We start from the raw sequence: 47,068 nt of genomic DNA, 5'->3' as shown, positions 1-47,068 counted from the left end.
TATACTCTTATATATTAGATTCTTGTCAATACTAAAATTTAAATAAAATAATTTTTTTACGTAATTATCTAAAAAATATAGATTAAGAAAATAAATTAACTAATGAAAAAAATAAAAACTCAAAATATTGACCTTTAAATTAGGTTATATTTATAGTTAGTGGGGGTCTTCTAATTTTAGTTTAAAACGTCATATAGGAGCAAAATAATGTGTTTTAGAGGTATTATAGTTGTTCAATGAAAACCATTTTTTTAACCATAAGAATAAAAAGTCAACACAAATTGCCCTCCTTAATTGAGGGCATTAAATTTAATCATTTATTTATTAATTGATTTTTTTATTGAAAACCTTTTATTAGATAAGAAATTTTTTCAATGAAACTAGAATATTCATTTAAAATAACTCCCGAATCAAATTTAATTGTATCAAATTCAGAAGAAGTAAATGTAAATGGATTGTTGTTATAAAAGTTTGAATACTCTTGTTGATCTTTAAATTGTTGATTTTCCTTTTTTATATTATCTTTTAATATTAAAATCAAAGTTTTTAAAGGAGAATGAAAAAAAGATGTTATATTATCTTTTGACAAAGTAACATAATTTTCCATTAATTTATCATCTACAATAGTAAAAGAAATTGGTCCTTTTTTGCTGGAAAAATTAGGTATTTGTTGGAGTAAAATCATTATTTGAAAATAAGGAATATTATTGCTTCGAATATTAGCGGTTTCACCTAACATATTTTCAAAATAATTATTTTTATTTTTCTGAAAACTACTTAACGGGAATTTTATGCCAATACCAGAGATTATTTTATTATCATGTTTTCTTTTAATTGCTATATCTACTTTTTTTTCGTTATATCTCCCTTTAATTTTTGTATTTTTGTCTTTTTTATTGTGTGTGGTTTTGCTTATAGTTTCAGTTACGATGTTGTATTCACTACCGAGCAATTTTTCTAAATGTTTCGCAATTGTGTTGTGAATATTATTTACTTTATGACTGCTTCTATTATTATTGTTTTTTGATACCGCAAATTTAAACGATATTTTAATTTCTTGTATTAATTCCTCATTAAAATTATTTGTCATTTTGAATCATCCTTTAAATTTGTGAAATTTGATAAGAAAGATATAAATGTAAATCTGTTGTTGAAAAAAAATAATATTTGCCGTTTTTTGCCTTTCCGAGTATTTTTAAATATTCAATAAAATCTTGTTTTATTAATATTTTTTTAATAAATTCAAAATCATATTTATCTGATAAAATATAATAACCACTATAAGGAACAATACCTGGCGAAAGGATTTTAAATTTAATGGTTTCTAAATTTTTAATTATATTATTAATAACTATTTTTTCTTTTTCGATATCTAAAATTCCTTGTGTTCTTGCGAATTCATACCATTTTTGTTTTTGCAAACTTCTTGCATTTAATTTTTTTTCATTTTGATATAAAATATTATAAATTGTAGGATTATTTTTTTTAATTTTTTCTAAAGGAATTAAAATTCCTTGTTTATTGTATGGGTAAAAAACATTAGTTGTTTTAAATGTTGAAATTTTAAAAGCAGAACGAATAAATTCACCTTGATAATTTGAATTATAAAAAAAAGAATCTAAATTAGTAGAAACAGAATTTTTAATTTTTAAAAAAGGATTTTTATCTATTGTTGTAATTTTTTTAAAATTTATTAATCTTTTTAAGGAACTAAAATAAAAAGCGCCATTAAGAAAAAAATGAATATATTTTAATTTAGCTATAAATTTATTGGATAATTTTTTTTCATCATATTCATAATAATTAATAACTTCATTTTGGTTATTTTTATCAATTAAAGTAATACAAGGATATGTGGTTACGAATTTAAAAGGATTAAAATGCCCTAAGTTAATTATTTTACTCAATAATTTATTTTCAATTAAATATTTTCTAAATTTAGAACCTGAAGCTGAAGTAAAATAAGAATTAGGTGAAATATAAATCATTCGGCCATCATTATTCAGCATTTTAATGCTTAATTCGAAAAAAATTAAATATAGATCATACATACCTTTAGAAGCGAAGGTATATTTTTTATAATTAGTTTTAGAGTTTAAATCATGAATTCTTATATAAGGTGGATTGCCAACAATATAATCCATACAATAATTATATTTTTTGATTTCTAAAGCATCACCATTAATAATATCCCAAGCTACAGGTGTTTGTATGCCATGATTTAATAACGTTTGATTTAAATTATTAATACAAATAGTATAGGAAAAATAATCGATTTCAATTCCATGAATAAAAATTTCTAAATCTTTTGCAATTTCTATTTCTGTTAATTGTTTTTCTTTAGCATTTTCAATATATCTATTCACTATTTCAATTAAAAAAGCGCCTTCGCCGCAAGAATTATCAATAATATGTTTTTTTAAAATATTTTGACTTAAATAACCAATTGTTGCCAGCATATTTTTAACAATAAAAATAGGCGTATAAACAACCCCTCTTTTATTAGTTCTTTTGAAATTGCAGAAAATGGATTTTAAACTTTGTTTTTGTTTAAAATTACAACTTTTATTTAAATATTTTTTTATATCTTTATTTAACAAATGATGTTGCATTTTAAAAATTTCCTCTTTCTGATAAGTTTCACGAAAATGACATTAGATAAAAACAATACTTTTTAAGAAAAAAAATATAATTTTTTCTCAAAAACACAAATTGCCTCCTTAATTGAGGGCATGAAATTTAATCATTTATTTATTAATATTTTTATATTCTAAAGGTGATAAATAGTTTAAGACTTTTATTTTTCGATAAGTATTATAATACTTAATATAATCATTAATAATTTCTTTAACTTGAAATTCATTAAGATTTTGCATTTTTTTATAATGAATAGTTTCGCGTTTCATATTACCCCAAAATGATTCCATACATGCATTATCACTTGGAGTTGCTTTTGTTGAATAACTTGCAATTAAATTATTGTCTTTTAAATAAGTTTGATATCTTTTAGAAGTATAAACACTGCCTCTATCAGAATGGATAATACAAGGTTTTTTTAATTTAGGAATATTTTTTAAAATATCTAAGACGAAATTAATATCTGCAACTTTAGAAATATTATAACTAATAATTTCGCGGTTATGTAAATCCATCACAGCTGCTACAAATAATTTTTTGTTATTAATTCCAAAAGGAATATATGTGATATCAGTACATAATTTTTCTAATGAATGCTTCGCTTCATAATTATTTTGAAGAAGTTTTTTTAAGTTATTTTCTTTTTTAATAGCTAAATCATAATAATATTGAGGTTTGCGTTTGATTCTTTCAGATAATTGCGGTGTTCCAAAAATTTAGACACTTTTTATTTTTTAAAAAAACTTTAAATAATTTTTGCCTTAATATTTATTCCTTTCCAAAAATATTTGAAAAGATATGAACATTATTTTAGTCTTTGAAAAGAAAAAAAGTGTCTAAATTTTTGGAACACCTCAATTGAGTATTTACACTAATTTAAATGATTAATTATAAAAAATGTCATCACCAAAATAAATGCTTATTTTGTTTATAAATTATTTGAAATATTATAACATTTTTTATAAAAATTGTTTTTATAATTGTTATTTTATTACCTTAAGCTAATAAACTATAATAATTAATTACAAATGTAATATTTAACTTAAATAAATTGAAATTTGATTTAAATATTGTATTTATTATATTTTTTATATTTTATATCTTCTAATATGTTTATTTATATTCACATTATGGCTTAAAAATGTTATAATATGATTGAATTGAGGTCATAATTATTAAAAAATGAAAAAAATATTTAAAATAAATATTACCATTTTTATTTGTTTGTTGTTGATGATATGTATTTTTTTGCTTTATACATACCAAAATCATTTTGTTTCAAAAACGCAAGAATTGCCAATTATTAAACAACCAAACTCAAAATTAAGTAAAAAAAATTGGATGCTTGTTCAAAAATTAGCATATTTAGGATTAAACCAGTTTAAAAAAGGGTTATTAGAAAAGAACGAAGATTATCAAAATATTTTTGAAGGAGATCCCCAATTATTTCAAGAAAATGTTTTAAATGGGACTTTATCAACAGCAAGCACTCCTTTGATTCAAGGAACTATAGATTTTTTATCCGAAAAGTTAAATCAAAAAATATGTTTAATAATTAATAATCATCCTTTATTGTGTTCTACAATCCAACTTATTGATAAAGAAACTATTGATTTAAATTTAAAAAATAATGGAAATCATTTTTTCATTAATATCTCTAGTGATACGGCATCAGATGGATATTGTTTTTTTCATGCAATAACATTTTTATTAAATCAAAAAAAGATTAAATGGGAACATATAATCAATCAAAATTGGGATGATTGTAACTTGATTTCGCCCAATACAAAAAAATAAATAAAATATATATTTTAAGATCATCTTAATAAGATGATCTTTTTTTGATCCAACTAGTCAAAAAAATATAAGTTATTTATATAAAAATTATTAATAAAAAGAGGTTTTTATGTCAACTATTTTTACAAAAATTATTCAAAAACAAATACCTAGTTATGTGATTTATGAAGATGATTTAGTAATGGCTTTTTTAGACATTACTCAATTTACCAAAGGTCATACTTTAGTTGTAACTAAAAAAGAATATCAAAATATTACAGATGTTCCTGAGGCTATTTTTACACATTTATTTAAAATTATTCATAAAATTAGTAAAGTATTGATTAATTCTTTTCATGCTCAAGGAATTAATTTATTAAATAACAATGGTGAAATTGCAGGACAAACTGTTTTTCATTATCATGTTCATTTAATTCCTCGTTTTGATAAAAATGAAATTAAAATTAAAACATCTAATAATATGAATAGTTTAACAGTAAGTGATTATGAAAATATTAAAAATACTATTCTTAAAAATTGGCATAAAAAATAAATAAGATATTTTTGTTATATCAAAAAACATCATTTAATTATGTTTCTATATTTTTTTTCATGATTAATATTTGATTTATTGTTTATTAAAATAGGAATCTTATTATATATTAATTAATGAAGGAGTTTTGTTTTTATAATTATTTTTTTCTTTATATTAAATTTTATGATATTTTAATTTGTTTTTTTTGATTAATAGTTGTTTATAACGGCGATTAATTATATAAATAACATTAATTACCATTAAATAAATTACACTTACAGTAATATAAGGAATAGTTAAACTTAAGTTTATTGCTTCGTTTTTGTTAACTTGTTAAATTAGATTTGAAATACAAATTAAGTTGAAAAAAGCCGTTGTTTTTAAATTAATTATTAACTGATCCTAAATAGAAGGATAGATTTGTTGAAGGATTTGAGTTAAAATAATATATTTAAATACTTGCTTGTCGTTCATTCCTAAAGCATGAGCGGCTTCAATTTGATGGCGATTTAAATACTTAATATGCCTGTACACAATAATTTAGATAAGTTAAATCCTACATTTGCAATAATAATTAATATTCCAGTGTAAAAAATAACTAAAATATATTGATCTTTGAAAAATTGATTTAATATTGTTAGGACATAATAAAATAATACAATTTGAATAGAAACTGGAACAGCAGTTAAAACATTTATTAAAAAATCTATAATTAAAGATAAAGTTTTTTTGGTATATAAAATAACTTTATTAGAATCTTTATTACTTTCTTAATAAGAAGTTCCATTACTCATAACAACAATGATAAAAAACAACTTAAAATCAATTCATTAATTGACAAAGTCATAGAAACAATAAAACCCTTAGTGATAACCTCCACAAAAATGACACCGGATAAGAAAAACACTTTTTTTAAAAAAAATAATTTTTTCTTTTTCCTTGTTTTGATTTTTTATTTTTTTGTATAAAATGTTTTTTTTAGACTTTACAAAAAGACAAATTAAAGGTATAATATTTTATGTTGTTGAAACATTAAAAATAAAAGTTGGCGGTTGTGGCGAAGTGGTTAACGCGGCGGCTTGTGGCGCCGATATGCGTGGGTTCGATTCCCATCAGCCGCCCCAAAAAAACAAAATATTATATTTAAGGCCCATAGCCAAGTGGTAAGGCAACGGACTTTGACTCCGTGATTCGTTGGTTCAAATCCAGCTGGGTCTGCCATTTTTTAATTTTATAATTAATAAAATCAAAATTAAGCGGGTGTGGCGGAATGGTAGACGCACTAGATTTAGGATCTAGCGCTTGTAGCGTGCAGGTTCAAATCCTGTCACCCGTACCATAAACCTCATTTGTTCAAAGGGATATGATGTCAACGGTAGCATAACGGTCTCCAAAACCGCTCGTTCGGGTTCGAATCCTGATATCCCTGCCATTAATAAATATTATAATTTTATTTTTTTAATTATAAAATATTTATCAAATAATCATTATTAATTAAAATAAAAGGAGTTTTTTATATGGGTAATTTTTTTTATTTTCATTAATCATATTAAAATAAAACTTATTGAACTCCAACAGAAACTTATTGTTGGAGTTTTTTTAATTTCTAAATAATGGTAAAAGGAGTAAAATAGTTAAAAAAAGAAGTAAAAGTTAAAAATATTGCATTAAATAATTGACAATTTTGTTTTTTTTTGATTAAATAAAGTTGTAGGTTTAAAAATTTATTTGGTTATTGGAACAAAATAATTGATTTTACTTGTATGTTATTGTGTTATTCTTGTATAGTAAAATCGTAAAGTATAATAAATACTTTTGAATAGGAGTAATTTTTTTTGCTACTTTTAATATTCGAAGTTATTAATAAAATTAAAAATTATAATAAACAGGAATTAGCGATTATGATTGGTTTAATTGTTGTTTTTTTCCCGGTTGTGATATTTCTTTTAGGGAAATTAGTTATTAAGATAATTGTATTTATTTATCGCATTAACTTCTCCCTTGCTGCAGTCTTTAATCACTCTAAAAAAAATAAACAATCACAAAGCAAAAGTGGTGGGAATAATTCAAGTCATTTACCAAATATTTTAATCAATAACAAAGATTTTGATTCCAATTGTTTAATTAATTTAAAATTATTAGAAATGATGGATAATAAAAAAAACGATACATCAAAAACTGATTTATTAGAAATGAAACAAAAAATGATGGAAACATATTTTAATCAAAAATTGTTTGAATTAGAAATTAAACAAAAAATGATGGCATTAGAAGATAATCAAAAAAGACTTTATGATAATCCACCTAAAAATTTTTTGGATGAAATACCTCAAACCTTAAGACAAATTTTAGAAAAATTAACTAATGTTGAAGAAATGCAATTTGAAATTTTAAAAGACGATACGAAAAAAACTTATTATAGTTCAGATGATCGTATATTATATGTCAATCCAGAAGATTTTTTACACATTAACAAAGCTTTAGTACAACAAAAACATCAACAACTTAACAAATAAATATTTTTGAAATATTTTATTAACAATACCCATCACTTTTTTTGATAAAGTGGTGGTTTTTTAATTTTTATAATTACAAAATTATACAGAAATATAATTCAAAAATAAGAAAAAAGTTATCTTGAAAAATATTATAATGTTATAATAAGAAGGTGAAAAATTAATTTTTTTTATCTTTTATTTTTTAAATCACCTTATTAAGAAGCTGATGTTATTTATTATTTTTAATTTCAAAAACACAAATATATTATAAAAATGCTAATTTATTAATGTATCATACTAATGGTGAGGCTATTTCCATGAATAACAAAAGAATTTTAATACGCTTTGGAGAATTGTTTTTAAAAGGTAAAAATAAAATATATTTTATTCAAAAATTAAAAAAACTTTTACATAACAAAACAAAAGACTTAAATAATATCGATTTGCAAATTAAATATGATTATGCTTATATAGATTATCCTTTAAATTTAGAAAAACAAATTTTAACAAGATTATCTTATGTATCAGGTATTTCTTCATTTGTAATAGCTACTCAAGCTCAAAAAAATATTGCTAACATTGTAAAACAAGCTTGTTCTTTACTAAAAGAAAAAATTAATAAACGGACGTTGTTTAAAATTAAAGTCACTCGAAAAGATAAAAGTTTTTTTTTAACTAGCATGGAATTAACTCAAAAAATTGCCCCTTTGATTTTAGAACCTTTTACAAAATTATTGCATGTTAATGTTAAACAACCACAAATAATTTTAAATATTGAAATTAGAAAAGAAACAGTTTATCTTTATTGCAATGATGATCAAAAAGAAGCTTTAGGAGGTTTTCCTAACTCTTCTACTGGAAAAGGTTTAGTGCTTTTAAGCGGTGGGATTGATTCTCCAGTAGCTGCTTATTTAGCAATGAAAAAAGGAATTGTAGTAGAATTAGTTCATTTTGAATCAAGTCCCCTAACTCCTTTAGAATCAGTTCAAAAAGTTATTGATTTAACAAAAATTTTAAGTCGTTATTCTTTTAACAATCAAATAAAATTGCATTTGGTTCCTTTTAGATCTTTACAAAAAATTATAAGTAAAAAGGTTTCTGATCCTTATATTATTAATATTATGCGTCGAATGATGTACCATTTAGCCAGTAATTTCGCACATGCAAACAAACATTTATGTTTAATTAATGGAGAATCAGTAGGACAAGTAGCTAGTCAAACTTTAGAAAGCATGCAAACTATTGATCAAATTGCTAATATCAATATTTTAAGACCTTTGATTACCATGGACAAAGGTGAAATCATTAGAATTGCTAAACATATTGACACTTTTAACATTTCTGTTCGCCCTTTTCAAGATTGTTGTACTCTTTATTTACCTAAATCACCTGCAACTAAACCTAATATTTTTAAAATCGAACGAGAAGAGCGATTTTTTGACTATCAAAACTTATTAAAGATTATTTTAGAAAAAACAATTACTTTAAAAATTGAAGAAAACTCATCATTTAATATTTTAGATTTTGGTGTTTTTGATGTTCAAGAAGCGATTGATAATTTTTGTCAACAAAATTCAAATCAAAAAATGGTTTTAAAAAAATAAACACGCAAACTTAATGAAAACAACAAATTGCGTTAATATTAATTTATTAACACCAAAATTATTAGTTTCACTGAAATAAGATTTATTTAAAAGGAAAATTAAATGATTACTTCTAAACAAAATCCTATTTTTAAAAAATTAAAAAAGTTAAAATTAAAAAAATATCGTGATTTATATCAACAATTTTTAATATATGGTGATCATTTAATTGAACAAGCTGAACAAGCACAAAATAACAACAAAAACAATTTTTTTATAGAGATTTATACATCTTCTTATACCAAAAAAGGGATTTTTATTGCTCCTGAATTAATGAAAGAATTATCTCAAACCAAAACAGTTTTTGATCAAATAGCCCTTTGTCAATTCACTTTATCACCTAAATTGGATTTGATTCATAATAAAATTTTAGTATTAGAAGATATTCAAGATCCTGCAAATCTTGGTGCTTTAATGCGTAGCGCAGTTGCTTTTGGTTTTAATCAAATTTTTCTTAGTTTTCATAGTGCTGATTTTTATCATGAAAAAACCATTAGAACTAGTCAAGGGTCTTTGTTTAACCTTGTTTTGCAAAGAGGCCAAATTAAAATATTTTTAGAACAAGCTAAACAAAAAGGATATCAAGTTTTTATCACTTTGCCACATCAAAAAGCTAATATTTCTTTTGAAAAGACTAAATCTTATTTAAAAAAAATTTTAATTTTAGGAAATGAAGGATCAGGTATTTCTTTTCCAGTAATAACCCTTGCTGATTATTGTTTAAATATTAAAACTCAACAAGTAGAAAGTTTGAATGTAGCAGTTGCTGGTAGTATTTTGATGTATCTTTTATAAGATTAATTTTTATTATATAATTAAAATATTTAAAAAAACAAAAATAAATAAAAAAGAAGTAAAAAAAAGAAAGAATAAAAAGGTTGAAATAATGAACATATTACACGACATTAATCCTAAAAGAATTACAAAAGACAAATTTATTGCAGTTATTGAAATTCCTCAAGGAAGTAAAAAAAAATATGAAATCGATAAGGAAACAGGAATGTTAATGCTAAATCGTTTTTTAAATACTTCCTTCAGATACCCCGCTAATTATGGCTTTATCCCCTTAACTCATTGTGAAGATAATGATCCTTTAGATGTTTTAGTTTTATCTCAAGAAAACCTTGCTCCTATGACTTTACTAGAATGTCGTCCTTTAGGTGTTATTAAAATGATTGATAACCATGAATTAGATGATAAAATTATTGCAGTTCCAATAGCTGATGCTTTTTGGAAACATTTCCATGAATTAACAGATATTCCTAATCCTTTATTAAACGAAATAAAGCATTTTTTTCAACATTACAAAGAATTAGAAAATAAAAATGTAACTATTGAAAATATCAAAGGAAAAGAATCAGCTTCACTGGTGATTGAAAAAAGTATTCTTTGCTATCAACAAATTATTAAACCAAATTTAAAAAAAGCGTAATTTTATTTTTTAATTGTAACAATTACTTTTAGTTATTTTATGTACCTTTAAGTAAACTTATAACTAAATAAGTATTGGCATTAAATGTTGACTCCCTTTTAATTTTTGTAAGAAAGTGTATTTTTTGATTATGAAAACAATAATTACTAATAAAAAAGCATTTCATGATTTTTGTTTAGAGAAAAAAAAATATCATGCAGGGATTCAATTATTAGGAAGTGAAGTTAAGTCAATTCGTTTAGGAAAAATCAATCTCACTAATTCTTATATTTATGTTAAAAATCAAGAGATTTTTATAGTTAATATGGTTGTTTTAAAATACCCTTTTAGTTGTTGCTTGCAATATGATGAAAATAGAATCAAAAAACTTTTATTACTCAAAAAAGAAATTATCCAAATTCAAAATAAAATTAAAACTCAAGGATTTTTAGTGATTCCTTTAAAAGTTTATTTTAACAAAAATTTAGTAAAAATAGAAATTGTGTTGGCTAAAGGTAAAAAAAAACATGATAAACGAAATGTTTTAAAAAATAAAGATGCTAATTTATTAATTCAAAAAACTTTAAAAAAGATTAACCAATAGCAAAGTTTATTGAATTAACTATTATTTATTTTGGTTTGGTGTTTGTATGAAAAGTTAGCAAAGATCAAAAAAAATTAAAAACATTTATCACTTGACTTAAAAATTTATCTAATCTAATTAGAAATTAATGGAAGTTGATTATGAATATTTCAAAAACTCGTTTTATTAAATTTTTAAAAATGCTTAAATATTTAAAATACACAACAATTTATCAAAATAAAAAACAATTTTTGTTAGATTTTTCTAATGAATTAAAAGTTTTAATGAATGAAGAGACTTTGGATAAAAAAATAAGTTTTTTATCACAAATACATAATGATAAAAATCAAAAAACAACGAATTTAAATGAAAAACATTTAGAAATTATAAAACCTTATTATCAACAATTAGAAATACTTTTAGGTCGATATATTAAAAATAATTTTTCAGGAAATATTATTTATTCTTTGGAAACACACAAACAAAAAAAGTTTCAAATGCAAAAAAAAGAACATCAATTATATTGTTTTTTAGATGGTTATCAAGAAGATGAAACAACTATTCGTATTTTTGAAACTAAAGCAACCACTAGTCAAAAATTTTTACAATTACAATTTAAACACAATAATGGTCAAAAATATCCTTTTTTTCAAAAAGCAACCTCAAATTTTTTAACTCCTTATCTTTTTGAAGATAATATCACTAACTCTTTGTATCAAGATAAAATAAAAAAAATAATAAATCCTTATTCACAAGAAGGACGATATATATATGATTTAACTTATCAAAGATTAGTTATTGAAAATAGCCTTAATTCAGCACAAAAAAAGAAGAAAAGAAAATATTATTTAGTTGTATTTAATTCAGATTATGTGTTAGAAAATGATAATTATAATTCTTTTGATGACCCTAATATAATGGTTTTTATTGATTTAACTTCTATAACCGAACAAGGACAGCAAATATTAGAACAAGATAGCGATGTTTTAACTTTTCATTTATCTAATCAAAACCAATCAAATTTAACTAAATCTCATTTTTTAACTGAAAAAATTTCAATTTTTTATGAAAAAATTCCTCCTCAAAACAGCATTTTTACCTATTTTTTTCATCACCATGGTTTTTGCGATGGTCAAAAAAAATATCATTTAGAAGAATTAATTGAACAAAAATATTATCATGCGCTAGATGTACCTATTAATTATCTTCATCGCTTGGATAACCGAATTCAACAAAAAGTAATAGCAACTAAACTCCCTTATTATTGTTTTGATAAAATTGAATTAGGTCTTAAAACTTTGAAATACCCTCTTTATTATTTAGATTTCGAATCTTTTCCATGTCCTTTTCCTAGATTTTTTGGAGAAAAACCTTATAGTCATTCTCTTTTTCAATTTTCTTTACACATTGAAACAACTCCCAATTCATGTCATCAAGAATTAAATCATGTTTCTTTTTTAGCCCCTAATCATCAAGATCATCGTAAAACATTAATTATAAAGTTAATCAACGCCATTAAAGATGATGGTGGCTCTATTATTGTTTATCATCAGTCTTTTGAAAAAAGCCGTTTAAAAGAATTATCTTTGTTATTTCCAGAATATCGTTTACAATTAGAAAAATTAATTACCAGAATTTTTGATCTTAAAGACCTTTTAAAAGGGAATTCTAATTTTTATCAAAAATTAGGTTTATCGAAAGAAAAAGCAAAAGGAATTAATTTTTATCATCATTGTTTACAAGGGTCTTTTTCCATTAAAAAAGTAGCTCCTTTGTTTTGTAATTTTTCTTACGATGATCTTGTTATCCAAAATGGTATCGAAGCTTTTTTAACTTATATTCAATTACCTTTAATCCCTGAAAAACAATTTCAATTGCAATATCAAGCTTTACAACGTTATTGTCAACAAGATACTTGGGTCATGGTAGAAATTTTAAAAAATTTAAAAATCAAAAATCAAAATCATAATTTTCCTCACCTTACTTTTAAAGATGTTGTTGTTTAATTTAATTATCAAACTTAAAATCAATTTTAATTGCTTAAAAAAACAAATCCTCACTTAATTTTTTTATTGAAGTGATGCATAAAAAATTATTATTTATTCTTTTTAAATGATATAATAAAGTTATGAGTTGTGTTTTATTTTTCGAAAATAAAAGTGGTACTTATTTAAGCTACTACTTTTTTTAATTTTAATATCTTATTTTATTTCAATTTGTATTTCAAAGTTGTGCTAGATTTTGTTTTTTTGTTAAAATTATTTTTATAAAGATAAAAAGCATTGACTATATGATACATTAGGAGGTTTGACATTTGATTAGTAAAAATTTTTTTAAGCTTTTAGATAAAATAGTTCAAGAAAGAGATTTACCAAAAAACGATGTTGTTGATGCTTTTGCTAAAGGTTTAGTTTCTGGTTGTAAAAAAAACCATCGTGTTAAAAGTTGTCGTTTGCATTTAAAAGAAGATAAAAATGAAATTCTTTTGTATAAACAATTTTTAGTAACTGATGAAACAAACATTCACACCGTTAATTTAAAAGAGTGGACTCCAATTGAATTAAATGAAGCTCAAAAAATTAAACCACATGCCAAAGTGGGACAAATAATCGATATTAAAATTGATCCCAAAGATTTTAATTTATACGCCATTAAGGAATTCAAAAATCAATTTAACGAAGAGTTAACCAAAAAAAAAAGAGAAAATATTTATCATTTTTTTAAAATGCAAGAGGGAAAATTAATTAGCGCTAAAATTATTTCCGAAAATGAAAAATTTTATAATTTAGAATTAGAAAAAGAAATAACTACTTTACTACCTAAAAAAGAAGTTTCTGCTAATAATCTTTTACATGTTGGCGAAAGAATTCAAGTTTTTTTATCAGAAGTAAGAAAAACAACAAAATGGCCTAAAATTTTTGTAAGTCATAATCATATAGGTTTAGTTGTGAAAGTATTTGAAGAAAATATTGCAGAAATTCAAGAAGGAATTGTTAAAATAATGGTAATCGCTCGTATTTATGGAGAACGCACTAAAATAGGATTGTCTTCTGAGGATCCTCAAGTAGATCCAATTGGTTCTTGTATTGGTCCTAATAGCAAACGTATTAAACATATTGTTAAAATATTAAAAGGCGAAAAAATCGATTTATTTAAATGGAGTAAAGACCCTGAAGAATTGATTAGCAATGCTCTTAAACCTGCTCAATGCATTAATGTTATCATTAAAAATGATATTAATAAATATGCTTTGGCTATTATTCCAGATGATCAACTTTCTTTAGCTATCGGAAAATTAGGAAAAAATGTTAAATTAGCTGTTGAAGTAACTAAGTGGAATATTGATATTAAAAGCTTATCTCAAGCTCAAGAAGAAGGGATTATATAGATTTATCAATGAAAATTTTAAGAACATGTATAGTTTCTAAAAAGCTTCATAACCCGCGTGACATGATTAGAATTAACGCTTCTAAAGACGGCAAGGTTACAATTGATTATCAACAAAAGTTAAAAGGAAGAGGAGCTTATTTGAGTTTTCAAAGTCAATATGTTCTTGTAGCTCAAAAAAAGAAACTTTTGGACCAAAAATTAAAAACTTCAGTTCCACTAGAAATTTATCAAATACTTTTTCATTTTATGACATCAAAAAATTAATAATTTATCTTATTTAATTTATCTCAAATACCAATAAAATAACAATAAAAGGAGGGGCATCAAATGAATTTAAATGACAAAAAAAATAAATCTGATTCTTCCGAAAATAAATCTACAGTTTCTCAAAAAAAAAATATTTTGCAAAACAATACGACTACAAAAAAATATTTTTTTAACCCTCAAGATACTGTGGCCCAAATTGCTAAATCTTTTAATATTTCTAGTGCTGTTTTAGTTAAAAAATTATTAAAATTAGGGGTAGAAACCAATATTAACCAAACTTTAGACAAAGAAATTATCCAAATTTTAGCTAAAGAATGTGATATTCAATTTTTAGATCAAACTGGACTTAAAGCAAATTCTACTACTACAACAAAAACAACCCTAAATGATGCTAATTTAGAAAAAACACCCCCTATTGTAACTATTATGGGTCATGTTGACCATGGGAAAACAACTTTATTAGATGCCATTCGTAAAACACGTGTTGTTGACCAAGAATATGGCGGTATTACACAACATATAGGGGCTTATCAAGTTGAATATCAAAAACATAAAATTACTTTTATTGATACTCCTGGTCATGAAGCTTTTGATAAAATGAGAGCTAGAGGAGCTAAAATAACTAATATTTGTATTTTAGTTGTAGCTGCAGATGATTGTGTTAAACCTCAAACTGTTGAAGCTTTAAAGCACGCTCAAAAAGCTAAAATTCCTATTATTGTAGCCCTTAACAAAGTAGATAAACCTCATAATAACAGTAAGCAAATTATGACTGAATTATCTAGTTTTGATTTATTGCCTGAAGAATGGGGAGGAACAACTCCTTATATACCTATTTCTGCCCTTAAAAAAGAAGGCCTTGATAAATTGTTAGAGATGATTTTACTTTTAAGCGAACTTCAAGATTTAAAATCTAATTCTCAAAAACAAGCTCAAGGAACAGTTATTGAAGCTAGTTTAGATAAATCTTTAGGTCCTGTCGCTACGTTTATTGTAAGTGATGGTAACTTGAAAATAGGAGATATTGTAGTTGTTGGTAGTACTTATGCTAAAATTCGTTCTATGGAAAATGAATCCAAAAAACCATTAAAAAAAGTTTTCCCTTCTCAACCTGTTAAAATTTCAGGTTTAAAAGAAGTGCCACAGGCAGGAGATGTTTTTTATGTTGTATTAAATGAAAAACAAGCCCGTCAAATAGTAGACGAAGTAAAAGCTCAAAAAAAAGAATCCTTAATAAAAACAATTGTTCCTCAAGATTTAGAAAGTATTTTACAAAATCTAGAAGATGATAAACCTAAAGAGCTAAATGTTGTTTTAAAAACCGATACTCAAGGGAGTTTAGAAGCAATTCAGGATATGATTCAAAAAATTCAAATATCTAATTTGAAAGTTAATCTTTTGCGTGCTTCAGTAGGGTTAATCACTGAAAAAGATATCACCTTAGCCCAAACATCAGAAAGTCTTTTAATAGGGTTTAACATTAAAATAACAACTTCAATCTTGAAATTAGCACAAAATCAAAAAATTAAAATAATTGTTCATAATGTAATTTATCGCATTATTGAAGATGTTGAACACCAATTAAAACAAATGGTGCAACCGACTTTTAAAGAAGTTATCACAGGAAAAGCTGAAATAAGAAAAATTTTTAGCATTAGCAAAATTGGTAATATTGCTGGTTGTTATGTTATTCAAGGAATTATCAATCATAATGATTTAGCTAAAGTGATTCGCAATGGTGAAATAATATTTCAAGGAAAAATCACTTCTTTAAAACATTTAAAAGATAACATTAAAGTTTCAAAACAAGGTTATGAATGCGGTATTTTACTTGATAATTTTAATGATTTTAAAGTTAATGATATCATAGAAACATCTAAATTAAGTAAAATGGAGGAATAAAAGATGGTTGTAACAACAGCTGAAAGAATGGCTAGTATTATTAAAAAAGAATTAGTTTTAATCAATGAAATTATTCGAGAAGAGCAAATAGGTTATATTAATTTAACTGATGTTCAAGTGACTAAAGATTTATCTTTTGCTAATGTTTATTATACTATTTTAAACGATGCTCCAGATATTTTAAAATTAACTCAAGAAACCATTAACCAAAATAAAGTTATTATTAGAATGGAATTGGCTAAAAAAATTAAAAATTTTAGAAAAATACCTGATTTAGTATTTAAATATGATCAATCTTTATCTTATGGTCGTCATATAGATAGCATTTTAAAAGATATTAATAAATAATTTTGTTATATTAAAAAGTTTTCAATCATTAACATCAAATATAAAAATTTTTCTTATGAAATGTGATTCCCCTTTTTTTTAACTATTATTTTTTTCTTATTATTTGTATATTATTGGAATTTATTAATTATTACTAATTTTATTTACCAAAAAAATGATATTTATATTAAAGTAATTAAATATGTTTTCACATAAATTAAATAAAAAAGGTCAAAAATGAAAATTATTATTGGTTTAGGCAATCCAGGAGAAAAATTTAAAAATACACGTCATAATGTAGGTTTTGATATTTTAGATTTTTTTTTGCAACAAAACAAGCATTCTGTTATCGAAAAAAACAATGAATCACATATTTCTCAAACTATTATAGGGACTCAAAAATCACTTTTAATAAAACCACAAATGTATATGAATTTGTCTGGAATAGTAGTTCGCACTATTTTAAAAAAATATTCCATTAAAATAGAAGATATTTTAGTAATTGTTGATGATGTTTATTTATCCGAAGGGGAAATCAAATTAAAACCTCAAGGAGGTCATGGGGGGCATAATGGTTTAAGAAATATTATTAATTGTTGTGGAACTAAACAATTTAAAAGATTAAAAATAGGTGTTGATTATGATTCAAATGTTGCTTTGGATAAATATCTTTTAACTTCATTGAAATTTTCAAGTCAAAATCATATTTATAAAAAGATTGATAGTATTTTTGATATTATTAAAAAATTTATTAAAGGGGTTGATTTTAATATTTTAATGAGTTGTTATAATTCTAAAAATTAATATTTATATATTTTTTTAATGATTAAAAATATATAAAAAAACAAAAAGCAAATATTTGTACAAATATTTGCTTTTTGTTTTTTTATTTTAATTTGTTATTTCTATTTTTGGTAAAAGATTATTTTTACTAATTTTTATTTTAGAAATCACTTTATCTTTATATTGTAAAGTTTCAAATTGATAACCTTTATAATTAATTTTAATTTTTTCATCTTTTTTTGGGAATCTACCTAATTGGCCTATTAAAAAACCACTTAAAGTATCATAATTTTCAGTATTGAAATCAATTTTAATAACTTCTCCGATTTCTTCTAAATTAGAAAAACCATTAGCAATATATTCATTTGAAGAGATTTCTTTAATCATCATTTCTTCATCTTTGTCGTATTCATCTGAAATCTCTCCCAATATTTCTTCAATTAAATCTTCAAAAGTAACAATTCCAGCTGTTCCACCATATTCATCAATTACTATTGCCATATGTATTTTCATTAACTGCATTTCTCGAAATAATTCACTAGTGTTTTTTGATTCAGGAACAAAATAAGGTTTTTGAATAAAATTTTTAATATTAAAAATTTGACTTTTATTAGAAAACATTAAATATTTAAAAACATCTTTAACGTGAAGTACTCCTATAATATTATCAATATTGTTTTCATAAATAGGGAATCTAGTGTACTTTTCTATTTTAATGATTTCAAGCATTTTGTCTTTGTTGACTTTCACATTAAGAGCAATCACTTCTGTACGATGTCGCATAACTTCTGAGATAATAGTATGATCAAATTCAAAAATATTTTGAATCATTTTGTTTTCATTTTTATCGATAACACCTTTACGATAACTTGATGCTAAGATTAAACGAAGTTCATCTTCTGACAATTGCACATTATTTTTATTAGGATTTATTCCAAATATCATTAAAAAAAGATTACTTATTTGGGTTAAAACCCAAACCAAAGGAGTAATAATCCAAGCAATAAATGATATTGGAGTAGCAAAAAAATAAGCAATTTTAGCAGGAGAATGCATAGCTAAACGTTTAGGAATTAATTCTCCAAAAATAATAGAAATTATTATTATTAATATCTTCATTAATGCATATTGTATTTTAGGAGAAACCGTAATGATTCCTAATTGCAATGAATCACCTTTGTTCAAAAAACCCGATGTTACAACATTTCCTTGGAAAAAAGTAATAATATGAATCATTATTTGAATAACAGATAAAAAAGTAGTTGGATTTTCTTTAATTTTTTTAACTTTTAAAGCTTTTTTATTGCCTTTTTTAACATCTAACTCAATTTTGCTTTCATTCGTAGAAATAAAAGATATTTCACTAGCAGCAAAAAAAGAGTTCAATAAAATTAAAATAATCAATAATAATACTATAGGCATGTTAAACAAATAACCTTTTTAATTTGCTTTATAATTACCAACAATTTTTGTAAATTAATACCTCTTTTCAGCAACTTTATATTATCACTATCGTCCATTTATTTTAAAAAAAACCTCACTTTTACATATAATTATATTATAATAACTATTTTAAGTATAGCATAAATAAAGAAAAATGTCAATTGCGTTAAAAAAAACAATTGTTCGTTATTCGCAAATATAAAAAAATAGTTATTGTTTTGTAGTGGTGAGCTTGTTATTTTTACACCTTTTAATCATCTGCTATGTTTATTTGTAGTTATCAAAAAAATATTTTAAAAACAATTATTTTTATAATAAAACGGCAAAACGATCAAAAAAAATAAAAGCGTCTTGATTTATTTTATGAGATATGATAAAATTTAGGTTTAAAGGCCATTTTTGATATTTAAGAGTTAGCAGACAACGATAATAATTATTTTTTTTAGGTGTTAATGATAAAAGAGGTCCTAAAACTTTTATTTTTTGCTGGGAATTGTATTCTAAAATATTTTTAATGCGAAACGCTATCTTAAAAGTTTTTTGAAAATTAGAATGAGCAATTAAAATCTTACTAAGATAACCGAAGGGAAAATTTTGTGTGATCTTTCTTTCTTCTAACAGTTGTTGAATAAAGTTATTTTCATCATAAAGAGCTGCTCTTTTAATTGCAAAATGTTCTAAATTATAACTTTGAATAATTACTTTTCCTTCTTTTTTCCTAGCGCAACGCCCAGCGGCTTGAATTAACAATTGAAATGTTTTTTCAGAAGCTTTAAAATTTGGTATTTTTAAAAGAGCATCGGCCATTAAAACACCTACTAAAGTTACTTGATGAAAATCTAAACCTTTAGCTATCATTTGCGTTCCTAGTAAAATATCAGCTTTTCTTAGTTGGAAATCACTCCATAATCACTTATATTGAGAAATTTTTTTTATGTTATCTGAATCAAATTTAATTATTTTTGCTTGAGGAAAATTCTTTTTCAAATAATGTTCAATATATTCAATCCCTATTCCTACAGTTTTAATTGTATTTTTTTGGCAACAAGAACATTCGGTTTTAAAAGGTGTTTTATAACCACAATAACTACATTTTAATATATTGTTTTTGTAATAAAAAGTAAGACTATAATTGCAATTATAGCATTTAGGAACATGACCACAAAATCGACACAAGACAAAAGGAGAAAAACCTTTAGTGTTGATAAAAAAAATAGCTTGTTCTTTTTTAGCTAACGTTTATTTTAAAGCTTTTTTTAAAGAATTTGAAAATGGTTCTAAATTACCTTTTTTTAATTCTTCTTTCATATCGATTAATTGAATTGGTGGAAAAGTTTTAATTAAAGCTCTTTGGGTTAATTTTAACAGTTGATATTTTTTTTGATAAACTTGATGGTAACTTTCTAAAGATGGCGTGGCGCTTCCTAATATTAAAGGAATTTGATGATATTTAGCTCTAATTTGCGCCAATTCTTTGGCATCATAAGGAGACTTTTTTTTCTAACAAAGATTCATCATGTTCTTCGTTGATAATAATGATTCCTAAATAATTAAGAGGAGCGAAAATAGCACTTCTAGTTCCTAAAACAATTTGTACTTTTTGATTTTTAATTTTATTGAATTGATCTTGTTTTTGCAAAGGAGTTAAATAACTGTGTAAAACTGCAATTTCTGTCATAGTGAATTTACTTTTTAAACGTTGTATTAAAGGAGCTATCAACATAACTTCAGGAACTAAAAATAATACTTGCTTTTTTTGTTTCAAAATTTTAGCTATTAAATTTAAGTAAATTTCTGTCTTTCCGGAACTAGTTTTACCATGCAAAAGATAAGTTTGATATTTTTTTAAATTAATTTGTTGTAATATTTTTTTTTGTTCTTCATTTAAGATAATTTTTTTATTTTCTTCTAAAGGTTTAAAATGATGTTTCAAAAATATATCTATTTTTTTAGTACTTTTTAAAAGAATTTCTTGTTGGAGTAATTTATTAATAATATTTGAAGAAGTTAAAAGGAGTGCTTCTTTTCTTAATATTGTTATTTTATGTAATGGAACAGATTGATTATGGTTTAAATATTGTTGCAAGGAAGATAATTTAAGAATAAAATCTTTTTGCTTAGGAGTCAAATTTAATTGGCTTAATGATTTTATTTTTGGATTTAAATTATAACAAATATTTGTTTTCACTTTTTTAGTTGTTTTTAAAATATTTTGAATTTTAAGAATTCCTTTTTGTGATAATTTTTGTAATTCTTGTAAAATTTTATTATTAGTGTTTAACAAAAATTTATTTTGTTGAGGAATCAAAGTTTGGATGTTTTTAGGAATCAAAGCTCTTTTAATGATGGTGATTTCTTTTAAATAAGTTATTAAAAATTCTTTGGGAATAATTGTATTATAAACTAAAGTTTTCAGAACAAAAGGGGTTTTTAACATTTCTTCTGCCAATAAAAATAATTCTTCATTAAAATAAGGTTGTTCATCTAAAACACTAATCAAATATTTATTAGCAAAAATACTTTTATTTGTTATATTAACGATATAACCTAAATGTTGTGAATTATTTTTTCCAAAAGAAACGATCACTCTCACTCCTTTTTTCGCTAAAGGGATGAATTTTTCAGGAACTAAATAATCAAAATAGTGATTTAAAGCAGAAGTTGGAAGTTCTATAATAACTTGAGCTATCAATTTTAATGGCCTTTCACTTTCTTTTTTTGAAAGTTAATTTCAAAATTGAAATTTATATTAAATAATAAACAAAACTTATCAATTCGCTTCATAACATTAATAACTATTTTTATTTTGTTGTTTCTTTCTATGAATTTTTTTTTATAATAAGAGGGATATATTAAAAATTCTTTCTTATTACTAAAGAGAGTTTATGTCTAATTATAAAAAGATTAAAGTTATTTGAAGAAATCATATTCAATACAAAATAATTTTATTTGTATTTTACATAATTAAAATTATAACAAATTTGTTTAATAAAACTAATTATTAAATTAAATGGAGATTGGTTAAAATATAAAAATAATTTTAATTAAATAGAATTTTCAATATATAAATTCATAAATTAATGGTTCAAAAATAAATATAAAGTGTTTTTTATAAATAAATTTTAATAATAAATTATATAACAGTTTTATAGAGATTAATAAAATTAAAAAATAAACAAAGATTGGAATCAATGTTAAAAAAACAAGTTAAAGAACAAAAAATTCGTAAAATGTTAAAAAAAGTTGATCTACGAAAATTAAAAATTGTAGTTTTAAAAAACTGTAGTAAGAAAACTCATTTTAAAGATAAAAATCATATTCTTTTTGTTAATCCTCAAGTGAAAGTAATTTTAGACCAAATTTTAAAAGAATTGGGTCAAAAAAATATCTTAAAATGATATATTCATTCTTTTGATGATTAACCAAGATTAAAAAAAGTTAAATATTAATTTTGAGAAAAACTTTAAAGAATATTTACTTGAGTGATTGATTATTTTTTAAAAGTTAATGGTGTTTTTTTAGTTTGATTAATAAATATTATTTAATTATTTTAGTTTTTGGCGGAGGAAGAGGGATTCGAACCCTCGCATCTAGATTAGATCTACACGCTTTCCAAGCGTGCCTCTTCAGCCACTTGAGTATTCCTCCAAAAAAGTCTTTCAAAGACTTTAAGATTTAATTATAATTAACAACAATAAGGGCAATCATCACTTTTTTTATCATTATTTAAACTTTTTTGTAATCGTAAAACATCTTGAGCAATTGCAAGTTCTTCGTTAGTAGGGATTACAAAAACTTTAATAAGAGATTCAGGAGTTGTAATAAGGGTTTCTTTTCCTTGAGTTTTATTCTTTTTTTCATCTAATTTAATTCCTAAAACTTCTAAACGATTAATTACTTCTGATCTAAAAAAAACAGAATTTTCACCGATTCCAGCAGTAAAAACTAAAGCATCAATACCTTTTAATAAAACATAATAACTAGCAATATAATCAACTATACGTTTTACTTGGATATCATGAGATAAACGAGCTTGAGGATTCCCTTTTTCAATTTCTGCTAAAATATCTCTAGAATCATTTGAAATCCCTGAAACACCAAGATAACCAGATTTTTTATTTAAATCATCGATAATATCGTCAATGCTTTTGTTTTCTTTATCTGCAATAAATTTAATCACTGCAGGATCGATATTACCACTTCTAGTACCCATTGGGACCCCTTCTAAAGGAGTGAAACCCATAGAAGTATCCAAAGATTTCCCAGAATTAACAGCACACAAAGAAACTCCATTACCAACGTGACAAATAATTATTTTGGCATCTTTTTTGCCTAAAATAGACTGTATTTTGGCAGTTACATATTTATAAGATGTTCCATGAGCCCCATATTTTCTAACTTGATATTTTTGATACCAATAATAAGGAGTGGCATATAAAAAATTAACTTTAGGAATAGTTTGGTGAAAGGTTGTATCAAAAACTCCAACTTGTAAAACTTGAGGTAATACTTTTTTAAAAGCTTTAATACTGATAACGTTAGCTGGGTTATGCAAAGGAGCTAAATCATTAAGGCTTTCCACTTGAGCAATTGTTTTATCAGTTAAAATAGTCGCATCTGTAAACAACTCTCCCCCTTGAACAATTCGATGTCCAACTCCTTCAATTTCTTCTAATCGATTAATAATTTTTTTTTGAATTAAAATATTTAACAATAATTCAACTGCTTTTTGATGATTAGGAACAGGCAATGTTTTAGTCTCTTTATGCAAATTTGTTTTAATGGTTAAAGAAGTATGTGTAGAGCCAATTCTTTCGATTACACCTGAAACAATCATTTGTTCTTCTGGCATTTCTAATAATTGAAATTTTAAAGACGAACTACCTGAATTTACCGAAATAATTTTCATATATTTTTTCTCTTTTCTGTTTTTTTGTTTAGCTGTGTTAATTATTTATTTTAAAATTTATCATTTTTTTGTATATTGATATTTTTAAATTTAATTCATAAATTCTAATTCATTGAAATTATTGTAATAAAGGTAAAATTGTGAAATATTGAATTTAAATCATATTTTTATGTATTTTAAAATTTTATCAAAAATCTTAATTTAAGTTTTTTAATAAAAAATATATTCCTAAAACATGAAATAAAGTTCCTAACATGACAAAAATATGCCAAATGAAATGAAAATATTTTTTATTATCTTTGACATAAAAAAAGACACCTAAGCTATAAAAAACTCCCCCTAAAAAAATAAAAAGCAAAATTCGTTTATTATGTGGTTCCATTAATTTTGGGAAAAAAAGTAGTCCGCTCCATCCCAATAAAACATAAAATACAATGTGAAGATTCTTTCCTTTGTTAAACCAAAATATTTTTCCAAGAATGCCACATAACACTAAAATACATTGGGAAATAAAAAAAAATTGTCCTTTTGTAATAGATAAATTAAAAAATGGTTCTTGCAATTCTTTTAAAAGCAATAAAATAGGAGCAAAAGTTCCCCAAATCAATAAATAAATGCTGATATGATCGGTTTTTTGAAAAAATTTTTGTGCTTTAGTAAAAGCTAAAGCATGAAATAAAGTGCTCATTAAATAAAGAATAATCATTGATATACTAAAAATTAACACAATAAAATTAGTCGCGAGTGTTCTTTGTTTAGAAGCCTCAATACTAAAAAAAACAAGGATAAAAATCCCTAAAGGGATCATTAAACCGTGAGAAATAGTATTAGCAATTTCCTCACCTAATGTTTGTTGGTCACTTGATTTGATAGGCCATTTCAAAATAACTTATCAACCTCCCTACCTAATAGTTTTTAATTATATTTACTAAATCAATAATGCATCCACGATGTTTAAATTTTAATATATCATTTCAAAAAAAAATATAAAATGTAAAAAAACAGAACTCTCTTATATTTTATCATATACTAAAACTTTTAAGATAACATTTTTTAATATATAAAAAAAATAAATTTAGATTAAAAGTTAATGCAACAAAATGAAAGGCAATGAAATGAGAAATATCAAACAATCAAATAAAAGGTTTCTTTTTTCGTTTTTCTTATTTTATACAAATAACAAAATAATTAATCTAATTAAATTTTTTTTATAATATAATTACACCGCAAGATAATGCTTATTATAAAAGGAAATTCCAAAATAAGCAATTGTTAAAAGAGTCATTATACAACTTAGAAAAAAATGTTCTCCTTTAATTTTACGACTTTGATTTGAACTAAAAGAACTGCTTGAAAAAGAAACTGCATCATTATTGTTGGATAAAAATAAAATATTTAAAATAATTAAAATAGAAATAATTATCATTGCTACTATTTGTGTTTGTAGTGTATTCATAAATTATATTCTCCTTCTTTTTTTAATATGTTTTTAAACGATATTTTTTGTAAATATTTGTTATAATTTTCAAATTTTTGAATATTTCGCGGATTTAAAAATTGAACAATTATTATTTTTTCTTGCAATGAAATAACAACACCTAAACCAAAAAGATGATGTTTTACTTGTTTTCCTTTTTGAAATAGATATTGAACATTAGAATTATTTTTGGTAAAACAAAAGCCCATTTCTTTTAAAAAGATTGATGGCAAATGATCTAAATTTTACCATATAAGTTTATTTGATAAGTTCCTTTTAAAAAATAATTTCTTTCGCGCTCTTGTAACAGCTACATAAACTAATCGCCTTGATTCTGCTAATTCTTATAACTTATGAAAATCAAAAATATTATTTTCTAAAGCCGCAAGAAAAACAACTTTAAATTATAATCCTTTAACTTTATGAATAGTAGCTAATTTCACATAATCATTGATTTGCTTATTTTGATTAATTTCTTTATTTTTTTTCGTTATATAAAGATATTTGTTCTAAAAAATTAGCTAATTTTTTAAAATGATTGTCTTTTGCATTTTGCTCAAATTGTACTAAAACATTTTTTAATTTTTCAATATAAAAAATGGATGAATTATCTACTTTTTGTTTTTCATCAATATCTTTATCTTTTGCTTGAATTTGGGTTTGAATTAGAAGAATAACAAATTATTTGATCAACATAAGTAATTATATCACCAAGACTATGAAATTGATTTTTAATTATCTTAATGTTGATTTCTTTAATCAAGTCTTGGAACTGCTTTAATTGTTTTTTTAGCCCTTTGAGTAATCTTAATTTAATCTAGATGTTGTAAAGTTTCAAAAAGAGATAAATTTTTATCCTTTAGTAAATATTTCTAAATGTCCCTAAAGATACTTTTCAAATTTGTCTTTTAGGAATATTAATAATCCTTTTTAAATAAAAATCTTGAAAAAGGTTGATGATCATTTGCAAATAAGCTAAAAAATCTTTGATGATTTTTCTTTGATAAAAAGATAGATTATCAAAAAAAAATATAAGGGATATTTACAGTTAAGAAAGGTTTTTTCTAAAATTTTACCAATGACATTATTACGGTATAAAATAGCAAAATCTTGATAACAATATTTTTTTGCTTTTCACTATAAAACTTGAAAAGAATAGGTGATAAGTGAAAAAAGTTATTTTCCCTATTTATAAAAAAATTAAAAAAGGAGATTCAAAATGGCAAGAAATATTAAACGTTATTATTCCAAAATAAAATTTTTTAGAAGAAAAAAATTAACCCTAAGCAGTTTTTTTATGTATTGTTTATTACCTGTTTTAGGCATTATTATTCTTGTTTGTATTTTTTTTAGCTCATAAAGGTTATATTTCAATAGCTAAGTAAGAAAAATAAATAAATGTAGCTATTGCAGGAAGAATTGTTTTAAAAAGAGGATAAAAAAAAGCTGGTTTTTTTTATTTTTATGTTATAAAACCTTAAAATTAAGGTATATTAATGTTAATTCCCAAAGCAAAAATAAATAACTTTCAAATTATTGAGTACTTATCACCTATTCCTCTTTGAATTTTGCGAACTATATATTGTACTTCTAGATAATAATTTTCAAAAAATTGAGAAACAACTTGTATCTCTTCTTTTTGTTCATATTGTGCGCTAGTTATTTTTTTTAAAAGGATGTTCTTAATTAAAACTAATTAAAAGATTTGCTTTGGTTAAAATATTGGGTAAAGGATGATAATTTTGTTCTAAAAAAGATATTTGTGGGTCAAAATGCTTTAAAAAATAACTGACTATTTTTAAAACAAGATCCTCTAAAGGAATAAATATTTTGATCAGAGGATCTCCAACTACAAAAATATAACGATTTTTTTTCTGACAAAAAAGTTAAAATTTTATATTGAAAAAAATCATTATTTTGAAACTCATCTACTAAAAGATATTAAAATTATGATTGATATAACTTCTTTACTTGGAGATAATTATAAGTATATAAAATTAAATCATCAAAATCAATTAAATTATGAATTTGTAAATATTTTTGATATTTATCTTTATTTTTTTTGTATAAATTATGTTTAAAAAAAACAAGATCAAAGGGATTAGTAGATTCTGTTTTTATAGCTTTTTTAAGATATAGCTTTTTTAAGAAAAGATTCTTCATCTTTTATTTTTTTTTTTTTTAATAAATGAAATACGTCGTTTTAATTTCGAAATATCAGAAAATTTAAGATTTAACTTAAGTTATTTTAAAATAATTTTAAGAATTTTATTTCTATCGCAATGATATATAATAATGAAATTTTTTTGATATCCAAAAGGTAAAAGATGAATAAATTTCCTTAAAACTTCATGTCCTAAAGCATTAAAAGTACAAATATTAATTTCTTGATTAGAGCAATTAATTATTTGTAATATTTTTTTTGCATTTGATTAGCTGCTTTATTAGTAAAAGTAAGAGCTAAAATTTTTGCTAGAAATGTTTTCTTTCTTGATTAAATAAGCTATTTTCATGATTAAAGTAGTAGTTTTTCCAGTTCCTGCTCCAGCTACTAAACAAAAACTTAGCGCTTTTGAAGTTACTGCTTTCATTTGCTTTGGATTTAATTTTTTTAACTAATTATCTATTTGAGAAAACATATTTATCCCTTTGATTTTTTGTTAACATAAAAAAATATAAAAACTAATTGATAACTGTTATTTTTTTTAAACTAACTATTTCATTAAAAATAAGTTTTTGTTCTTTTACTTGAGTTAACACAAAAAAACCTTGTCTTAAAAATTGTAATGTAGCATTTAAAGTCGTTTTTTGTAAACTTTTTTCGACAAAACCTTTTTTGATTTGCCAAGAGTTATTATTAAAATCACCATTTTCTGTTAAAAGAGGAGTAAAAAAATTAAAAGTACTTGGACAAGCAGTAGTTGCTTCTACAAAATGAATAGTACCATTAGGTTGTCTTTCTTTAAAACTGCTACCACTTTGAGTTTTACAATCATATGTTACCAAAACTTCAATTACTTCTCCTTCGTTGTTTTTAACAACATCACAAGCTTTAATAAAATAAGCATGAAAGAGACGAACTTCTTCTCCTAAAGTTAATTTTTTATATTTTAAATTAGGTTTAACAACTGCAAAATCATCTTTTTCAATATATAAATGACGAGAAAAGTAAATAGTTCTTGTTTGAACCTGATTGGAATTTTTAGGATAAAAAGGGGCTTTTAGTTCTTCTATTTTATTTTCAGAATAATTGATAATTGTTACTTTTAAAGGGTTAATAACTGCCATCCTCGGTAAAGCTTGAGGATATAAATCATTACGAATAAAAGATTCTAGCATTTCCTTTTTTATTTGTGAATTAACTTTGGATAATCCTGTTTCTAAAACAAAATTTCTAATTGCTTGAGGAGAATAACCTCTTTTTCTAATTCCTGATAAAGTAGGCATTCTAGGATCGCCCCAACCAGTAACTATTTTCTTGTCCACCAATTCTTTTAAGTATCTTTTACTCATTAAAGTTTGAGTTAAATTAAGACGTCCAAATTCAATTTGACGTGGAATATGCTTTACTTGTGTTTCTTTAATAACCCAATCATATAAAGGACGATGATCTTCAAATTCTAAAGAACATAAAGAATGAGAAATGTTTTCAAAAGAATCTTCTAAAGGATGAGCATAATCGTAAGTAGGGAAAATATGCCAATGTTCTTGTTTCAAAGTAACAGCTGAAAGAATGCGGTAAAGCACTGGATCTCTTAAATTAAGATTTGGGCTTCCCATATCAATTTTAGCTCGTAAAACTTTACTACCATTACAAAATTTTCCTGTTGCCATTTTTTCAAAAAGAGATATGTTTTCTTCAATACTGCGATTACGATAAGGGGAATCAGTTCCTTTTTCCAACAAAGTACCTCTTGATTTAGTAATTTGTTCAGAAGTAAGGCTATCAACATAAGCCTTACCTTTTTTAATTAAAAAAAGAGCTTTTTGATACATTAACACAAAATAATCAGAAGCAAAGGAAATACGATCAGGTTGATACCCTAACCATTGAATATCTTTTAAAATAGCATCTACATAAATTTGTTTTTCTTTAGAGGGGTTAGTATCATCATAACGCAAAATGGTTTTACCTTGAAAATATTTGGCTAATTCGAAATTAATAATAATGGCACGTGCATGTCCTAAATGTAAAAATCCATTTGGTTCAGGAGGAAAACGAGTAATAATTTTATTATATTTCCTTTGTTCCAAATCTTTTTGAATAATGGTCTTGATAAAATTAGAAATTTTTTGCATTTTTTCTGTATTCAACATTACTTTTATATCCTGATCTTATTTTTTAATTTGATATTTTTTGATTATTAACATATATGAACATAATATATATATTTTAATGTTTTCGTTATTACTTATTGTTTCTTGGTTTCTTATTGTTTTATTTTATTTTAATTTCATTTATAAATAAACTTTTTGATTGCAAATAAACTTTGCTTTTTTATAAATAAACTTCATAAACTTTACTTTGAAAGTAAAAAGTACAATAATTAAACCTGAAATAAAACAAATTTTAATTGTTTAACCATTAAATTATTTCTTAATTATTGGCTTTTATTAGTTTTGTACAGTGCATTTTTTTATACATGAACCATCAACTTTTATGTACTTTTTTAAATATTCGATAAAGAGTTTTTATTTTATTTTTTTACTTTTTTTACTAGTTACATAATTTTAAATAATTGTATCTATATAACAGCAAAATAAAAAAATTAAAATAACTCTAGTAAAGATTTTATCAAAAGAACTAAACGAAAGTAAAAAAAATTATCTAATTATTGAAAAAAATAAATGAAAAAACAAAAAAAATATAAATTAACATTATCGAAAAATAAAAAATATCAAATCCTTTATTATTTTATTTTCAAATCAATTTTAATTATGTTATACTAAAAGTAATGATGAATAGTAATAATTATTAAGGTCAAAAAAATAATTATCTAGATAAGATCAATTTTAATTATATTAAAAACAATGATAAAAAATAGTCATAGTTATTCAGAAATATATTTCCTATAGAAATGTAATTCTTTGAAAAATTTTAACAATCATTCTTTAGATTTAAAAGAAAATTTATGTCGTTGTATTATAATAAATTATTATCTTTATTTCAAAGGAGCACTAAAAAAATGTTTTTTTGTTACCCTTTTTTACAAAAATTAAAAGAAACACTTGCAAAACTTCGCAAAATAGACATAAATGAATTTTCTAATAACAATAATGTTTTTATAAGTGATTTAGCAAAATTACAAAATGAGTATGAATTCCACAAAAAAGAACTAAAAATTAAATATCAAAAAAAAATTCTTGAAATTTATCAAAAAATCGAAAAATTAGAAAACAAAAGAAAAAATATTTTAAAACAAAAAAATCTTCAAAATCATAAAAATCAAGATTTTTTTACCCAAGAAATAAAAAACCACAAAATTAAAGATAACGATAGAATTAATTATTTAAAAAGCGCATTTCAAAAAGAAATTGAAAACCAAAAAAAACAAAATTACAAAAAAGAAAAACATCTTTTAACTCAACTAAATAAAAAAAAAGAAAATATTAATTATTTATTGCTTTCACTAGAAAATCAAAAAAAACAATTTGAAATCAAAAATATTCAAAATCACCAAGTTTTAAAACAAAATTTTTATACTAAAGACTTTTCATTAAATCAAAAAAATAAAGAATTAATTAAACAATTAGAATTAGCTTTGCAAAAATTATCACACAAACAAGAAAATAATTCAAAAAAACTTGAAGTAATATATAACCAAAAACAAGAGATATACCAAAAAAACATCAATAAAACTCATAAAATTTATCAACACAAATTAAATATACATGATAAATTTTATGATGTCATTAAAAATAACTACGAAAATGATAAAAATAAAATTCAAACTAAACAACAATTTTTTTTTCAAAAAATAATTCCTATTCCTTTTTTAAATCAACCATTTGTTGAATTTCATTTAAATACAAAAGATCAAAAAGAAAAAAACCACCTTTTTAACACAAAAGAAGAAAATGAGTTATCTTATTTAAAAAAGATGCTTTTATGGAAAAAAAAATATAATTACCTTAATCAAAATCACCAAAAAGAAATAAATTGGTGGCATTTAGAAAAAAAACAACAAGATGAAATTCATGAAAAATACAAAAAAAAATTAAACAAAATTCATTATTATCAAAAACAAAAATTAAATTATTTATTTTCTCAAAAAATAAATGATATTCAATTACAAATTAAACAAATTCTAAATTTGCATTTACAAGAAAGCGCTCTTTTTGATAATGAAAACAATTATCAAAAAACATTTTTTGCTTATCGCAAGAATGCTTTAGTTTTGAAAAAAATCAATAATAAGAACCAAATCGAATATTATCATAATTTTTTTCACAATAAAAACTTATTTGAGTTCAAAAACAAAAGTATTGTTTTGCAACTTAAATTAGAAAAAATAAAAATTTACTTTAATTATTTTACTCAAATCACCCAATTAAAAAAAGAAATTGGCTTTTTAGAAAATGAATTTAATGTTGAACAATTGTTTAGGGAAGATAATTTTATCATTTATCAACTTCAAGAAACAAATAAAAAATATTTTTTTTTAAAAGAAGCCCATTTACAAAATATATACATTAATTATCTTATTAAAAAACAAGTTTTTTGTGGAAAACACCATCTAACCAAATTATTAAATTTCCTCAAGCAAAATCAATCCCAAAACAAAGATAAAACCATTATTTTAAAACAATTACAACAAGAAATAAACTGTTTGGATTTTGCTTTTAAAAATAAAATTTTTCCCTTAGAACAAAATATTTTAAATGAAATCAATAACATTGTTGACAATCATTTAATAAATTCTGTAGAAAAACAATTTGATTATCTTTCTTTATTGAATCAAACAAAATATCATTATCAAAAAGAGCAAAATTTGGGAAAAATAGAAATTATCACACAAATTATTATTTTTTATGAAAAACAATTATCTTTTATTAGCGAAAACATTCAAAATAAAATTATTCAAAATAAAAGTATTCAAAAAAAAAGTATTAAAAATATTATTAATAGATTTTTTTGGAATCATTTACCAAACTCTTTAGAACAAATTTATCGTCAAATTAACATTCAAAAAGACAAATTCAATAAACAAAATCATCAACTTAAACAGCAACAAAAATTAATAGAAAATAACTATCAACAAAAAATAAAAAAATATATTCAAATCCATAATCAAAAAATCAATGAAATTAAAATATTGCAACAAAAACTTTTGTTTTTATGGCAAAAATTACCTTGCGATACTCCAAAAATAACATTAGATTCTTTATCCCGTTCCCAAAAAAACCACTTATGTAAATTTTTAAAAACTTTACAAACAATAATTAAAAAAACAATTCAAGATATTTTTCTTTATTTTTATTATCAAGAACATATTTTGCAACAAAATAATCTATGTTCTATTTTCGAACCACAAAACCCAAAAATAGCAACATCTAAAATAAAAGAACAATTAGATGAAAACCAATCCTTTCAATTTGAAGAATTTTTATTAAAAAAAAATCCACCTAGAGATAAAATCATTAATTCCTTTATTGAAAAAACATTTCTGGCAAAACAAAAAAAAATATTACACGAAATCGAAAAAAAGAAAACTCAAAAACAACAAGAATTATTGCAAAAAACCAACTCAAGAAAACAAAAAATAGAACTATTAAATGAAAATTTAGTAAATGCTTTAAATGATTTACAAAAATCTTGGGAAAATATTCAAAAAAAATTACAAAAAAAATTAGACACTTTGAGAAAAGATAGTTTATTACAATTCAAAAACAAAGAAAAATTATTTTTTGAAAATACAAAAAAAACCCTTAAGAAAAAAAATCATGAAATTTATAAAAATTTTGCTTTTAAAAAAGAAAAAATATATAAAAAAATGAATCAAAAAGATCGAAATTATAATAAAAAAATTATCCAAATAGATAACCAAATTAAACATAATCAAAAAAAAATATCTCAAAAAATAAAGATTCCTTTTTTTAAACAAAAATTTAGGAAAATGATGATTCAATGGTCTTTATGGCGTCAAAAACATCAAAAAAATAAAGAAATCAATATCTATTACCGTAAAAATAAGCAAAAAATTAAGCAACAAATTCATTTTGAAAAAAACCTTTTTTAAAAAATAAAAAAATTATAATTAAAAAACAATTAACCTACTTAAAAAAATAATATATTGATAATTTAATAAAAAAAATCCAAATAATAGGGAGGTCATTCCAATTACTAATAACAATCAAATTTTAATTCAAACTCAAAATTTATCTAAAAATTTTATTATCAAAAAAAATCTTTTGCAAACCAATGTTTTCTTAAAAGCTAATAAAAATATTAATTTATCTATTTTCAAAGGAGAAACTTTAGCTATAGTTGGTGGTTCTGGTTCAGGTAAATCTACTTTTGGACAAGTGCTTTTACAATTGCAAAAACCTACTAAAGGACATGTCTTTTATCATCAAGATAATGATAAAATCATTGATTTAACTCAGACTAATAACAAAACAAAACGCACTTTAAGAAAAGACTTACAAATTATTTTTCAAGATCCTTTTGCTTCGCTTGATCCACGCTTTAAAATATCAGATATCATTGGAGAAGGGCTTTTAATCCATAAAATGGCTAAAAATCGTAAAGATTTAATATATAAACAAATGATTTTAGATATCATGAAAAAATGTGGCATTGACCTTTCATTTTATGAACGTTATCCTCATCAATTATCAGGTGGTCAAAGACAAAGAATTGCCATTGCAAGAGCTTTAATAGTTAAACCTAAATTTGTTGTTTGCGATGAAATAATATCAGCTTTAGATGTTTCTGTACAAGCTCAAATATTAAGTCTTATGAATGATTTAAAAAAAGATTATCAATTAACGTTTTTATTCATCACTCATGATTTAGGAGTAGCCCGTTATTTAAGTGATCGTATTTGTGTTATGCATTTAGGCAAAGTTATTGAAATTGCTAAATCAGAGTCTATTTTTAAAAATCCATTTCACCCTTATACTAAACAATTATTAAATGCTATTCCTAAATTAAAAACTCAAAATAAAGCTTTAAAAGAGCATGAAATCGTTTATGAAAATAAAGAGTTTAGTTTTTTATTTCAAAAGGGACAACTAGATTTAGATTGGCATCAAGTAGCACCTTATCATTTTATTGCTTGCACTTTAAGAAACCCAAAAAACCAAAAAAAAGAAATCCACAAAGGAGCTAAAACAGCATGAGTCTATTAAAAGTTAATAATTTACATACTTATTTTCAAACACAACAAGGTTTAATTAAAGCTGTTCAAGGGATTTCTTTTGAAATCAAAAAAGGAAAAACTTTAGGAATAGTAGGAGAATCTGGTAGTGGCAAAAGTCAAACAGCTATCTCTATTTTAAAACTATTTGAAAAAAATCAAACCATTTATCAAGGTGAAATTATTTTTGAAAATCAAGTTATTTCTGATTTTTCAGAAAAAGAAATGCAAAAAATTCGCGGTAATGAAATAGCTATGATTTTTCAAGATCCTACAACAAGCCTTAATCCAGTTTTTAAAATTAAAAATCAAATTATGGAAGTTTTAAAACTTCATCGCAATATTGATGATCAAACAAATTATCAAAAAATTTTAGAAATTTTAGAAAAAGTTAAAATACCTAATGTACTAAGGGTTATGAATTCCTATCCACATCAATTATCAGGTGGAATGTGTCAAAGAATTATGATTGCTATGGCTTTAGTTTGTCAACCTAAAGTTTTAATTGCTGACGAAGCTACTACTGCTTTAGATGTTATTGTTCAAAAAGAAATTATCAATTTAATCAACGCTTTACAACAAGAAGAAAAAACAGCTGTCTTATTTATTACTCATGATTTAGGAGTAGTTTCGCAAGTAGCCGATGATCTTATTGTTATGCACCAAGGTAAAATAGTAGAAAGTGCACCGACACAAGAAATTTTGCAAAATCCTAAACATCCTTATACTAAAAATTTATTAGCTAATTTTTTAAAAACAGGACTTAGTTATCAAAAAAATTAAACTTATAGAATGGGGTAAAACCAAAGTTAATGCAATAAAATAAACAAATCTTTAATATTTTAATAACCAATATTTTTATCAAATGCTTTAGATAATCAAATTTTTTAATTTCCATCAACACAAATTGAATTACTAATTATTTTTCTTTTTTTATTTTAAAATTAGTTTAAAACCAGCAAAAAAAAATAGAAAAAAGTTATTTATGAGTGTTTCGCTTGTTTTTTTTAACTCTTAATTCAATATGATTTAAAATATAAAAAAACAAGGTAATTGATTAGATATCAAGATTATTTGAGCATAAAATTTGTTTTTTTGATGTATAATTATAGTTAATAGCCATTTTTGTTTACTTTTTTTACAAAACAAACAAAAATGGCTATAAATTAAAAAATTAAAGCGACTCAAAATAATATAGAAGGGAGGATAGCATTGGTTATAAACTATTTATTGCTATTAGTGTAAAAAATATTTAATTTATCATTATAATTTTAATATTTTTTATTAAAAGATTCATTTTTTTAAAACAAATAGGAAATTTGTTGGCTTTATAAAAAAAATTTTAGATACTCTTTTTTAATAAAAATTAAACATTATAAGCATTAATTAAAATTATTTCATTCTAATTTAAACAAGCTAACCCTTGTCATCAAAAATTAATAAGTTTTTGTTTTTAGCAATCAAATATATGTTAACTATTAATATAAAAAAAAATGAAAGTTGTATAAATAATTATGAAAACGAATCAAAAGGTTAAAGCAAATATTAACAAAAACAAAAAAATAATAATATTGGTAACCGTTTTGTCTTTGGCTGTTTTATCAACAATATTATTGATTTGGAAACCTTGGAAAATTAGCAATAATAAAGATACTGTTAATATTGCTATGCCATCAGATATTAAAGGATTTGATGTTTGTTCCAGTGCACATACAAATTCTGCTTATTCACATCATACTTTTTCCATTATGCATGATACTTTATTGTATAAAGATCAAAACGGAACAATCCACCCTCGTTTGGCTGACTTGATTGAAGAAAAAAACAAAGAATTAACTTTTAAAATAAAAGATAATATCTTATTCCACAACGGCAATCGATTAACAACAGATGATGTTATTTTCACCTTTGAAAGAGGAACAAATAAAAAACATCCACAATTTTTAGAAATAGAAAAAATTGATAAAATTGATGATAAAAATTTTAAAGTGACTTTAAAAACAAATCCCCTTTGGAAAAAATTCGTTTTTTATCGTTTTTTTAATGTTTTAAACAAAGAAGCGGTTGAAAAAAACGAAAAAGAAGGATTAAAAATTGGCGCAGGTCCTTATAAATTAATTAAGTATGAACCAGATCACAAATTAAATTTTGAATTATTTGATAACTATTATAATAAAGAAAGAATTAAAAACAGTCCTAAGCAAATTAATTTAAAAATTTCTAAAGACGATGACACTAATTTACAAGAAATTCAAAATGGTGCTTTGGATGGATGCCTTACATATCCTGATATTAAAATTAACGATCTTAAGAAAAATTTAGGCGATCAAGTTAAAATAGTAGAAAATAATTCTATTACTAGTTCTTATATTTATATTAATAAACAAAAAATTATTGACAAAGATACAAGAAAAGCTATTTATCAAGCATTAAATCTTGAAAAAATAAAAAATGATTTAGAACTCCCTGTTAAAATTTTAAATAGTTATTTACCAAATGAATTGAAAGGTAATAATCCTAAATTAGGTCGTTATCAAACAGATATTGTTGCTTCTAAAAAATATGTAGAAAAGTTAACTCTTGAAAACAAGAAATTAAATATTGGTATATCAAGTGGACGCGATTATACATTACAAAATAAAATTATTGAACAATTAAAAAATGTCGGCTTTGATGCAACTTTGTCACCTGTAGAATTTAATACTTTACTTACGGATTCTTTAAAAGATGATTCTCCATATCACATGATTTTTTTAAAAGAAAACCATGAAATGGAATATGGTCATAAATCTTTAATGGATTATTTTTTAACAAACAATAATCAAACTAATTTATGTCACATCAACGAAGAAGATAAAACAGACATCGAAGATAAACTAATGAAAGCAATAGAAATTGATGATGAAAATAAATATATAAAATTAATTCAAGAAGTAAGTCGATATATTCATGATCAAGTTTATGTCATTCCTTTGTATAAAATTCCTAGTTACGTTGTTACTTCTCCAAAAATTACTCAAGGATTTGAAACAGATGATTTTTCTAATTTTGAATTTACCAATATTAGAAAACAATAATTATGAAAATAGTTAGTAATATTAAATTTTCATAAAGATAAAACAAATCACTTTTATAAATTAAATAAAAAACTATTCTAAATTTTTGAGGTACCATTTTTTGATAAAATATATTTTTAAAAAAATCTCTTATACTGCTATCTTGTTTATAACAGTGATCTTTATTAGTTTTTTTATAATGAAATTAGTTCCAGGTGATCCTATTTCCTCAATGTTTGGTCAAAAAGGGTCAACAATTGAACAAAGACGAATTTTAGAAAAAGAATTGAAATTAGATCAACCTGTTTTTATCCAATTTAAAAATTATCTTAAAAACATCTTTTTTAAATTTAATTTTGGAAATTCTTATAATGGTAATCGAGAATCTGTTTTATTTCTTTTTAATAATTCTTTTAGTAATACTTTTAAATTAGCTTTTTTAAGTTGTTTTTTTGGTTCCTGCTTAGGAATTGTTGGCGGAGTCTTAGCTGCTTTTTATAAAGAAACCAAAAAAAGCTTTTGTCTAGAATTCTTAGCTATTATTATTATTTCAGCCCCTACTTTTGTTATTGGTTTTTTATTACAAATTACTTTAGGCCATTATATGGGTCTTTTCCCTATCTCTGGTTTTAACACCCCTAAACAAATGGTTTTGCCTATTTTAACCTTATCTTTGGCTATTAGTGGTCCTATCTTTAAAACTACACAAACAACTATGATAGATTGCTTAGATCAACCTTATATCACTGTTGCTTATGCCAAAGGATTATCTAAAACAAAAGTTATTTTTAAACACGCTTTAAAAAATGCTTTAATTCCTATTGTCGCTCACATTGGCTTAATCTTAAGTTTTTTAATTGGTGGCTCTATTATTACTGAATATATTTTCAATATTAAAGGTGTGGGTAATTTAATGATTCGTTCATTTGAAAATAGGGATTTTCCTGTTATTCAAGGATGTATTATTTTATTAGCTTTGTTTATTGCTATTTGGAATTTATTGTTAGATTTATTCTATCTTTGGTTAGACCCTAAAATAAATAAAAAAGGATAAAAAATGTTAGAAGGATATCACCATCAATAATGAAATATATTTCTCAAATATTGAATTTTAAAAAACATTATCAAAATTGTCTTAAAAATAAAAGTATTTTTTTTGGATGTGTTTTTTTAATTCTTTTATGTTTAACCATTTGTTTATTTCCTTTAACTTCTTTGTATAATCCTGATAAATCTTCTTTTAAACGTTTACAAAGTTTTAATTGGATTAACTGGATGGGAACCGATGCCACCGGTTATGATTTATTCAGTCGTGTTTTAGCAGGAACTAAAATTTCTTTGACAATTGGTTTTTATGCTATTATGTTAGCAAGTTTATTAGGAACTGTTTTAGGAATGATATCTGGTTATTTTCGCGGTATTATTGATAATATCATTAATTTTATCTGTGATATTTTAATAGTTTTTCCAGATATTATTTTAGCCATTATTATTATGTTTTTTTTACATAAAAGTAAATTATCATTAGTAGTTGTTTTAAGTATTTCTAATACTTTTGCTTTTATTCGTATTATAAGATCAAATACTTTAAAAATTAAACAAAAAGATTTTATTAAAGCTGCAAAAGCTTTAGGAGCTAATCATTTTTCAATTTTAACTAAACATATTTTGCCTCATCTTTACCCTATTATTATTACAAGAATTACTATTGGAATGGCTACTGTTATTTTAACCATTTCAGGATTAGGTTTTATTGGTTTAGGACTTGACCCTACTATTCCTGAATGGGGCAACATACTAAGTTCTTCTAAAAGTGATATGCGTTTTTATCCTCATTTATTTTTTGGTCCTTTTATTATTGTTTTATTAACTAGTTTATCTTTTAACTTAATTGGTAAAGGTTTAATTAATTTATTTAACCCTAAAAAACAAAATTAATATATTAGGCAAAATCCAAATTTCTTCATAATTAACAATTATAAATAATGATCAATAATTACTATTGATACTATTTTTATTAAACAATTAAAACTTAGTTTTATTTTATTAAAGAGGCTGTCTACAGTCTTTTTTTTATTATTTGCTCTCATAACGTTCCCTAACAATATAAAACTTAGATAAAATAAACAAAAAAAGAAGTAAAAAAAATTATAATTTTAAAAATATTTGCTAAAATAATGTAGTATTAGAAATATTTTTTTTCTTTATTTTAATTAAATTTTTATCAAATATTAATTTATATTTAAAGTTAAAAATTAACCCAATTAAGGAAATATAAAAATATAAATCAAACAAAACAACGGAAAAGAGAGTTTTTTTAAAAAAATGAGTTATTATTTAAAAATACGTCAAAAAATAGGACATGATCCTTTATTTTCTCCAGGGGCTTCCATTATTGTTTATGAACATAACAAATACCTCTTACAATTTCGAAATGATTTTAAAGTTTGGGGACTTAATGGTGGAGCCATGGATTTAGGGGAAACTGCCCAAGAAACCGCTTTAAGAGAGTTACAAGAAGAAACTAATTTAAAAGCATTAGAAATATATCCTTTTAAAACTTTTACAGGAAAACAATTTATCATTGCTTATCCTAACAACGATGTTATCTATCCTATTGTTATGGCTTTTGTTGTAACTAAAACAGAAGGTAAAATGAAAATACAAAAAGAAGAAGTAAAAAGATTAAAATGGTTTGAAGAAGAAAAATTGCCAATAAACAAAATGATGGAAATTGACAAAATTTTTTTAAAAGAATTTATAGCAATTAAAAATAAAAAAATAAAAAATTTACCTACAATAAGTTAGATATATTAATTTAATATAATAATCAAATATTTAACTTAATTTCTTGATTTACTTTTGATTTATCAATTATTTAATTATAAACACTTATTTGTTAAAACTATTATAATTATTTATATTTACTAATAAAATCCAAACTGCTTGCAGTTTGGATTTTTGTCTTATTAATTATCTTTAATTGACTTAACATACATAAAGACATCACCTCTTAAAACGTATTATTACTAAATTAATGAATTTTTATTTTTAAAAAAATCAAAAAAGGAGATTATTTCAAACACTTCCAAACAAAATTAAAAAAGAAAAATAAAAAATTTTATAATAACTTTTATTTTAATTATTATTACGGTATTCCGTTTTTTTAGTACAACTTTTGTTTTTAAAATTATTCTTTAAGATTTAAAATTAAGTTATAATTTCATATCTTTTCAAATTAACAAAGCATTTTGTAAATTTGGATGTTTTTGTTTTATGTTTTGAATTATTTTTTTTTGCCAATCTAAAAAATTTATTAACTTCTTTGTTAATAGGGGTTTTTTAAAATTTGTTTATTTTCTTTTTTTGTTTGGCATCGATATTATTACTTGATGATTGTTAAAAAGAAATAATATTGCTATAAAAGTAATTAAACAAAGATAAATTATGTTAAATTTATTATTTAACTTAAACACGAATTAACTCTCCTTTTATCTTCTTCCTCGTTTGAGGTGATTTCATAAAGGGAGTTGAGGGGGTGATAAAATGTGGATTGTTAGTTTATTTCACTTTATTTTTCATTTCTGTTTTATTAATTTAATTAATCTCGTAAAAATAATTTAAAAGATGTTTTTTTAATTATTTAAATTTGAAAATTGAAAAAGGTTTATTTTTTTAAAAATTTATTTTAATTTTTATAAATATTAATTTAATAATTATTTTTTCAATAAATAATTTAAATAAATTTTGTTGTTGAAAATCTTTATGCATAGGTGTTTCATTATTATTATTTTTTTTGTTTGAAATATTATCTTGGTTATTCATCGCCATTATTTGATTATTATTAAAAATAAATAATAATCCTATAAAAGTAATTAAACAAAAATAAATTGTTTTAAATTGATTTTTTAATTTAAACATTATTTATTAAATCTCCTTTATTTATTCCTCAGATGAGATAATTACGTAGAAGAAGCTTACATTTTCTAAATGATTTTCCTCTAAAGATTTTGTGAATTATTATAATCACGTTGCAATAAATCTCTGAGTTTGATTGTATCTGATAATACGCCATTTAATCCCTCGATTTTGTTTTTATCTTCTTTCTTTTCTGATCAAGTTCACTTATTTGTTTATTATAATAATCACATTCTTGTTGTAATTCAACGATTTCCCTTTTATCTTTTTTTTCTATATGATAATATTTTTTTTTGTGATTCTCTTGTTTTTTTCAATTACGGTTATTTTTTTTGAAGAAAGGTTGGTTAATGTTAAATACTTCATGTTCGTTTTCAGATAAGATATAAGATGCAATTTTATCAAATTTATCTTTTTAGTTATTTTAATTTTAGTTTTTAGAAGTTCTATTTTATGTTTGGTTCTTTTTTTCTGTATTATGGTTTATGATTAAACAATGGATTTTGTTAAGTTTGTTTTTTTTGCTTTTTTTTCTTAAAATAAATCTAATTGTAATGAAAATTATAACAAAAATTATAACTATAATAAATTCTTTATAATTTTAAAAAAATTTCATTCTTTAATGGCCTTTCCGATAATAATAGTAAATTATATTTTCTTTTAAAAAAATTAATTACTATTATTATACAATTTTATTTGTTTAAATTTAAAGAAAAAATTTTATATTGATAAACTTCACGAAAATGGAACCAGTTAAGAACAACACTTTTTAAGAAAAAAAATATAATTTTTTCTCAAAAAAACAAATTGTCTATTGATTACTTTTAATATAACTTAAAATAGATTTATGTCAACAAGAAAAATATATTATATAAATTAGACCTCTCTATCAACTACCCCAAAAAAAAATATCCATATTTTTAATTACTAATATCATCTTTATTTTATTATTTATTCCTATTTATTTAATTTTTATTATTTAATCTGATTACTAATTTTATGTTTATCAAATGTTTATCAATTGAATTTTTAAAGACTCAAACAAAAGAATAATAAAGTTGCATTTTAATTTTTAAACAAAAAAAATCAACTTAAAAGTTGATCTTAATTGCTATTTTTTTATATATGCGTTATATAAAATTTTAAAATACATTTCAAATTTTACAAATCAAAATTTGATAATTTTTACTAATTTTTATTCATAATTTCAATAACATAATTATTTACACATTTTTCAATTTTATCTATTTCTCCTTTTGAATTATATATATTACGGTAAATAATTTTTTTAGTTTTTTCTCTAGGATTATTAGAGTGTTTTATATATGTTATAAATAATAATTCGTTTGTAGGGCTATATGTATAATCATATAAAGAATTTAATGTATCATCTTGATTATATATGAAAACATCATCTAATAACAATTCATTATTTTGAGTTAATTTATAAGTAGGAACATAATGTATACATGTAACATTGCAAAATTTTGCATTAATATTTATTAATGTTTGATCTTTATTATAATAACTATAAGATTCAAAATTTATTGAGTTAGAATCTATTGTCGTAACTTCAATTTGTTCATTAGAATTATATGTATAAACAAATTCATCGTTTAATCCATAATCATCATCATTATTATTAATATTATTTTTATATTCTTTAATTGATTTTAAATTGTTTCTTTCTTTATGACAAAAAACAAATTTACTATTCTCAGAAATCCCTTCTTCATTGTTGCGAGGATATAATAAAATATTTAACTTATTAACAAAAAAACTAGGCATAGGTATAGGTGGTTCATCTGAAAATGGTGTTATTATATGATTCATTTCATGAAATAGTTGTTGCGGTATTAAAGTAATTTTTGGAGATGGTTTATCATTTTTATTTGTATTAGCAAAAATATTATTATTTATTAATAATAAAGCTATAATTAAAATAAAAAATAACTTAAAATTTATTTTAAAAAAATTTTTATTTTCTTTTTTCATTAAAGAAACAAAAATCCTCCTTTTTTTAATAATTTTATAAGAAAAAAAATTAAATTGTTAATAAATCATAAAGAAATTTCTTCTTATAGAAATATTATATAACAAATATTTAAGTTTTAATAATCATTTTCTATTATTCTGTTTTTTTGAATTGTAAGTGTTCAAAAAATGTGATAATCTATATTAAAATAGAACCAGTTAATAAAATGGCTAAAAATTTCTAAAAATAGTTATTATCGATAACTATAGAACAAAGCATTAATCCTAAGGCCACATAATGACTTGGAAAAAGCATTGTTTCAAATATGCAAACAAAACTGATATATTACAACTACAAGAATTAGAAAAAGAAGTTTAGTATATCAGGTAGTTCATCAAGAATTAAAGGGAGTCGGTTTTAAGATTAATGCTAAAACAGTGTTGTTCTTAACTGGTTCCATTTTCGTGGAGCTTATCCTAACCACAATTGATGAGGATTAGGAATTTGATAATGCCAAACGTGTTTTTCTTCTCTAAAAGAGGTGTTATTGGATTTATGGGTTTTTTGAGGCATTGAAGGGGAGTGGCTTTTTCTTATCAGTTTATTGATTGCAAATTTTATTTTTGGAATTGCGTAAGCAATAAAGTCATAACCTAAATTTTGTTAATTATTGAGAGCTTTCATTAATCCTAAGATTCCTTCTTGGTATAATTCCTTTCTTTCTAATAAACGCGGATAATATTAAATCTGTTTACTATCTTATTTACTAACGGTAAATGTAAATTGATTAATTGATTACGAATTTCTAAATTCTTTTTATTTTTTAAAAATTCTTTAAATAATTCTTGTCTTAACATTTTATGCCTTTCCAAAAATATCTTTTGAAAAGATATGAAAATTATTTTAGTCTTTGAAAAGAAAAAAGACTAATGACTTAATCATTAGTCTTAAAAAATTTTTAAAAAGTAAAAAGTGTCTAAACTTTTGGAACACGGCAAAGGAGTGGAAAAAGGCGCCTGTGCAAGTGACATCATAATATTTTAAGATGTTAGGGATGTCGGCTGTTTCTAGGATGTTGATGTCATATCTTTTTAATTTGGGTTGATAAGCTAACCATTCTTGTTGGAGGGTTTGGTAGTCCGCTAGTTTTATTTTGGATTTGGTTTGTTTATGAAAATAGTTATGAGTATAGATAGAATTATTAAAGAAGATAGAACTTAAAAAGAGAATGATTAATAAAACTTTTTTAGGGATTTATTTTGAGTCATGTCTTTTTGCCTCCTTTGGTTTTTAATTTTATGGCCTAGCCAATTGTTGTGTGTGTTGGGTTGGGTAAAAGAAAAAGACCCTGGAGGGTCTTTGAATGATAAATATTTTATTATTGATGTTGTTCTTTGTTATAATTCTTCATTGGTCCAGCATCTTTTAAATCTGAAATTATTGTAATTCTAGACATTTAAATCTCCTTAAATTTTATTTAAATTCTTTAGCTGTATAATCAGCAACTTTGAAATCTTAAACTGTAAATCCAGCATTTCTTAATTCTTCAACTGTATACCCAGCATATTTTAATTCGTTAATTGTATACCAATGTCCAGCATTTTTTAAATCTTTAGCTGTAAAACCAGCATTTTTTAAATCCCAAGCTCTATAATCATTATTTTTTAATGCTCTAGCTGTATATCAAGCAGCTTTTAATTCTTCAATTGTAAATCCAACATTTATTAAATCATAAATTCCAACCCCTAATTTTTTAAAATCTGCAACTGTTTTATAAAGTTTAGTTTTAAAATATTTAACTTGACCATTTTTATCTATTTCTTTGAATTTTTTTTCATTATCATCAAATTCTTCAATAGAACCATCAATATTTTTACATTTTATTAATTTTTCTTTAACAGGTTCTACAACTGTTTCAGTTACTGGTGTTTTAATAGGTTCTATAGTTTCTTAGTTTCTTGAGCTTTTTGTTTTTCTTCTTCTAATTTTTTATTTTTGTTAATCTTTGGTTTTTGATCAATTTTAGTAAAATTTTCTTTTGTTTCTTTTTTTAAATGCTTCTAATTTTAAATCCACTTAGTTTATATTATCTTTTAAATGATTGTAATTAAGATCAATATGTTCTTTTAAATTTTTATGTTTAGTAAACTGAATTGTGGTAAGTAAGGTTATAATAAGGACCATAAGACCATAAAAATATAATTGTTGTTGTGGTTTGTTCATGTTCTTTTTTTCCTTTTCTTTCTTGGTTTGTTTTTTTATAAACTCCTTTTAATTTAAGTTAATGGCCTAAACAGTTATTGTGTGTGGGTTGGGCAAAAGAAAAAGACCCTGTAGGGTCTTATTATTGTAGTATTTGTAATTTTTTGTTATTATAGTAGTTGTGTTAATTTTGGTTATTTTGTCTTTGTTGATTATATTGGTATCGTCTTATTATTTGTTGATTTATAATTCTAATATTATTCTGTACTATATCTATTCTTGCTGAAATTTGACGCATTCTATTTAAACGCGTTTCTGAATTTAAAGTCATATTATTAAAAGTGTTTATTAATTGTTGCATCAAATTGTTTTGTTCTTCTTCGAATTGGGTTTTTCTTATATCTAAATTTATTCCAGGTGATGCGTATATTTGGTTATTTACTATAAATAATAATCCTATAAAAGCAATTAAACAAAGATAAATTGTTTTTAATTGTTTTTTTAATTGAACCATAAATCAAATCTCCTTTAATTTTTATTTTTACCACCCACTAGGGTGTTTTTTGTTCATTTCGGCTTCTTTGGTTTTATCATTATTGTGTTTATCTTTGAAGAAGGATAAAGTACGGCGAACAGGGAGGCGGTCTTGGATAGTTATTATTTCAAAAGAACTTTTATTAGTTTTATCATTAAATTGTTGTTGGTAATAACCAATGCCATTAAGCAATCGAATTTATTATAATAAAATTCGATCATATAATTAGTTCGGCCGTTATGATCATTTTCTTTTCATTCACTGATTTTATTAATATCAGTTTTATCTAGGATAGGAATAGGATCTTTAGGAAGTTGAATAACCCCTGTTTCATTTAAGATGATAAAAACAATCAAAGCGACAATGATAAAAATAATTATTAAGAAAAACCATTTGATTATTTTTTTAATTTTGATCATATTTATTAATTCCTTTGGAA

General features: G+C 23.0%; 41 protein-coding genes, 5 tRNA genes and 5 pseudogenes. 26 read left to right on the top strand and 25 right to left on the bottom strand.

The window, feature by feature from the left end:
• Window positions 1-337 precede the first annotated feature (337 nt).
• The 3 genes from J8J04_RS01800 to J8J04_RS01790 all read right to left on the bottom strand — a co-directional run bounded on the left by J8J04_RS01800 (window position 338) and on the right by J8J04_RS01790 (window position 3,323).
• Window positions 338-1,090 carry a hypothetical protein gene (locus J8J04_RS01800; protein ID WP_212331491.1) on the bottom strand — a complete coding sequence of 251 codons (753 nt, stop codon included), beginning with the start codon at window positions 1,088-1,090 and terminating at the stop codon, window positions 338-340.
• 13 nt (window positions 1,091-1,103) lie between these two features.
• Window positions 1,104-2,612, bottom strand: coding sequence for an HsdM family class I SAM-dependent methyltransferase (locus J8J04_RS01795; protein ID WP_212331488.1), 1,509 nt, complete (start codon window positions 2,610-2,612; stop codon window positions 1,104-1,106).
• Window positions 2,613-2,747: 135 nt separating this feature from the next.
• On the bottom strand, window positions 2,748-3,323 hold the full coding sequence (locus J8J04_RS01790; protein ID WP_308705535.1) for an IS3 family transposase: 576 nt from the start codon (window positions 3,321-3,323) through the stop codon (window positions 2,748-2,750).
• 496 nt (window positions 3,324-3,819) lie between these two features.
• Between J8J04_RS01790 and J8J04_RS01785 the strand changes: the two genes are divergently transcribed.
• The 17 genes from J8J04_RS01785 to pth all read left to right on the top strand — a co-directional run bounded on the left by J8J04_RS01785 (window position 3,820) and on the right by pth (window position 17,773).
• Window positions 3,820-4,434: a hypothetical protein gene (locus J8J04_RS01785; RefSeq protein WP_212331472.1), complete on the top strand. Its 615-nt coding sequence runs from the start codon at window positions 3,820-3,822 to the stop codon at window positions 4,432-4,434.
• 109 nt (window positions 4,435-4,543) lie between these two features.
• On the top strand, window positions 4,544-4,966 hold the full coding sequence (locus J8J04_RS01780) for an HIT family protein (RefSeq protein ID WP_212331469.1): 423 nt from the start codon (window positions 4,544-4,546) through the stop codon (window positions 4,964-4,966).
• A gap of 1,030 nt (window positions 4,967-5,996) precedes the next feature.
• A tRNA-His gene (locus tag J8J04_RS01775) sits at window positions 5,997-6,072 on the top strand.
• 22 nt (window positions 6,073-6,094) lie between these two features.
• A tRNA-Gln gene (locus tag J8J04_RS01770) sits at window positions 6,095-6,169 on the top strand.
• Window positions 6,170-6,204: 35 nt separating this feature from the next.
• Window positions 6,205-6,287, top strand: a tRNA-Leu gene (locus J8J04_RS01765).
• Window positions 6,288-6,305: 18 nt separating this feature from the next.
• Window positions 6,306-6,380, top strand: a tRNA-Trp gene (locus tag J8J04_RS01760).
• A gap of 403 nt (window positions 6,381-6,783) precedes the next feature.
• A complete protein-coding gene (locus J8J04_RS01755; RefSeq protein WP_225885820.1) occupies window positions 6,784-7,464 on the top strand; it encodes a hypothetical protein in 681 nt (226 codons plus the stop codon).
• A gap of 299 nt (window positions 7,465-7,763) precedes the next feature.
• On the top strand, window positions 7,764-9,050 hold the full coding sequence (gene thiI, locus J8J04_RS01750; RefSeq protein ID WP_212331467.1) for a tRNA uracil 4-sulfurtransferase ThiI: 1,287 nt from the start codon (window positions 7,764-7,766) through the stop codon (window positions 9,048-9,050).
• A gap of 102 nt (window positions 9,051-9,152) precedes the next feature.
• Window positions 9,153-9,884, top strand: a complete 732-nt coding sequence (locus J8J04_RS01745) for a TrmH family RNA methyltransferase (RefSeq protein ID WP_212331451.1) — start codon at window positions 9,153-9,155, stop codon at window positions 9,882-9,884.
• Between the two features lie 91 nt (window positions 9,885-9,975).
• Window positions 9,976-10,521 carry an inorganic diphosphatase gene (locus J8J04_RS01740; RefSeq protein ID WP_212331448.1) on the top strand — a complete coding sequence of 182 codons (546 nt, stop codon included), beginning with the start codon at window positions 9,976-9,978 and terminating at the stop codon, window positions 10,519-10,521.
• A gap of 130 nt (window positions 10,522-10,651) precedes the next feature.
• Window positions 10,652-11,104 carry an SsrA-binding protein SmpB gene (gene smpB, locus J8J04_RS01735; protein WP_212331444.1) on the top strand — a complete coding sequence of 151 codons (453 nt, stop codon included), beginning with the start codon at window positions 10,652-10,654 and terminating at the stop codon, window positions 11,102-11,104.
• 140 nt (window positions 11,105-11,244) lie between these two features.
• The gene (locus tag J8J04_RS01730; RefSeq protein WP_212331441.1) at window positions 11,245-13,089 is read left to right on the top strand and encodes a DUF2779 domain-containing protein; all 1,845 of its coding nucleotides are present in this window, start codon (window positions 11,245-11,247) and stop codon (window positions 13,087-13,089) included.
• Window positions 13,090-13,397: 308 nt separating this feature from the next.
• Entirely contained in the window at window positions 13,398-14,471 is a 1,074-nt protein-coding gene (gene nusA / locus J8J04_RS01725) for a transcription termination factor NusA (protein WP_212331438.1), read from the top strand.
• Between the two features lie 8 nt (window positions 14,472-14,479).
• A complete protein-coding gene (locus tag J8J04_RS01720) occupies window positions 14,480-14,737 on the top strand; it encodes a YlxR family protein (RefSeq protein ID WP_212331436.1) in 258 nt (85 codons plus the stop codon).
• A gap of 63 nt (window positions 14,738-14,800) precedes the next feature.
• Window positions 14,801-16,642: a translation initiation factor IF-2 gene (infB, locus tag J8J04_RS01715; protein WP_212331434.1), complete on the top strand. Its 1,842-nt coding sequence runs from the start codon at window positions 14,801-14,803 to the stop codon at window positions 16,640-16,642.
• 3 nt (window positions 16,643-16,645) lie between these two features.
• Window positions 16,646-16,990, top strand: coding sequence for a 30S ribosome-binding factor RbfA (gene rbfA / locus J8J04_RS01710; RefSeq protein WP_212331432.1), 345 nt, complete (start codon window positions 16,646-16,648; stop codon window positions 16,988-16,990).
• 216 nt (window positions 16,991-17,206) lie between these two features.
• Window positions 17,207-17,773, top strand: a complete 567-nt coding sequence (pth, locus tag J8J04_RS01705; protein ID WP_212331430.1) for an aminoacyl-tRNA hydrolase — start codon at window positions 17,207-17,209, stop codon at window positions 17,771-17,773.
• A gap of 87 nt (window positions 17,774-17,860) precedes the next feature.
• Here pth and J8J04_RS01700 read toward each other — a convergent pair whose 3' ends face one another.
• From J8J04_RS01700 to J8J04_RS03140, 5 genes are all read right to left on the bottom strand, one after another.
• A complete protein-coding gene (locus J8J04_RS01700; protein ID WP_212331428.1) occupies window positions 17,861-19,174 on the bottom strand; it encodes a hemolysin family protein in 1,314 nt (437 codons plus the stop codon).
• A 330-nt stretch (window positions 19,175-19,504) separates the two neighbouring features.
• Window positions 19,505-20,053 carry a hypothetical protein gene (locus J8J04_RS03155; protein ID WP_225885819.1) on the bottom strand — a complete coding sequence of 183 codons (549 nt, stop codon included), beginning with the start codon at window positions 20,051-20,053 and terminating at the stop codon, window positions 19,505-19,507.
• A 51-nt stretch (window positions 20,054-20,104) separates the two neighbouring features.
• A complete protein-coding gene (locus J8J04_RS03150; RefSeq protein ID WP_225885818.1) occupies window positions 20,105-20,371 on the bottom strand; it encodes a hypothetical protein in 267 nt (88 codons plus the stop codon).
• A gap of 63 nt (window positions 20,372-20,434) precedes the next feature.
• Window positions 20,435-20,665: a hypothetical protein gene (locus tag J8J04_RS03145; RefSeq protein WP_225885817.1), complete on the bottom strand. Its 231-nt coding sequence runs from the start codon at window positions 20,663-20,665 to the stop codon at window positions 20,435-20,437.
• A 10-nt stretch (window positions 20,666-20,675) separates the two neighbouring features.
• A complete protein-coding gene (locus J8J04_RS03140) occupies window positions 20,676-21,887 on the bottom strand; it encodes a DEAD/DEAH box helicase (RefSeq protein ID WP_225885816.1) in 1,212 nt (403 codons plus the stop codon).
• Between the two features lie 499 nt (window positions 21,888-22,386).
• Between J8J04_RS03140 and J8J04_RS01690 the strand changes: the two genes are divergently transcribed.
• Window positions 22,387-22,593, top strand: a complete 207-nt coding sequence (locus J8J04_RS01690) for a hypothetical protein (protein ID WP_212331426.1) — start codon at window positions 22,387-22,389, stop codon at window positions 22,591-22,593.
• Window positions 22,594-22,753: 160 nt separating this feature from the next.
• Here J8J04_RS01690 and J8J04_RS01685 read toward each other — a convergent pair.
• The 7 genes and pseudogenes from J8J04_RS01685 to J8J04_RS03365 form a co-directional block, all read right to left on the bottom strand.
• Window positions 22,754-22,843, bottom strand: a tRNA-Ser gene (locus J8J04_RS01685).
• A 37-nt stretch (window positions 22,844-22,880) separates the two neighbouring features.
• The gene (locus J8J04_RS01680; protein ID WP_212331423.1) at window positions 22,881-24,104 is read right to left on the bottom strand and encodes an acetate kinase; all 1,224 of its coding nucleotides are present in this window, start codon (window positions 24,102-24,104) and stop codon (window positions 22,881-22,883) included.
• Window positions 24,105-24,300: 196 nt separating this feature from the next.
• A complete protein-coding gene (trhA, locus tag J8J04_RS01675; protein ID WP_225885815.1) occupies window positions 24,301-24,987 on the bottom strand; it encodes a PAQR family membrane homeostasis protein TrhA in 687 nt (228 codons plus the stop codon).
• 336 nt (window positions 24,988-25,323) lie between these two features.
• On the bottom strand, window positions 25,324-25,560 hold the full coding sequence (locus J8J04_RS01670) for a hypothetical protein (protein WP_212331420.1): 237 nt from the start codon (window positions 25,558-25,560) through the stop codon (window positions 25,324-25,326).
• On the bottom strand, window positions 25,557-25,814 hold the full coding sequence (locus tag J8J04_RS01665) for a hypothetical protein (protein ID WP_212331418.1): 258 nt from the start codon (window positions 25,812-25,814) through the stop codon (window positions 25,557-25,559). The genes J8J04_RS01670 and J8J04_RS01665 overlap by 4 nt, the downstream gene beginning before the upstream one ends.
• Window positions 25,815-25,826: 12 nt before the next feature.
• Window positions 25,827-25,919: pseudogene (locus J8J04_RS03370) on the bottom strand (hypothetical protein); the annotation flags it as partial.
• Between the two features lie 557 nt (window positions 25,920-26,476).
• Entirely contained in the window at window positions 26,477-26,614 is a 138-nt protein-coding gene (locus J8J04_RS03365) for a 3'-5' exonuclease (RefSeq protein WP_425305784.1), read from the bottom strand.
• Window positions 26,615-26,800: 186 nt separating this feature from the next.
• On the opposite strand from J8J04_RS03365, the gene J8J04_RS01660 reads away from it, so the two are divergent.
• Complete coding sequence (locus tag J8J04_RS01660) at window positions 26,801-26,941, top strand: hypothetical protein (protein WP_212331512.1); 141 nt, start codon at window positions 26,801-26,803, stop codon at window positions 26,939-26,941.
• A gap of 407 nt (window positions 26,942-27,348) precedes the next feature.
• Here J8J04_RS01660 and J8J04_RS03360 read toward each other — a convergent pair.
• The 3 genes and pseudogenes from J8J04_RS03360 to glnS form a co-directional block, all read right to left on the bottom strand.
• Window positions 27,349-27,510 (bottom strand): annotated as a pseudogene (locus J8J04_RS03360) (UvrD-helicase domain-containing protein); the annotation flags it as partial.
• A gap of 475 nt (window positions 27,511-27,985) precedes the next feature.
• A pseudogene (locus tag J8J04_RS01650) lies at window positions 27,986-28,172 on the bottom strand (UvrD-helicase domain-containing protein).
• Between the two features lie 91 nt (window positions 28,173-28,263).
• Window positions 28,264-29,898, bottom strand: coding sequence for a glutamine--tRNA ligase (gene glnS / locus J8J04_RS01645; protein ID WP_425305783.1), 1,635 nt, complete (start codon window positions 29,896-29,898; stop codon window positions 28,264-28,266).
• An 815-nt stretch (window positions 29,899-30,713) separates the two neighbouring features.
• Between glnS and J8J04_RS01640 the strand changes: the two genes are divergently transcribed.
• From J8J04_RS01640 to J8J04_RS01610, 7 genes are all read left to right on the top strand, one after another.
• On the top strand, window positions 30,714-33,821 hold the full coding sequence (locus J8J04_RS01640; RefSeq protein WP_212331414.1) for a cytadherence high molecular weight protein 2: 3,108 nt from the start codon (window positions 30,714-30,716) through the stop codon (window positions 33,819-33,821).
• Window positions 33,822-33,993: 172 nt separating this feature from the next.
• Window positions 33,994-34,926: an ATP-binding cassette domain-containing protein gene (locus J8J04_RS01635; RefSeq protein ID WP_225885814.1), complete on the top strand. Its 933-nt coding sequence runs from the start codon at window positions 33,994-33,996 to the stop codon at window positions 34,924-34,926.
• Window positions 34,923-35,726, top strand: a complete 804-nt coding sequence (locus J8J04_RS01630) for an ABC transporter ATP-binding protein (protein WP_212331411.1) — start codon at window positions 34,923-34,925, stop codon at window positions 35,724-35,726. The genes J8J04_RS01635 and J8J04_RS01630 overlap by 4 nt, the downstream gene beginning before the upstream one ends.
• 731 nt (window positions 35,727-36,457) lie before the next feature.
• The gene (locus tag J8J04_RS01625) at window positions 36,458-38,020 is read left to right on the top strand and encodes an ABC transporter substrate-binding protein (protein ID WP_212331408.1); all 1,563 of its coding nucleotides are present in this window, start codon (window positions 36,458-36,460) and stop codon (window positions 38,018-38,020) included.
• Window positions 38,021-38,105: 85 nt separating this feature from the next.
• Window positions 38,106-39,053: an ABC transporter permease gene (locus J8J04_RS01620; protein ID WP_308705531.1), complete on the top strand. Its 948-nt coding sequence runs from the start codon at window positions 38,106-38,108 to the stop codon at window positions 39,051-39,053.
• Window positions 39,054-39,082: 29 nt separating this feature from the next.
• Window positions 39,083-39,937, top strand: a complete 855-nt coding sequence (locus J8J04_RS01615; RefSeq protein WP_212331404.1) for an ABC transporter permease — start codon at window positions 39,083-39,085, stop codon at window positions 39,935-39,937.
• Window positions 39,938-40,324: 387 nt separating this feature from the next.
• Complete coding sequence (locus J8J04_RS01610; RefSeq protein ID WP_212331402.1) at window positions 40,325-40,807, top strand: NUDIX hydrolase; 483 nt, start codon at window positions 40,325-40,327, stop codon at window positions 40,805-40,807.
• 867 nt (window positions 40,808-41,674) lie between these two features.
• Here J8J04_RS01610 and J8J04_RS01605 read toward each other — a convergent pair.
• The 7 genes and pseudogenes from J8J04_RS01605 to J8J04_RS03130 form a co-directional block, all read right to left on the bottom strand.
• The gene (locus tag J8J04_RS01605) at window positions 41,675-41,920 is read right to left on the bottom strand and encodes an SVM family protein (protein WP_212331400.1); all 246 of its coding nucleotides are present in this window, start codon (window positions 41,918-41,920) and stop codon (window positions 41,675-41,677) included.
• Between the two features lie 1,185 nt (window positions 41,921-43,105).
• Window positions 43,106-43,912 carry a hypothetical protein gene (locus J8J04_RS01600; RefSeq protein ID WP_212331397.1) on the bottom strand — a complete coding sequence of 269 codons (807 nt, stop codon included), beginning with the start codon at window positions 43,910-43,912 and terminating at the stop codon, window positions 43,106-43,108.
• Window positions 43,913-44,369: 457 nt separating this feature from the next.
• A pseudogene (locus J8J04_RS01595) lies at window positions 44,370-44,749 on the bottom strand (sigma-70 family RNA polymerase sigma factor); the annotation flags it as partial.
• Between the two features lie 1,219 nt (window positions 44,750-45,968).
• Window positions 45,969-46,115: a hypothetical protein gene (locus J8J04_RS01585; protein WP_212331395.1), complete on the bottom strand. Its 147-nt coding sequence runs from the start codon at window positions 46,113-46,115 to the stop codon at window positions 45,969-45,971.
• A 163-nt stretch (window positions 46,116-46,278) separates the two neighbouring features.
• Complete coding sequence (locus J8J04_RS01580; RefSeq protein ID WP_212331392.1) at window positions 46,279-46,608, bottom strand: SVM family protein; 330 nt, start codon at window positions 46,606-46,608, stop codon at window positions 46,279-46,281.
• A 27-nt stretch (window positions 46,609-46,635) separates the two neighbouring features.
• Window positions 46,636-46,821, bottom strand: coding sequence for a hypothetical protein (locus J8J04_RS03135; RefSeq protein ID WP_225885813.1), 186 nt, complete (start codon window positions 46,819-46,821; stop codon window positions 46,636-46,638).
• A 62-nt stretch (window positions 46,822-46,883) separates the two neighbouring features.
• A pseudogene (locus J8J04_RS03130) lies at window positions 46,884-47,068 on the bottom strand (hypothetical protein); the annotation flags it as partial.

It is taken from the genome of 'Fragaria x ananassa' phyllody phytoplasma, assembly GCF_018274325.1.
Classification (GTDB): Bacteria; Bacillota_I; Bacilli_A; order Acholeplasmatales; family Acholeplasmataceae; genus Phytoplasma.
Note: the sequence above shows the minus strand (reverse complement) of the source record. Positions and strands in the feature narration are given on the sequence as shown.

What these genes read in the sequence shown, in the direction of transcription:
- smpB (WP_212331444.1), top strand. Translation starts at nt 10,652, where the DNA reads ATGAAAACAATAATTACTAATAAAAAAGCATTTCATGATTTTTGTTTA.
- J8J04_RS01630 (WP_212331411.1), top strand. Translation starts at nt 34,923, where the DNA reads ATGAGTCTATTAAAAGTTAATAATTTACATACTTATTTTCAAACACAA.
- J8J04_RS01615 (WP_212331404.1), top strand. Translation starts at nt 39,083, where the DNA reads ATGAAATATATTTCTCAAATATTGAATTTTAAAAAACATTATCAAAAT.
- J8J04_RS01795 (WP_212331488.1), bottom strand. Translation starts at nt 2,612, where the DNA reads ATGCAACATCATTTGTTAAATAAAGATATAAAAAAATATTTAAATAAA.
- pth (WP_212331430.1), top strand. Translation starts at nt 17,207, where the DNA reads ATGAAAATTATTATTGGTTTAGGCAATCCAGGAGAAAAATTTAAAAAT.
- J8J04_RS01690 (WP_212331426.1), top strand. Translation starts at nt 22,387, where the DNA reads ATGTTAAAAAAACAAGTTAAAGAACAAAAAATTCGTAAAATGTTAAAA.
- J8J04_RS01600 (WP_212331397.1), bottom strand. Translation starts at nt 43,912, where the DNA reads ATGAAAAAAGAAAATAAAAATTTTTTTAAAATAAATTTTAAGTTATTT.
- J8J04_RS03155 (WP_225885819.1), bottom strand. Translation starts at nt 20,053, where the DNA reads ATGATAGCTAAAGGTTTAGATTTTCATCAAGTAACTTTAGTAGGTGTT.
- J8J04_RS01740 (WP_212331448.1), top strand. Translation starts at nt 9,976, where the DNA reads ATGAACATATTACACGACATTAATCCTAAAAGAATTACAAAAGACAAA.
- J8J04_RS01745 (WP_212331451.1), top strand. Translation starts at nt 9,153, where the DNA reads ATGATTACTTCTAAACAAAATCCTATTTTTAAAAAATTAAAAAAGTTA.
- J8J04_RS01625 (WP_212331408.1), top strand. Translation starts at nt 36,458, where the DNA reads ATGAAAACGAATCAAAAGGTTAAAGCAAATATTAACAAAAACAAAAAA.
- J8J04_RS01730 (WP_212331441.1), top strand. Translation starts at nt 11,245, where the DNA reads ATGAATATTTCAAAAACTCGTTTTATTAAATTTTTAAAAATGCTTAAA.
- J8J04_RS01605 (WP_212331400.1), bottom strand. Translation starts at nt 41,920, where the DNA reads ATGTTTAAATTAAAAAATCAATTTAAAACAATTTATTTTTGTTTAATT.
- J8J04_RS01720 (WP_212331436.1), top strand. Translation starts at nt 14,480, where the DNA reads ATGAAAATTTTAAGAACATGTATAGTTTCTAAAAAGCTTCATAACCCG.
- J8J04_RS01670 (WP_212331420.1), bottom strand. Translation starts at nt 25,560, where the DNA reads ATGAATACACTACAAACACAAATAGTAGCAATGATAATTATTTCTATT.
- J8J04_RS01580 (WP_212331392.1), bottom strand. Translation starts at nt 46,608, where the DNA reads ATGGTTCAATTAAAAAAACAATTAAAAACAATTTATCTTTGTTTAATT.
- glnS (WP_425305783.1), bottom strand. Translation starts at nt 29,898, where the DNA reads ATGTTGAATACAGAAAAAATGCAAAAAATTTCTAATTTTATCAAGACC.
- J8J04_RS01680 (WP_212331423.1), bottom strand. Translation starts at nt 24,104, where the DNA reads ATGAAAATTATTTCGGTAAATTCAGGTAGTTCGTCTTTAAAATTTCAA.
- J8J04_RS01610 (WP_212331402.1), top strand. Translation starts at nt 40,325, where the DNA reads ATGAGTTATTATTTAAAAATACGTCAAAAAATAGGACATGATCCTTTA.
- J8J04_RS01640 (WP_212331414.1), top strand. Translation starts at nt 30,714, where the DNA reads ATGTCGTTGTATTATAATAAATTATTATCTTTATTTCAAAGGAGCACT.
- thiI (WP_212331467.1), top strand. Translation starts at nt 7,764, where the DNA reads ATGAATAACAAAAGAATTTTAATACGCTTTGGAGAATTGTTTTTAAAA.
- J8J04_RS01780 (WP_212331469.1), top strand. Translation starts at nt 4,544, where the DNA reads ATGTCAACTATTTTTACAAAAATTATTCAAAAACAAATACCTAGTTAT.
- J8J04_RS01800 (WP_212331491.1), bottom strand. Translation starts at nt 1,090, where the DNA reads ATGACAAATAATTTTAATGAGGAATTAATACAAGAAATTAAAATATCG.
- J8J04_RS01585 (WP_212331395.1), bottom strand. Translation starts at nt 46,115, where the DNA reads ATGAACAAACCACAACAACAATTATATTTTTATGGTCTTATGGTCCTT.
- J8J04_RS01700 (WP_212331428.1), bottom strand. Translation starts at nt 19,174, where the DNA reads ATGCCTATAGTATTATTATTGATTATTTTAATTTTATTGAACTCTTTT.
- J8J04_RS01660 (WP_212331512.1), top strand. Translation starts at nt 26,801, where the DNA reads ATGGCAAGAAATATTAAACGTTATTATTCCAAAATAAAATTTTTTAGA.
- J8J04_RS01785 (WP_212331472.1), top strand. Translation starts at nt 3,820, where the DNA reads ATGAAAAAAATATTTAAAATAAATATTACCATTTTTATTTGTTTGTTG.
- infB (WP_212331434.1), top strand. Translation starts at nt 14,801, where the DNA reads ATGAATTTAAATGACAAAAAAAATAAATCTGATTCTTCCGAAAATAAA.
- rbfA (WP_212331432.1), top strand. Translation starts at nt 16,646, where the DNA reads ATGGTTGTAACAACAGCTGAAAGAATGGCTAGTATTATTAAAAAAGAA.